The sequence below is a fragment of the Chondromyces crocatus genome (genome assembly GCF_001189295.1).
In the GTDB taxonomy this organism is placed as follows: domain Bacteria; phylum Myxococcota_A; class Polyangia; order Polyangiales; family Polyangiaceae; genus Chondromyces; species Chondromyces crocatus.
In genome coordinates, this window is sequence record NZ_CP012159.1 from 1,268,772 (window position 1) to 1,326,442 (window position 57,671).

Sequence of the window (57,671 nt, forward strand, 5' to 3'; positions counted from 1 at the left end):
GATCGCGGGTGAAGGCCACGCCCGTGCCCGAGTCATCCCCCATGTTGCCGAAGACCATGGCCTGCACCGTGCAAGCCGTGCCCCAGCTCTCGGGGATGCCGTGCATCTTGCGGTAGACCTTCGCGCGCTGGTTGTTCCAGCTCCCGAAGACGGCGTGGATCGCGCCTTCGAGCTGGGCCCACGGATCGTCGGGGAAGGACTTGCCCGTGGCGGCAAGGACGATCTCCTTCTGACGTGCGATGAGGCCGCGGAGGGCCTCCGGATCGAGCGCCGAGTCGGGCACCTTGCGCTCCAGCTCGGCGTTGTTGAGCCGGGAGTGATCGATCTTCAGTGCCGTGGCGGCCTTCCTGCGGGCAGTGACGAGCGCTTCTTCGAACTGCTCGCGCTCCACGCCCAGCACCACGCCGGCGTACGTCAGGATGAAGCGCCGGTAGGCGTCGAGCGCGAACCGTTCGTTGCCCGTCCGCTCGGCGAGGCCAGCGACGATGGCGTCGTTCAGCCCGAGATTCAGGATGGTGTCCATCATCCCCGGCATCGAGGCGCGCGCACCCGAGCGGACCGAGACGAGGAGGGGCGCGGTGGTGCTCCCGAACCCGCCACCGACGATCTTCTCGACGCGTCCGATGGCCTCTCGCAGCTCCTCCTCGACCCCATCGGGCAGCGCACCGCCGCCAGCGTAGAAAGCGGTGCAGACCTCGGTGGTGAGGGTGAACCCTGGCGGTACCGGCACACCGAGGCGGCTCATCTCGGCGAGCCCAGCGCCTTTACCCCCGAGGAGGGCCTTCATCGTTGCGTCGCCGTCTGCCCGCCCAGCTCCGAAGAAGTAGATCGAACTCACCATGTTCCGGCGACGCTAGATCGTCTGTGCCGATGGTGTCGAGGCCCGAGCGCGGGCGCTGCGCGCATCGTGAATCCTCCGCGCAGGGCGCAACGTGCTCGGTCGGCGTGGCATCGTGACGGTGCGGCCCTGGACATCCGGACCTCGTACCGGCACCATGCAGCAGGCCGATCCTGTGAGCCCAAGACGATGCTGACCTCCCTCCGGCTTCGGAACTTCAAGAGCTTCTCCGACCAGACCGTGGAGCTTTCGCCGCTCACGGTGCTGCTCGGCGCCAACGCCTCGGGGAAGAGCAACTTCCTCGACGCGATACGACTCCTTCAAGGCATCGGGCTCGACCTGCCGCTCGCCGACGTGCTCCGGGGGCGCACCGAGGGAGGGCGGGAGATCTGGCCAGGCCTGCGGGGGCGTGCCGAGGAGGTCGCGCGCGGCGGAGCGAAAAGCTTCACGCTCGAGAGCCGCTGGGCGCTGGGGCGCGAAGAGCTGACCCACGAGATCACGGTGCGTGTCGGCTCGGAGCCGCTCGTGGAGCACGAGGCGTTGCGCGCGCAGGGATTGGGAGTGCTGTTCGATACGCCGGCGATGTCGCTGAAAGGGTGGGACGGCTTCGGTCCGGGTTCGAGCCCTTCGAAGCGAGGTCGCTCACTTCGCGCGGGCAGTGACCGGCACCCGGCGCGGCGGAGCCTGCTCGGCCAGATCGAGCACCACCGTGGGCGCGGTGAGGGTGTGCGCCTGAATGACGTGGTGGAGCTGTGCCATGCCCTGCAGCAGGCGATGCGCAGCACCTTGTCCCTCGACCTGTCGCCGTCCCGCATGCGTGGCTACGCCCATCGTTCGCTCGATCATCTCGGGACCGCCGGTGAGAACCTCTCGGCCACGATGCATCGCATCTGTCAGGACGAGGGGAGGAAGGCCGAGCTCCTGGGCCTGCTGTCGGCGCTCTACGCACCCGAACGGGTGGGTATAGAATTCATCGAGACCGACCTCGGGGACGTGCTGATGTGCATCCTGGAGCAGGACGAGGTCCGCATCTCCGCGCGCAGCCTCTCCGATGGCGTCCTCCGGATTCTCGGCAAGATCGCGGCCGTGTTGACCGCACCCGAAGGCTCGTTGGTCTTGATGGAGGAGCTGGAGCAGGGGTTGCACCCAGCGCAGGTGCGGCGGCTGGTCCAGATCCTGGAAGGCGCAACCCAGACGAGCGGCCAGGTGGTGGCCACGACCTATGCGCCCTCGACGCTCCGGGCGATGTCGAGAGACACGCTGGGGCGCGCGGTGGTCTTCGGACGCCGGGCGGGGGTACCGGGTACGGTGGCGCAGCGGCTCGGCACCTTGCCCGAGTTCGATGTGCTGCTGGCGAAGGGGGTCGAGCACCTGTTCGAGGCCCACTGGCCGGAGACCTGAAGCGACTCCATGCAGGACGACGTGAAGAAGGGGCCGAGCGCGCCCCGGGAGCTGCGCTTCGAGGCGCAGCGCATCGCTTTCGGGCCCATGATGTTCCACGCCGCGATGCTGCTGAGGGACCTCGGCATCCTCGCGGTGCTCAAGTCGGCCGGCGCTGCGGGGCTCCGCGTGGAAGCGATGGCGCACGAGGCTGGCGTCTCGGTGTACGGCGCGCGGGTGCTCATCGAGGCGGGGCTGGGGATGGCGTTCGTGGAGCCTGTGGGCACCCTGGAGCCCGAGGGGCCTTACCGTCTCGCGCCGCTCGGTTCGGTCTTTCTTCAGGACGCGATGACCCGCGCGAACGCCGACTTCGTGCGCGACGTCTGCTACGCCGGCATGCCGCAGCTGGAGGCGTCGATTCGCGAGGGGCGGCCCGCCGGGCTCGCGGTGTTCGGCGACTGGCCGACGATCTACGAGGGGCTGAGCAAGCTTCCTCCGAAGGCGCAGGAGAGCTGGTTCCGCTTCGATCACTACTACTCCGACAGCGCCTTCCCGGCGGTGCTGCCGCGGGTGTTTCAGGACCGGCCGCGCCGACTTCTCGACGTGGGAGGCAACACGGGTCGGTTCGCGTTGCAGTGCGTGCGCCATGACGCTGACGTTCAGGTGACGATCCTCGACTTGCCGGGTCAGCTCGCGAAGGCTGCGGAGAATGTGACCGCTGCCGGGTTCGCGGGGCGTGTCGGGGGGCATGCCCTCGATCTCCTCGATGCGACGCAGCCCTTCCCCACCGGCTTTGATGTCGTGTGGATGAGCCAGTTTCTGTGCTGCTTTCCGGAGGAGGACGTGGTGCAGCTCGTGCGCCGCGGCGCTGCGGCACTCGCCCCTCAGGGCTCGCTCTACATCCTCGACACCTACTGGGATCGTCAGCGGAACGCCGCGGCGGCCTACTGCCTGCAGGCGACCTCGCTGTACTTCACCGCGCTCGCCAACGGGACGAGCCGGATGTACCACTCGCGCGATCTGATTCGCTGCGTGGAAGCGGCGGGGCTCGAGATCCAGGAAGACGTGGATGGGCTGGGGATCAGCCACACCCTCTTCCGCTGTCGGCCTCGCTGACGCATCGAGACGTCAGGGGGCTCAGTACACCTTGCAGCGACCAGCGCCAGTCGTTCGCGCATAGGGGAGCGCACCGCTCCGCCCCTTCACGTAGATCGCGCCTCCCGCTGCCGGCCGTGGAATCACCGCTCCAGCAGCGAGCGGGCGCCCCTCCGGGAGTTCTTCCACTTCCACGATGAGATCGTTGCCTTCCTGATCGACGGCCGAGATGGAGGGGCGCCGCTTTTCCTCGTCGGCGTTACCCCCTGGACAGGTCACGCCGCGCGCGCTCAACGCGAAGGCGAGCGCGCGTTCATCGACCTCCGGGGCGCCTGCCACCCACTGGAAGCGACGGTCCTGGAGGTCGCCTACCTCGACGGCGAGGCAGCTGCATCGCTCCTTCCGGTTCGGGGAGGGAGCCAGCATCAGATCATGACGCACCCCGATCAAGGCGGACGGTGCCTCCTTGTTGCTGGACGTCGTGAGCGGGTCGGCCACGAGGGCGCTCTGATTCAGCTCTTCGGTGCGTCGCCCTTTTTGAGGGGTCCCCTCTTCGGTCGTCGAGAAGCTCCAGAACGAATCGGCCGCCGTGTGCCCGCTCCCACTGCAAGCCGCCGTGAGGGACACGGAAGCCACCGCCGGAAGCAACCAGGAGCGCTGGGACAGCATGCACCTCGATCTTGGCACCCGGTCAGGGGGAGGGACAAGTAACCGACCGTGGCTCAGGTCCCAGCGTCGCCGTCGTGCAGGGATCGCACGCCGACGCCCGTTTCGCGGCGGACCAGGGTCCTGGGCAGCCGCACCATTGCGAAACGCGCCGTCACCCCGACGAGTCCGGACGAGGTGGCGATGCGGTTGAGCACGGAGAGCGCCTCCGGCAACGTCAGATCTTCGTGCCCGAGCTCCAGCGCGGCCGCCGCCTCCGTCACGATCTGGTGGCTGGTCTCGGCGCCGATGGCAGGCGCCAGCAGCGACTTCAAACGATCGATCGAGACATGAGGCCCAGCACCCGGTTGCGCTTCTGTGCTGTCACTGGCGTCACTGGGGACCTCCTCGTGAGGAGGCAAGATCGATGGCTTCGTGAGCTGGTCGTAGGCGGCCCGTGCGGCCACGGCCAAGGCGCCATTCCCCTGGGCGAGGCGGCTCAGGATTGCGAGACCCTCCTCCCACGTGAGGTCGTCGAGCCAGGCGAGCGCCTTGGTACGGAGTCCGAGGTCCTGAGCCGCGTCGAGGATGACGCCACGGCTTCGCTCGGGACCCAGCGCTGGAGAGAGCAGCGCCACGAGCTCTCTCGTGGAGAGTGACGCGGGAGGGGAGGAGCGCCTCATCGCGTCCGTCCTCCTGCTGTCGACCAACGGGAACGCTGGCTCCGCCCTGACGCGATGAATCTGCGTCCGGCGCACGAGGGGGCTGTCGGCGGAGCCGCCCAGCTCACCGTCCTGGCGGTCATGACCCATGTCCTCACGCCCCCAGTTTACCTCTCTCGTTCCGCCTGGCTGCTTTCTTCCTGCATGCGAGGTGCGCGTGGAACGCCATGGCGATGAGGCGTTCGGTCGCCTGTTCAGGAGCCCACCATTCTCCGCCCCCGCGGATGACCAGTCGAGGCCGCCGCGGGCATTTCCCGTCCCGGTGAGCAACGCTTCGACCAGGCGACCCGTACTGCTTCATGTACACTGCTGACGCCATGGCGAGCCTCCTCCGGTCGACGGACCCGGATCTGCGCGATCTCGCCCGGGGCGCTCCGCCCCTCCTCGAAGCCACGACGAGCCTCCCGACGGGGGTCACCTTGCTCGACTGTCTCGGTGTCGGCGGCATGTCGACGGTCTTCCTCGCCGAGCTCGACGCGACCCGCCGCTCGGAAGAGCTGTCGCCCCTCACTCCGCGCCGCCTCGTCATCAAGATGATGAAGCCGGCCACCGTGCACGAACTGGAGATGGCGGGGCTCGCGCACGAGGCGACCTTCGAGCGCGAGGTGACCTCGCTTCGGCGCATGATGGAGCGCCGCCCGCCCACGGAGTTCGTCGTGGGTTTCTACGGGCGCGGCTTCGTGGATGTCCTCGCGGGGGCGCGTGCGGTTCGCTTGCCCTGGATCGCGCTCGAGCTGGTCGACGGAGGCGCTGCAGGCACCTCGCTCACCGATCGTGTCGGGCGTGCGGGCGAGGGGTGCGACCCGGTGCGGACGCTCCGCCTCGCGCAAGGCATCGCCGAAGGGGTGCGCGCTCTGCACGAGGAGGGCGTCATCCATCGGGATCTGAAGCCCGACAACGTGCTCGTGGTCGGGCCGATCGACGACGAGACGCCCAAGATCTCGGACTGCGGCGTCGCGCGCGTCGAGGGCATCCTCACGACCATGGCGGCGCTCACCTGGGAGTATGCAGGGCCCGAGCAGCTCCTCTCCCGCCCGGGAGAGCGCAACCCGCTCATCGGTACCTGGACCGACGTTCATGCGCTCGCCGCCGTGATCTGGTTTCTGATCACGGGGGAGCACTGGTGCGCAGGGCGCGCCGACGAAGCCTGGCGTGCCGGTGAGCGGCGGCCCTTGCGCGGCGCGCGGCGGTTGCACCCCGCGTTCGCCACCGAGGCCAGCTTGCTCGACGAGATCGACGTGCTCCTCGCGCGGGGCGCTTCTCCACGGCTGCCTCGCACCGTCCCGACGCCACGCCGCATCCTCTGCCCGGCGACGGCGGAGCCCCGCTTCGAGAGCGTCGAGGCGTTCGTGGCGAGACTCTTCCCGCTCCTGGATGCATGCGCCGCGCGCTCGGTCGATCGCGCAGCCCAGCGCAGCATCGCCTCCACCTCGTTCCGCACGACCCAGCCCGCTGGCGAGACGGACGGCGTGGTCTCGATCGTCCCGCTGGCGGAACTGGTCGATCTCGATCTCACCCGAGGGCTTGGCGCCTCGATCCGGCAAGCGACCCCGGGGAGCGTCGCCTTCCAGCCCGACGGTCGTGCCCTCGCGCGATTCGGTGCGCGCTTGTTCCTGCTGAGCGATGGCCCGCCCCTCGAGGTGGACGTCCCTCCCGAGGAGCGCTCCACCATCGCCACTGTGAGCCACGTCGTTCGTGGTCCTGGTGGCGGCTTCGCACTCATCGGGCCGCGGCACATCCGCTTGCTCAAGGCTGGCGTCTTCCGCGATGTTCCCTTGCCCGTGCACCCTGCGGATGCGCCTGGAGCTGGGCTTCAGGGGGGCCATCCGGCGCGCACCGAGCGCCCACTGCTGGGCCCCATCGAGGCGGCGATCGGAGACGGCAGGGTCTTCGGCGTGGTCACGGCGGAGACCGAGGACAGCGATGGCGGGCCCGAGCTGTGGACCTCGCGTGACGGCATCCGCTGGAGCGGCCCGACCATCTTGCCGCTCGGAGGTCGAGTGAAGAGCCTCGCCTCCGGGCCTTACGGCACCCTCGTCGTCGGTGGCTCGGCACGTGGCAGAGGGCGCGCGCTGTTCCTCGGGTTCGACGGTCAAGCGAGCGTCTACACGCAAGGGGTCAACCAGCGCGCTGCTCTGGAGATCGCCCTCTGCGGCGCGGATCGCACCTCGTGGGCCGCCGGAGAAGGCTTCGTGCTCTCCTTCGACCGCGCGTCGGTCACCGTCGAGGAGCTGGAGATCTCCGGTCGTCCGGTGGCGATGGGCCTCGATCCGGTGGGCGTCCCCTGGCTCGTCACGGGCAGGGCGGTGCTACGTCGGCACGCCGGCCTCGCGAATGCCTCCTGGCGCGTCTACTTCCAGCAGGACGTCGGGGCACCTCCCTTGCTCGCGATCGGCTTCACTGCCGAGGGGGCCTGCGTCGTCGATGCCGCCGGACACGGTGCGGTCATCATCCCGCGCGACATCGCAGCGTGGCGCAGAGGCCCTTTGCCAGGCGTGCCTTCCAAGGTGGAGGTCCCGCCGGCGCTCCCTGGCACCCACTCCCCTCTGGGTCACCCGCCCCGCGCCTGACCTCGGGAACTGCACGTGCCCCTCGATCTCTCCACCCCGGTGCGACGCTTCCTCTCGCTGCCCGAAGCGCAGCGCGTTCTCGGCCCCTACCGACTGAAACGCCAGCTCGGTCGCGGGGGCTTTGCTCCCGTGTGGCTCGCCGAGGAGGTCTACGGAGACACGACGCTCCGGCTCGCGGCGGTGAAGCTCTTCGGCCTCGATGCCCGGCGCGAAGGGGAGCCCCCCGAAGCCGACCGCGCGATCATCGACGAAGCACGGCGCCTGTGCCAGGTCGAGCACCCCAACATCGTCCGGTTCTATGCCTTGCCCATCGACGAGGCGCGCGGCGTCGCCGGCCTCGCCATGGAATACATCGCGGGCGAGTCGCTGAGCGACCGGCTCCGCGACATGGGGCCGCTGCCTGTGGCCGAGGTGCTGGAGCTCGGCGCCGCGATGGCCTCGGCGCTCGCCGCCGTCCACGCCGCGGGGCTCGTGCACCGTGACCTCTCTCCCACGAACATCCTGATCGCCTCGTCGCTCTTGCTCGGTGGTTCCGGCGCCTGCAAGCTCATCGACTTCGGCATCGCGGCCGCCCTCCCCCAGAGCCGTATCCTGGATGGTGGTGCAACGGCCGCGTGGGCGCGAGAGCTCCTTCTCGGCACCGACTTTCCCGAGGCGCTGGGGGGCACGGCGCTCAGCGCGCTCCCTGACGCCGTGCAGCTCGGACCCGAAGAGATAGCCGACCTTGCCGGCCCTCTCACCCGGGTGGGGGGCAAACTCGGCTACGTCGACCCCGTCTGCTGGCGCGAGATGCGCCCCGCCACCATGGCCAGCGATCTGTATGGCCTGGCCGCCGTCCTGTTCGTGTGCCTCACGGGGCGCATCCCCGCTGCCGGGACGGGCACCCTCCGTGGGGACGTCCTCGAAGGCAGAGCGCGCGCGCCACGCCTCACCGAGGTCCTGCCGGGGGCCCCGCCCGAGCTGGAGCGCCTTCTCGACACGCTCCTCGATCCCGATCCTGCGAAGCGTCCCCACTCCGCCGAGCTGGTGGCCATCGAACTGGAGCGCCTGCGCGGATCGCTGGGCACCCGCGTCACGGCGCTGCCGCCCGAGGAGGAAGGTCCCTTTCGCGGCCTCGAGCGGTTCGAACTTCAGCACCGCGACATCTTCTTCGGTCGACGGGTCGAGATTGCCGCCACCATCGAGGCGCTGCGCTCGAACGGTCTCGTCTCTCTGCTCGGCCCCTCGGGCAGCGGCAAGAGCAGCCTGGCGCGTGCCGGCGTGCTCCCGGCGGTCACCGACGGCGCGCTCGGTGGGCCGCGTCGCTGGGACGCGGCCGCGATCACGCCAGGGCCCGATCCTCGCAATGCCCTCGCGGCGGCCCTGTTTCATGTGGGCCTCGACGTCTCTCGCTCCCCGGTCGACGTCGCGACGGACATGGTCGCCTGGAGCCAGCGTGAAGGGAGAGGCCTCGTCCTGCTCGTCGATCAGCTCGAGGAGCTCTCCACGCTCGCCGGCAGCAGCTCGGCGCACGTGGAGAGCCGCGTCTGGCTCATCGAGCTCCTGTCACGCCTGGGCGAGCGCCCCTTGCCTGGCATACGCGTGCTCGTCACGGCACGGCGAGACCTCCTCGACCCGCTGCTTGCCCACGCGGCCCTCGGCCGCGCGCTGCTCCGCGGCGCCGTCCTCGTCTCGCCGATCGAGGACGCCGCCTGGGGGGAGGTGATCGACGCAGCGCTCGGCAGCTACGGTTACACCTTCGAGGACGCCGCGCTCCGCCGCGAACTCCTCGCAGCGCTCAAGGGCTCTGCGCGCGCCATGCCTCTCGTCGAGTTCGCGATGACCCGGCTCTGGTCCGAGCGCGACCAGGAGCGCCGCCAGCTCACCCGCGAAGGCATGCGCGCCGTCGGCGGGATCGCCGGTGCGCTCCAGCGCTACGCGGAAGCGACCTTCGAACGGGCCGAGGCCGCGGGGCTCCCGACGCCCCTGCTGCGTCGCCTTCTCCTCGCCCTGGTCACGCTCGATGGGACCCGCGCGACCCGCTCGATCGAGTTCCTCGTCGAGCTCGGTGCAGGGGACGAGGCCGACGTGCGCGCGGCCATCACCCTCCTGGAGCGGGCTCGTTTGCTCGTGCGTGAGCGAGACGGTGTCGCCCTCGCCCACGACGCGCTTCTCACCCAGTGGGAGCGCCTCCGCGCCTGGCTCGCCGACGTGCAGCACGACCGCCTCCTCGCCGAGCGGCTGGAGCGTGCTGCGACGCACTGGGCCGAAGAGGCTTCGGACGACGACCTGCTCTGGCGCGGGCGCAGCCTCACAGCCGCACACGAGCTCGCGCGCCGTGGGAGCGTCACCCTGAGCCTCACGGGCAGCCGCTTCCTCTCCGCGGCGCTGCGCGGCCGCACCCGACGTCGCCTCGCCGCGGGCGTCCTCTTCGCGGCCTTCAACGCCGCCCTGATCGGCGGCATCGGGCGTTACATCATCGACATCCGCGAAGAGAAGGAGCGCGCCCTCGCCGGAGAGAGCCGCGCCCTCGAGGCCGAGCACGGTGCTCTCGCCCAGAAGGAGCAGGCGCTGGCACACCAGGCCCTCGCCGAGCGCACCCGATCCGAGCTCGCCGTGCTCAAGAAGAGCGCCGACGAGGAGCGTTTCCGTTACTACAGCGCCTTGCGCAGCCTGGCCGAAGCGCTCGCGAGCAAGGAGAGCGCCGAGAGCCTGTTGAAGCAGCTCCAGCAGCGCCCCAAGGAGCCCTCCGAGGTCCCCCCGCCGGCGGGGATCCCTCGCCTTCCACCCGATCAGACGCTTCTCGAGCAGGTCGAGGCGCTCATCCCGGAGACGCCGACCGCGCCGGCCCCCGTCGGGATCGAGGAGCGTCAGGACCCAGGCCTGTTCAACCTCGGCGCCGCCTACGCTGCACTCCACGATGGCGCTCAGCGCGCGCGTGCTTGCCGCGGCGCCGACGGGACACAGCGTCTCCTCCGGCTCGGCGTCGTCTTCGGGACGGATGGCGGCGTGGAGAACGTCACCCCTCAGAACCCAGTGCAAGACCAAGCGCTGGTGCGCTGCATCGAAGGCGCCTTCGCCGGGATCCGCGTCCCGGCATTCAAGGGCGTGCCCATCACCGCGCCGAAGACGGTCCGGCTTCGATAACGACGTCACTGGATGCGGTTCGCGCAGCGCTGGAGAGGTCTGCCGAGTCGATTCCGCGAGTCACTACCAAGGGAATCCTCTGTCAGATCTGGATGGTGAAGGGTGATGTTTGTGGCCTGGTCTACGTTTCGGTGATTGAAGCAGGAAAGCGAATACACATAGAATGGCTGTTGCTCCGACGTTTGCCGCAAATGCTGATTGCCACATCGGGCGTCATTGCATGGAGCGGTGGTTCGTCCTCATCCGAGGAGGCACCATGAGGAAGTTCTTCGCGCTGCTGGTTGCTGGCTTCACGTTGGCCGCGGGGGGTGGGTTGCACGGTGGACGCGAATGACGAAGAGGCGGCTCCGCTCTTCGAGGATCGGCTCGAAGAAGCGCGTGTCACTCGTGTCACGGAGAACATGCTCGCTGCGCTCCCTGAGGGAGAGAGGCTCCTCGTCGACATTACCAGGCCCGATACGGGCTTCATCATCGAATACCTCGACGCCTCCCTGCTCGATCGCGTGCTCGTGCGCAGCCATCGCGGTGAATACGTGCTCTCGGTGTACATGGCCTCCATGGGAATCGAGCCCAATGGAACGGCGATCCGGATCGTGCTGGCCAGTGATCCTGAACTCCAGGCAGACATCGCCCAAGGGCGCGTATTGCCAGGCACCGAACCCAGCGCGGATGGCAAGGTGATCGTCATCATTTGCGGCGAGTGTCATTCCCACGGGGAAATCATTCATTGCACCGGCTGCATCATTCTTTGAGCCGTACGTCGCCGTGAAGGCGGCTCCCCCTCCTCGGGCTCCGCACCGTTTTCCACACGTAACGTAGCTACGTGGTTTTTCGGACGTTGCTACGCAGTTTCTCGGAATGTCGCCGATCGCAGCGGAGCGAGGGCGTGGTCGACCTCGCTTCTCGGGCTGTCGTCGCGCGGCGCCGACATTGCCGACCCCGCCTTCCCCCTCCAGCGAGCTGTCTCCTTGCAGTCCCAGCATTCCCTGCCAGGCCGTGGCGTGAGGGCCTAGAAGTTGTCGCGAACGGGTCGAAGAATTATCTCTATATCGGTACAGAAGGAGACGACATGGCCGAACGGGGCCGTCCGCGTAGCTTCGATCGAGCTGTCGCGCTACGGCAAGCGATGAAGGTGTTCTGGGAGCAGGGATACGAAGGCGCGTCCCTCGGCGACCTCACGGCTGCGATGGGCATCAACCGGCCGAGCTTGTATGCAGCCTTCGGCTGCAAAGAGGCGCTCTTCCGGGAGGCCATCGAACTCTACACGCGCACAGACGGTTCGGCCACGGTGCGGGCTCTGGAGGAGCAGCCGACCGCACGTGCCGCTGTGGAGGCGGTGCTACGGGGCAGCGCGCGTGGTCACGCCAGCTCGGAGCGACCGAGCGGCTGCATGGTGGTGCTGGCGGCGAACTTGGGGGCGCCGGAGCACGAGGGCGTGCGCCGCTACCTGACCAACTGCCGCCGTGAGACCGTTCACAAGCTCTGCGAGCGACTGGAACGGGGCGTCGCCGAAGGGGAGCTGCCCAGCGACGCGGATGTTGAGGGGATCGCTGCGTTTTACGGCACGGTGCTGAATGGAATGTCGATCCAAGCGCGCGACGGTGTTCCGACAGAACTGCTCGACCGCTCCGTCGATTACGCCATGGCTGCCTGGGACGATATCGTCACCAGGCCAAAGCCGAAGCGCCGAAGAGCCCGGTGACGCTCGTGTCAGCGTCGAAGCGGGGGCTGACGTTCGCGTCGGAGGTGGGATGGGTCGGGGGGCGCCGGGATCAGGCGCTCATGTGGCTGCCTGTCGTTGAAAGCGACCCGCTGACAGCGCACGATCCGAGACGTGGGCTTCTTCGCACGCCTCCGCGACCGACTCTGGGCGCTGCTGTCGCCGGCGGAAGTGCCCGCGCTGGCGCCGGCCGTGACCGTCTCGGCGACCCCCGAACCGGCGGTACTCACCTCGCTGGCGACCGCGAAACTCAAGCGCGTCGAGCGACGACTCGAAGAAGCGGAGGCGAATGTCGAGAAGGCCATGGAGCGCGCCAGACGGGCGGAGCAACGGGCGAAGACGGCGGAAGCACGCACCGTCTCGGCAGGCGATCGTGCCCGCAAGGCGCTCCAGCGAGAGATGGAAGCCGAGACCAGGCTCACCCAGGTAGAAGAGCGCACGCGGCGCTCGGTGCAGCGCGAGAAGGAGGCCGAGGCGCGGGCGAAGGCCGCCGAGGAGCGTGCACGGTCGACGATGCCGCGCGAAGGCCCGTCGGGGGCGCGATCTCGGCGTGATCTGGACGAGCTGCCGCGTTCCAGGCCGGCGTCACGGCGGGAGCCGGCGTCGCGGACGGGGGAGGAGACGCGGCTTCGGGCTGCGGAGGAGCGCGGGCGGGGAGCCGAGGAGCGGTTGCGGGCCGCCGAGGAGCGTGCGCGAAACGCCGAGGAGCGTGCGCGGGCGCTCGAAGACCGCCTGCGCGGCGCGGAGGAGCGCGCACAGCGCGGCGAACGCAGTGCACCCGTCCACGTGGCCGAGGTGGCCTTCAGTCCGGGGGAAGGCTGCCTGGAGATGATTCGCACGCAGATCCAGCAGGCGCGACGGTCGATGGATCTGTGCGTCTTCACCGTCACGGACGATCGCCTCGCGGAAGCCATCCTCGAAGCCCATCGACGTGGCGTGAGGGTCCGGCTCATCACCGACAACGACAAGTCGATGGACGCCGGCTCGGATGTGGATCGGCTGTCACGCGCTGGCGTTCCGGTGCGGATGGATCGCACCGAGTTCCACATGCACCACAAGTTCGCGGTGTTCGACGGCCGCCTGCTGCTGACCGGAAGCTACAACTGGACCCGTAGCGCGGCCAGATACAACGAAGAGAACCTGATCGCGACGGGAGAGTCCCGGCTGGTCGAGCCCTTCGTGAGAGAGTTCGAGTCGCTGTGGAGGCGCTTCGGGCCTGCGTGAGATCGCTGGCGATCGCGCGTCGCCTCGGGCCCTGCGCGGGGCATGCGCGCGAGGAGCGTTCGTCACACGAGGAGCGCTCGTGAGGACGCTCGATCCCGCAGGCGACCGGGGGCAAGATGCCGCCATGACCTCGCAGCCGGCGCGCATCAGGTTCTACTTCGACATCATCTCCCCCTATGCCTACCTGGGTTGGACGCAGATCCACGCGCTGGCCGAGCGGGTCGGCGCGGTGGTCGACCTGGAGCCCGTGCTGTTCGCGGCGATGCTGAACCACTACGGGAACAAGGGGCCCGCCGAGGTCGCGCCCAAGCGTCTCTACCTCTTCAAGGACGTGCTGCGGCGTGCTCATCGACTCGGCGTGCCCTTCCGGTCACCGCCGCATCACCCGTTCAATCCCCTGCTGGCGATGCGGGCGGCGTCCCTCCCTCTGCCAGAGGTGTCACGCCGTCGTTTGATCGAGGGGCTGTTCAAGGCCGTCTGGGCAGAAGGCCAAGGGGTGGAGGGACCAGAGCAGCTCGGCGAGGTCGCGACGGCGGCAGGCTTGGACGGGGCGGTGATCGTCCGAGACGCGCAGGGGGCCGAGGCGAAGGCGAGGCTGCGCCGTCAGACGGAGGAGGCGCTCGCGGCAGGGGTCTTCGGCGTCCCCACCATGCTCGTGGGCGAGGAGCTGTTCTGGGGGGCCGACTCGCTGATCGAGGTGGAGGCGCACCTGCGCGGCGAGGATCCCCTCCAGCGTGAGGGCGCCGAAGCGTTTGCCCGATGGGTGGCCACCACGCCGTCGGCCCAGCGTGTCCCGAGTTGAGGCGCACCGCGCGAGCCACGCAGCCTCAGGGACCCTCGCAGACAGGCAGCACCTCAACGGCGACGGCCTCCGGCGGCGTTCCGGAGCGCATACGCGATCCCGCTCCGCAGCGAGCTGCGCGTCGTCACCCCCAGAAGCTCAGCGCCCGTCTCCACGAGTTCTCGCGCCACCTCGGGGCGCATCCCCGTGATCACCGCCTCCGCCCCGAGCAGCGCGAGGGCGCGCGCCGTGCGCACGAGGGAGGAGGCCACCGAACCACCCGTGCCCTTCATTCCCGTCACATCGAGCAGCACCACTCTCGCAGACCAGGCGCTCGCCCCGTCGAGGGCCGCGCCGAGCACGACGGCGGCGCGCGACTCGTCCATGCTCCCGATGAGGGGAATGAGCACCACGCCCTCGGCGATCGGAAGGATGGGGGCGGACAGCTCCGCGATGCGTTCCTGCTGCGCCGAGATGATCTCTTCCGTGAGGCGCGCGCGAGCCTCCTCGGCGGCCTCGCGGGCGGCAAGCTCGCGTCGCAGCTCGGCCGTGCGGCGAGCGACGGCCTCCTCCAGCCAGGCGTTCGACTCCCGCAGGTCGGCCGTGGTGGCCTCGAGCTGCTCGTAGAGGCGTGCATTCTCCATGGCGATGGCGGCCTGGGCCGTGATGGCACGCAGCGGCTCGATGCGGTCGGGCGCGAAGGCGCCTCGGGCGGCATTGTTCTCCAGGTACAGGATGCCCGCGCGCCGAGCGGCATGCGCGACCTCCATGCAGAGCACCGAGCGCGGCTTGAACCGCTCGATGAAGGGGTCGAGGACGAAGGCATCGGCGCGCGCCGCGTCTGCGAGCAGGATCGGTCCCCCTGAGCGCGCGACCTGACGCACGATCGTCACCGGGAAACCCGTCGCTTTGCCCAGCGTGTTCTGGTGACCGTTGCGGCCACGGCTCCCGGCAGCAGGGTGAGGGGCCTCATCGTCGCCGGTGGTGCCGCGCTCCCCCCTCACATCGTCCGGGCCGAGGTGGGCCTCGACGGACCAGCGACCATTCCGCTCGACCAGGAGCAGGGCGCGCTCCGCGCCGGCGACCTCGGCGACGATCCGGAGCAGCCGCTCGACGACGCGGGCGAGCACGACCTCCGTCGTGATCGCCTGGGCCGCGCGGATCGCGGCCGTGGCATCGAGCAGCGCGGAGGCGCCCGCGGTGGCCGTGACGGCCGCTTCTCCCCCGGTGACCTCCGCCGACACGCGCCGGGAGAGGCGCTCCTCGAGGCGGCGCACCTTCCCGCCGGCGCCGACGCGGCGGTACGCCGTCAGCGCGTCGGCGAGGTAAGCCCGTGCGATGCGGGAGCGACCATGACCGGCGTGGAAGGCGGCGCAGCGCTCGGCCGTGATCGCCTCGTCTCGCAGCATCTCGCCGCTCCGAGCTGCGCTGAGCGCCTCGTCGTAGAGGCGCATGGCCGTGAGCTCTTCCCCACGCGTTCGGGCGACCTCCGCCTCGATGAGCAAGTGGCGCGCTGCATAGGTCTCCGGGCAGGAGCGCGCCCACGCGCGGAGATCCGCGCGGTGGGCGGCGAGCTGATCTTGAGGTGTGTCCGGCCCTGGAGGGGCCACCTCGAGACGCGCGAGGGAGGCGAAGAAGGCGAGCTCGGTCGCAAAGAACTGTCCCGGCGCGTAGGGTCCCTTCGCCTCGGCGGCCTCGGCCTCGGCGAACGCCTCCGACCACGCTTCGTCGAAGACCCGGACCACGAGCCGCTGGGTGCGGTAGAAGCCAGCGAGGTTGGCGAAGTCTTCGCGCCGGAAGATCTCGTCGATGGCGGCCTCGCTCCAGGCGTCCGGCTCGTCGCCCGGAGGCTCCTGGCCAGGGGGCTCTCGTGGCTCGTCGAGCAGAGCGCGTGCGGTCCTCTGCGCGACCCGCAAACACGCCATGGAGAAGACGTCGCCATAGCGGTCGACGAGGGGGATGAGTTCTTCGGTCTGTGCGACGACCTCGCGCAGCGGATCTCCCAGGGCCACGCGCATGGGCGTGATGTGACCGCAGATGTGGTTCACGTGCAGCAGATCGCCTGCATCGAGCCCGGCGCGCATCGCGGTGGGGAAGTGCCCGAGGACATCCCGGAGTGGCTCGAACAGGAAGAGGATGTTGCCGCAGACCGTCTCCGTGACCTTGCAGGCGATCGTCTGGTTCTGCTGCTGATCGACGAGATCGAGCGCGAGGCGGCCGAAGGCGTGCGCTTCCGCGCCGCCTGCCATGGTCGTCAGGAACGCGCCGAAGTTCGCGTAGCCCATGGCCGAGAGGCGGGAGTGACCATGCTGCCTCAGCAGCCGCACCCACTGACTCCCGAGCAGGCCGAAGAGGCTGGACGAGATGAAATACGCAGGCATCCCGAGCGCGAGCAGCAGCCGCTCGGTGGAAAGCGCCGTCGGATCGGTCATCGAGCGCGCGGCGAGGCGCGCTTCGGGGGGGCTCCGCTCCAGGGCGAGCACCTCCTCCGCGACGGCCGCCGTCAGGGCATCACGGCGCGCCTCTTCCGTCGGCGGGAGATCGATGCCCGCGACGCGCAGCGCCTCGCACCCCACGGCCACGGCTTCGGTGTTCCTCCCCTCGCGCATGGAGAGGTCCACGCGCACGGCCGCGACGCGCAGCCGCTCCTCGGGGGTGCAGGCGCGCCCATCGAGGGCGTCCAGACATGCGCGTGCGCTCGCGGCGTCCCCACGCGCCGCCTCGCACTCGGAGCGCCCCGAGAGGAGCGCGAAGGCCAGGTCGTGATCGCGCTTCCAGAGAAATTCGTCGAGCAGCCCGGCGCCTGCCTCGTAGAAGCGCTGTGCCGCCGCGAATGCGGCACGCCCGAGCGCTCGCTGACCTGCGTGCAGGTTGTCGCGCGCGAGGGTGAGGCGCTCGTCCGGATCGGTGATGAGCGCTCCGGCCCCGTTGAGCAGCGCCACCGCCGAGAACAGCGTCTCGTCACCAGGAGTCACGCCCGCCTTCGCCCGCAGCCGGCGGCCGGCATCGCGCTCGATGACATGCCGCTCGGGCTCACTCACCAGCGAGAGCGCTGCCTGCTGCACACGGTCGTGGGCAAACCGGAACCCACGTCCCCCTGGCGAGGTCAGCACGAAGCTCCCGCGGAGGGCCTCGTCGAGCGCGGTGAGTGCCTCCTCGTCGGGCAGCGCGAGCACCGTCGCCAGCGATTCGCCGTCGAAGCTGTGGCCCAGGCACGCCGCGAAGGTGAGCGCGCGCTGGGTCCACGGCGCGAGGCGACCGAGCTGCTGGACGAGCAGTACGGCCACGTCCGCCGCGTCGGCTGCCGCAGTGGCGAGCGAAAAGTCGGCCTCGAGGACGCCGCTTTCGGCGTCGATCGAGAGCGCGCCTGCCTCGTGCAGCGAGCGCAGGAGCGTCATCGCCGAGAGCGGATTGCCTCCCGTACGCGCGAAGATGCCCGCTGCGACTTCACCCACACGCGAGCCCGGCAAGCGCAGCGTGTCCGCCGTCAGGGCCGTGATGCCATGGACATCGAGCGGCGCGACCTGCGCCTCCTGGAGCGGAACACCGGCCTGCCACAGGGCGTCGAGCAGCTCCCGGATCTCGGCCGCGCTCCCCCCTGCACCCTCGCCGTCGCGCATGGCGACCACCAGCAGTAAGCCCCGGGCGCGCCGGCTCAGGAGCAGCTCGCGCAGAAGCCCGACCGACGCCGGATCGAGCCACTGCACATCGTCCAGCAGCAGCGTCAGCGGCCGCGCTTGCTCCGCGACGGCGGCGAGAGCGCGCTCGATGACCAGCACGAGCCGGTTCTTCGCCTCCTCCGGCTTCAGCTCCGACGCTCCAGGCGTCGTGTCGAGCAGCACGCCGGCTTCCGGGACGAGGTCCACCAGCACGCCCCGATTCGGCCCGAGGGCGTCGGCCATGTCTTCGCGCAAGCGCGCACAGGCTGCGGGACCGTCCCGCCCGATGTCGACGAAGATCGCGCCGAGCGCTTGCGTGAGCGGTGCGAACGGCGCCGCACGCCCCGTCTGTTCGCACTTGCCTCCCCCGACCCGACCACCGCGCCGTGGCACCTCTGCGGCGAGGTCGCGCAGCAGGGCCGACTTGCCGATCCCGGGAGGGCCGGTGAGCACGACGACCTCCGCCTCTCCCTCCGCCGCGCGATCCAGCGCGTCGCGCAGCAGCGCGCGCTCCTCCTCCCGCGCGAACAGCGCTTCGGGAGGCGATAGCGCCACGGGCACGTCACGCGCGCCCAGCGTGAGGTCGGGGACGTGGCCGACATCGTGGAGCCCCAAGGTGAACGCCTCCAGATCGAACAGCAAGCCGGCCGCGCTCTGGTAACGATCCTCGGGGGCCTTGTGGAGCAGCCGGAGCACCAGCGCGGCGACGACCGGTGGCAGCGACGGGGCGATCGTCCGAGGGTCACCCGGCGGCCGCGCGAGGTGGGCATGGACGAGCTCCACCGGGTCCGTCACCGTGAAGGGAAGCGCGCCCGTGAGCAGCTCGTACAGCGTCACCCCCAGCGCATACAGATCGCTGCGCGCGTCGACGCTGCGATCCATCCGCCCCGTCTGCTCGGGGGCGATGTACGCGAGGCTGCCCTCCAGCGCCTCGCTGCGTCCTACCGCGTCGCGGCGTACGGCGAGGCCGAAGTCGATGAGCTGGACGGCACCCGACACGAGGTCCACGGTGATGTTGGCGGGCTTCACGTCGCGGTGAATCACGCCGGCGCGGTGCACGGCCACGAGCGCGCGCGCCACCCCGCTGCCGATGGTGAGCGCATCGACGAGAGCGAGGCGACGCTCCCGCAAGATGCCATCGAGGGGGCGCCCGGGCGCGCTCTCCAGCACCAGCGCGAGGCCCCCGTCGAGGCCTTGCAGGGCGACGGCGCGGGGCACCGAGGGTGACGCGATGCCCTGCAAGATGCGGTGCTCGTTCCGGAGGCGGGCCTCTTCGGGGCCACCGAGGTGGTGTGCGGGCAGCGCCTTGACGATCACGCGCGCGCCATCGGCGCCGCGGACGCCGCTGTACAGCACGGCGGCGCCACGATCGTGGAGGATCTCGGTCAGGGTGACGTTGGGCGGTTCGCTCATGCGAGCGCCGCATCATGCCGGCCCCTGCTGAGCACGGGAACCCAGGAGGACGCGGAACAGGCGAACCGGGATGCGCCCGGTCGGGGGGCTGCACCCGGTCGAGGGGCCTCTGGGTCTGGGACGATGGAGGACGTGCCTGCTGCGAAGGTGGTGGTTCGTGCGATAACGCCACGCATATGGTGAAGTCCTCGCCCCTCCCTCGGCCCGCCCTCGACCGCGGACGACGTCAGCCCGGCTCTGCGCTCTGCTTCGTATGTGGCAAGGAGAACCCGCACGGCCTCCACGTCGACTTCTTCGATGACGGGCAGTTCGTCTGGACGGAGCTGACCCCTGCCGAGCACCACCAGGGCTGGCCGGGCGTGCTTCATGGCGGGATCATCTCGGCGGTGCTCGACGAGACCATCGGTCGCGTGGCGTTCTTGCATGACCGCTGGGTGCAGACGGCACGCCTCGAGCTGCGCTACCACAAGCCTGCGCCACTCGGCCGGAAGCTGCGCGCCGTCGGTGAGATGACCCGGGACGCGCGCCGCTTGATGGAGATGCGCGGTCACCTGATCACCGCCGACGACGGCGAGCTGCTCGCCGAAGCGAGCGGCACCTTCGTTCGATTGCCGGACGACGCACGCGACGACCTCGCGCGCCGTCTCGGTGGTGATTTCGCGGCGTGGGAGCAATGGCTCTCCCAGAATCGCGCCGCGAGGTCGTGAGCGCTTCATCGCGCATGTCACACCTCTGGACGTCGGCATTGTCAGGTGAATTCGGACTCGTAGGGTGCGTGAATCGTGCTAGCTTCGTCCGCGCTCCAGCCAGGAGGAAATGCGCGATTCGCGCGCGTTTTTCGGCTGACATCCAAAACGAGGTGACCTGTGAACGGACGCAAGATCATGGCTCTGAGCGCGATTGCGCTGATGGTGTCGTTTTCGGTGACGGCGTGTGGCGTCGCCGACGAGCAGGGAGACGAGAACGATCCCATCTCGTCCGAATCGACCGATAACGATTCTGCTGCGCTCGAAGGGGATGATGACAACCTGATCGGCAGGCAGAAGTGCGGCAACAACGAGTGTGGCCCGGGCACGTTCTGCTGCAATGCGAGCTGTGGCGTCTGTGCGCCCAAGGGAGGCGCGTGTACGCAGCAGGTGTGTGATCCTGTCGCGAAGGTAGGCGAGGATCTCACCGTGGGCGAGGTCTGCGGCAGCGTCATCTGCGGCAAAGGCCTCTCGTGCTGCAATGCCAGCTGTAGCCGCTGCGTGCCCAAGGGAATGATGTGTACGCAGGAGGCATGTAACTGAATCGTGGCGATTGCCACATTGGCTGGACCTGCGAAGGCTCCCCTGTGGCGTCATGACCGTCGACTGGTGAATCACCTGTTTCGGTAGCGGTCGCCTGGATCATGCATGGCAGAACCGCTCCGAGCGGGGCTGCAACGGTGATCCAGCCTCCGGAATCCCGGAGACTCGTTGCAGATCCTGAACGCTCGCGGCATCGTCGCGCCTGCCGTGACCTCTCCCGAACAGCTCTCCGCGCGCGCTGCCTGGCGTCGGCTTCGCCGTGCCGGGCTCGGAGCGGTGCTCTCCGCCGCCGTCGCGGCCTCCGTCGCCGTGCCGGCGCAGGCGAACGAGCGGCTCGCGTGGATCAGCCCAGGCCGCGCCCGTGCGGTGACCTGGAGCGGCGCTGCGGCCCCTGGAGCGCGGGAGCTCGACCCGAGCAAGCCGGTCACCCTCGCGGCCGAGGAGCTCCTCGTCCTGCCCGCCGACCCGGGTGACCGCTTCGAGATCCGGGGTGACATCGCCGCTGTCGGCGTCGGCGCGGGGCTCGGGGACGCGCCCGACGCCATCACCTGGCTGCCCCTGCCGCGGCTCGCCGCCGGCCGTCGTGAGCTGGGAGTCCAGCCCTGGTCCTCCGCCAGGTTCCTGGTGGTCCGTCCGGCGGTGACCCCCTCGTCTTCGTCCTCGCCCTCGCCCGTGTTCTCCGTGCGCGTCGCTGCTCGAGAGAGCGCGCCGCTCGCCTGGTATCGCCTCGACGAGGACGTGGCCGACTGGCTTCTCCGTGGCGGAGCGGCCCCCTCGGCGCTCGTCCTGCCGCTCGACGAGACCGGCACGGCGCTCGCGGAGGCGCGGCCCCTGCTGCGCTGGGTCGAGGCGGCCCGCGACGCGCTCGCCCCCGTCCCCGGGGGCGCGGTGACGACCACCGCGGCCACCTGGCTCCTCGGCCGCTACCTCGAAGGCTCGCTGCGCGTGCGACCGCTCGTCGAACCCTACTTCCTCCGCCGGAGCGTCGAGGTCTCGGGTGGCGTGGGGGAGGCGCCGCTCGATGCGGCGGAGCACGCCACTCCCTGGCGGCTCGGAGCCGCGGCCGTGAAGCCCGCTGCACGGGCGCCGGGGGCCGACGGCGAAGGGGCGCGGATCCGACTCACCTCTGCGGCCGACGTCCTGCGCCTCGGCCTGCGCGCGCGCGCCTCGGGGCCAGCGCGGGTGATCGTCCGCGCCGGGGGGGCCGTCGTCCGAGAGATCGCCTGGCGCACCTCGCCTCGGATGATGGACCGGGAGCGCTGGACCGAGCCCCGCTGGCTCCGCGCCGTCCTCCCCACCGGGGCGCGCGAGGTCACCGTGGAGGTCGTCCAGGGCGAGGTCGCCGTCGCGGCCATCGGTCACCGGCAGCGTGTCGGTGTCGCCGACTTCTTCGAAGCCCGCCGGGATCGCGCCGAGATCCTCGAGCGTGCCGCGCAGGGGAAGGAGCTTCCCGCGGCGCTCGCCAGGGTGGACGGGGCGCCCTCGCGCGCCTCCGCGCTCGCCGCCCTCGCGCTCGCCGCGCCCTCGAAGACACTGGCCTCCACGCGCGTCCTCGTCCTCGGCGAAGCCACCCGCTGGGCGACGACCCCTGCCGAGGCCCGCGAGCGCGCCAGCGCTGCTTTCGTGGCCGCCCAGCGCATCCCCGAGGCCATCGCCGCGCCCCTCCTTCGCGCCACCCTGGAGCGTCTCGCCGCCGCGCATGCCGACCCCATCGCGCCCACCACCGAGCCAGGCGTCGCCGCCGCCTCGCTACCGTGGACGGGCTGGGGGTCCACCCTCGCCCTCCGGCAAGGCGTCGAACCGGACGACGCCGCCGCGATCACCACCCTCGGCGAAGCCCTCTCCGCGCCTGCCGACGGACGGAGGCCGCGCGCCCCGGGCGACGCCGACCGCTTCGCAGCCGCGCACGGCGACATCCCGGGCGCGGCCACACGTGCACGTGACGCCTGGGCCCGCGAGGGGCGCTGGAGCGCGCTCGACATCGCCGCCGGGGTGACCGTCTGGAGCTCGCTCGAAGAGCCGACCGACGAGCTCCCCGAGCCCGCCCCCGTACCGCCAGGGTCGACCGCGCCCGCGCCTCCCCTCTGCGACGTCGCCGGGCCGAGCGGCATGCGCTGGACCCTGCTGGACACCCCGCGTACGCGCATCGCCGTGGACGCCCCGTCGGGCACCCACGCCCGCGTGCTCCTCCGCGGCGCCGGTCACGAGCCCGAGCCCGACCTCCAGGCCCGCATCGACGGCATCCCCCTCTCGGTCCACGCCGCCGCGGGCGTCGCCTCCGTGGTCGCCGTTGCGCCCGGCGAGCGCACCTTCGAGCGCCCCCAGGGGGCCCCTGTCCTGCTCGCGCGCATCCCCCGCACCGGCCAGGCTCCCTGTGCCTCCCTCCGCGACATCACCCGCTGGGCCTGGGTCCAGGGCGAAGCCGCCTTCCTCGTCCCCGACCGCGATCGCGCCACCGTCGCCCGCCTCCTCATCGCCCCCACCCCCGTCCTCGCCGCCGCCCAGCGCGCCCCCTCGAACGCCTCCGCCTCGCACCGCCTTCGCGTCACCTCGGGCGACGCCACCTACGAGGCCTGGGTGCATCCGGGCGCGACCGGCGCCATCGAGGTCCCGGTCCCCGTCGGCGCGAGCGAGCTGCGCATCGCCTCCGAGAAGGGCGTCCTCCTCCGCGCCTCCGCCCGGTTCCACCCGGCTCTCCCGCCCCCCGATCGAAGCACCGCCCCCCGCAGTGGCGCCGAGAACCCCGACGCCACAGCCCTCCTCGAGCGCGTCCGCGCCGAGACCCGCGCCCTTCGCACCGCCCCCGACAGCGAGCGCCTTGCCGTCAAAGAGCGCCGCGCCACCGCCCTCGACCTCCTCGGCTTCCCCGCCTTCGCCGCCCTCGACCGTGCCCCGCCCCTCGAACCCGGCGACCTCGAACTCGAAGCCGCGCCCACCCTCGCCTTCACCTTGCCCCCGGGCACCCCTCCCGTCGTCCCCCTCGGCCTGCTCGCGCGCCTCGCCCCCCTGGCCTTGCCTCCCGATCTCGGCCCCCTCCGCACCGCACGGGGCGCGCGCCTCGAAGGCGAGCTGCGCCGCGGCATCGACGCCCTCACCCCCACCGCGGCACGCTCCTCCGACGCCGACGCCCTCCTGCTCGCCCTCCTCGCCGAGCGTGCGGGGAGCGCCCGCCTCGGCAGCGAAGCCTATCTCCGCGTCGGCCTGGCGCAGCGCGACGGCCGCGTCCTTTCCCGTGCCGCCACCCTCGCCACCGACGTCGCCGCCGAAGAAGGCGACCGCCTCCTCACCCTCCGCGCCTTCGCCCTCGCGGAGCTGGCCTCCCAGGCCTCCACCGCCCGCGCCGAGGCCGGCGACCCCTGGCCCGACCCTTCCCCCGCGGCCTTCGCCCGCCTCGCCCCCGTCGTCTCCTGGCGCGCGCCCCCGCGCGTCGACCTCACCGCCGGCACCGCCAGCCTCGACGTCCGCGTCGGCCCCGAGCCCGACCAGCCCTTGCCGGCCCGCGTCCGCCGCGCGCTCCTCGACGCCCCCGACCGCGCTTTGCTCATCACCGAGGGCGCTTATGCGCAGCTCCGCTTCGACCGCCCCACCCCGCTCTCCCTCACGCTCGACGGCGCCTGCCGCCTCCTCGACCCCCAGGAGACCCCCTGCCAGCTCGACGTCCGCGTCGACGGCGAGCCCCAGGCGTGCGCCCCCATGAGCCCCGACCAGCCCCCGGGCATGCTCCGCTGCGTGATCCCCGTGCCCAGTGGCCGTCACCGCGTCGAGATCCGTCCCCCTGCGGACAGCTCCATCCTCGCCTGGGTCCGCGGCGTCGCCGCATCGCAGCCCTATCCCGGCCGCGTCATGTCCACCTGGAGCGACATCGACCCGACCCGCCCCCTCGAGCTCGCCTTCGCCGGCCCCACCGTGGTCCGCCTCCGCGCCCGCCCGGCTTACGAATGCACCCGCGCGAGCACCACCGCCCGCGGCGACGATCCCACCTGCCGCCCCGACGTCGCCACCACCGCCCCAGGTGGCGCGCTCCGCTTCTCCGTCAGCACCCTGGGGGGGGCGGGTGAGCCTCCCGCGCAAGGCGCGTCGGGCAGCCCCGCGTCCAGCTCGAAAGAGGCTGCTTCAGCCTCTGCCGACGACACCCTCGTCGAGCAAGGAGAGATCTCCCTCGACCCCACCGAAGACCCCTGGGCCCGCCGTGCCGGTGTCACGCGCGCGCCCTTCTTCTGGCTCGGCCAGGAGACCGAGCGCCGCATCGCCATCCTCGGCGACGGCCCCCACATCCTCCGCGTCGCCTCGCCGGCCGGCCGCGCCCTCGTCCGCGTCGAGATCGCCGTCGCCCACAAGCCCCCGCGTCCCCGCGAGCAGCCCCCGCCGCTGCCGCCACAGCCCCTCGAACCCACCGATGGCCGCCGCCTCCGCTGGGCGCCCCCCGTCGGCGAGGACCCGGACGAAGGCGCTCTCTTCCTCGGCGGCTACATCCGCACCACCGACGGCAACATGTCGGACGAGGACCTCCGCGCCGGCATCCGCTTCTACGAGCTCGGCGTCGACGCCAACCGCGAGATCCTCCCGGGCACCTTCTGGGCGGGCGCCTCGGCCTTCACCCGCCTGCGCACGGGCACGTCCAGCCTCGGCGCCGAGCTGCGCCTCGACACCGCCGGCCGCGGCTTCATCCCGGCCCTGAGCGCCCGCGCCCGCCTCGTTGCCCAGCCGCCAGCCCTCGGCGGCCGCCTCGGCATCTCCGCCGCCTGGGCCATCCCCATCGGCGAGGTCACCCTCATCCCCTGGGCCAACGCCGCCCTCCTCGCCGTCGACGACACCCTCGCCGGCCGCCCGGACGCCGACCGCGACATCTACACCATCTACACCGCCGAGCGCCGCACCCTCGCGAGCCTCGGCGCGCGCTTCCGCTTTCGCCCCACCGTCGACGCCATCGCCTCCATCGGTCCCGCCGTGCGCGTGAGCCCCCTCTTCACCGCCGTCGACCGCATCGACCTCCGCGCCGACCTGGATGTCCTCCACGGCCGCGACCTCTGGCCCTGGGTCCAGCTCGGCTGGGTCGGGAGCTACCGCCCCAGCAATGCGGTGCGCGAAGAGGCCTTCCTCCGCAACACCTTCTCCCTCGCCCTCCAGTTCTGGAGCTGGTTCGCCCGAGGCCACCGCGTCACGCTCGGCGGCGAGACGGCCTTGCTCGTGGACACCCCCGCCTCCGTCATCGAGTCCCCCCGCTTCGGCCTCGCGCTGCTCCTGCGCTACGACTGGACCGGCAGCCGCGGCCTCCGCGACCTCCCTCCGCGCGACCTCCCCTTCCGCGACCGCCTGGAAGAGGGAAGCGGCGTCGTCTACCGCGAGCCACCCGCCACCGAGCCCCGCTGGGACGATGGCGAAGAGTGACCTCGGCGCGCTCGGGTTTCACTGCCCCCCGGGCACCTCGTTCACCCAGTGGAACCCACGGCTCACGAGCGGGAAGCGCGACAGCTCCGTCCGACGCAGCCGCACCGTGAACCGCGCCGCATCCGTGACGTCCTCGAGCACGAGCTGGTCCGGACCAGGCATCGAATAGGACACTGTCCGCGGAGGCTCCTTCTTCAGGTAATGGGTGAGCACGAAGGTCTTCTTCTCGGCGTCCTGCTCCACCTGGAAATGCGTCGGCTTCCCGCTGGTCATCATCGCCGAGAGGTAGCCGCCTCGCAGCACGGCGGCCTGCCAGCGGCTCTCGTCCGTCACCAGCGGCGGCACGTCCTGGCCCTCCCGGACGAAGGATTCGACCAGGTAATCTCCGAGCGGCGGCTCTCCCCCTCGGACCATCGCCATCTGCCGCGCGCTCGCCTCGATCTGGCCCGTCACCTGCGTGGACAGCATCGTCCCGAGGAACAGCACCTTGGTCACTCCCGCCACCCGGTCCATCCACGGTGCCCGCCACGGCACCTCGTCGATCACCGCCTGCGTCGGCTGGTTCAGGACCAGGACCTTCGAAAGCCGCCGCGCGTCGGGGAGCGTCAGCGCGACGGCCACGAGCAGCAGGTGCGACGAGTAGAGCTTGACCGGAACGTCGTAGCTCAGGTTCATCATGACCACGTTGCTCATCACCCCGATCACCACGAGGGCCCCCAGCGTCGTCGTCCGCCGGAAGAAGAGCAGCAGCCCGCCCACCACCTCCGCCACGCCTCCGAACGTCGCGTATGGCGTCGAGTGCCCCATGAAGTTCCAGAGGAGCCCCATCGGTGAGAGTTCCCCGAGGGGCGTCAGCAGTGCGATGAGGCCGGGCTCGACGAACTGGGTCGGGATGATCTTCGCCAGCCCGTAGTCGATCATCACCACGCCGAGGGCGTAGCGCAGGGTGAGCCGCAGCCACGCGGCGAGCCGCGTGTAATGCGTCCGTCGCGCGTCGAGCACCGACCAGACGCTGGCGCCGACGATGGCCAGCGCCAAGAGGCAGAAGGTCTGTACGTAGTCCCAGAGCCGGTCGCCGCTCCCCGTGCGCTGGTTCGGGATCTCGGACCCGACCCCGAGCACGTGCTCCCCTACCCAGGGGACCAGCGCGTTCCAGGGCGCCTCAACCAGGTCCCGGATCCAGTCCGTGCCGGGGAGGTATCCAGCCGGGAATGGAAAGAAGTAGAGGACCAGGTAGACGAACGCGAACCTGAAGCCGATGCGCTTCGCAAGGCTCCAGCGCGCGAGGGGCTGCTCGGCGGGGGTCATGGGAGGGGCTCGGGAGGTTAGAGTGACGCGCTCTCGGGCCATTGGGAAAATTCGTGCGGCGGCCCTGGTGACGCCCGCCGTGCGCGTGACGCCCGCCGTGCGAGGCCGCCCCGGCCTTGCACGCCGCCTCGACGTTCCTCGACGTTCCTCGACCTTCAATGCATCGCGAGCGCTGCGCTGTATCCCCGCAGTTTTTCCAGCACCCGCGCCTTTTCGGCCCCATCGAGCAGCACCGGGCGGTAATCGTTCCGCTCCGGGACCGACGACACCCGCGCCGGAATCGCCTGGCTTTCTTTCGGGACCACGCGCCCCTCCTTCCGCTGGAAGGTCGCCTGATAGATGATCGTGTCCTTGTCCTCGGGATTCGAGTGACCCCCGAAGACGAAGTTTCCAAGCGAATACACGATCTCTCTGCCTCGGTACGTCTCGATCCCCTGAATCACGTGGGGGTGATGGCCCAGCACCAGATCGGCCCCTGCGTCGATGGCACCGCGCCCCAGGCGAATCTGATCTCCATTGGGCTGGTACACCCCCTCGCCGCCCCAGTGGAAGGACACGATCACCAGGTTGTCGGGCCGCTTTTCGCGGCTCACGGACCGCACCATGTCCTTCATGATCGAGCTCGGCTCTCCGCCCGTGTACCCCAGGTTCACCACCTCGATCCCTTTGATCGTCCGCCGATCCACGAGGCCGAACCCGAAGACCCCGACCCCTTGCGCTTGCACCGCCCGCACCGTGTCCTCGAAGCCGACCCGCCCGAGGTCGTACGCGTGGTTGTTCGCCACGCTCACAGCCTCCACGCTGCCGAGCACCAGCATGCGGGCCCACGCCGGATCACCGCGGAATTGCAGCCCTGCCGAGGGCTCGCGCGGCTCATGGGTGGTGAGTGTCGTCTCCAGGTTCGCGATCGTCAGGTCGTCCTGCGACAGCAACCCCACGACGCCGGAGAACGGATAGGCGAGATCTCCCCCTCGCTCCTGCATTTCCACATGAAATGAGCCCACCCCCCAGCGCGACTTGAGGTCCGTGCCGATCGTGCAGTCGCCTACCGCGCTGATCCGGAGCGACGGCTCCTCGTCGAGCCCTGTCTCGTCGGCACGCTCCTTTTTGGACCTCGACGCTTCCGTGAGATCCATGGAAGGCGCCGCGGGCCCCCTCTCCTCGATGCGCTTCTCGGCAGCCCCAGGGCGCTCCTCGCCTGCGCCCTGCGCCTCGGCTCCCGTGCCCTGCGCCTCGGTACACGCCGCGCACACCACCACCGCCGTCAGGACGAGCGCACTCCTCGCGAGCTTCACCCCCTCAGTCTTGCCTGCGCCAGACCTCCGCCGCCAACTTCCCGGCCAGCACCGCGCCGGGCTCAGCTCCCGCAGGCCTTCTCCACGATCCCGAGCAGCGCGTCGACGTCGAGCGGCTTGTGCAGGAAGTCCTCTCCTGGCGGAGGGTCCTCCGACGCCGACACGATCGTCACCGGGATGGCGGCCAGCGCGTGCACCTGCTTCAGCGCCACCAGCATCTCTTGCCCGCTCATCACGGGCATCACCAGGTCCAGGAGGATCAGGCCCGGCGGAGGGTCCACGCGCTTCAACAGCTCCAGCGCCTCACGGCCGTTCTCGGCGCAGTACACATCGTAGCCGTTCTCCTCCAAGAGCTCCCGCAGCGCGTCGCGGAGCTCGGCGTCGTCGTCGACCACCAGCACCGGAGCGCGTGAGTTGGAGGAACTGGGCGTCAACTTTCCGGCAAGTCCCCCCGAGGACCGCGAGTCAGCCATCATCTACCTCAGAACGCGACAAGCATCGAAAGCCAGGATCGCCGGGGTCGCGCCGCCGGCGCTGCGAGCTGCGATGCATGAATAGCAGGGTCGGTTCCTGCTCGCATCACCGCTGCGCGCGAGTTCGTCGGACGCCGAGCGCGACAGGTCACGCGGGTAACGTGTGGAGATCTGGCACCGCACGCGAGCCTCGTGCTCGGGACAACCTCCGTCAAGAGGGGGACCGCGAAAATGACGGATACGCCCGCCCAGGCGCCGAACCGCCGCGGCCTCAAGGCCGCGCGCTGCGGGGCCAGTTCGAGAGCCGCTTCGTCAGCAGCGGCGCCTCGCGCTGGCGCATCGCCACGCAGGCGGCCGCCGCCGAAAGCGTCTGCTGGAGCGGACGGTCCGCGCCCTCCACATCCAGGAGCGCCTCCTTGAAAAAACGCGCCGCCTCCTCCCGTGGCTCCTCCTCGCAGAGCGTCCCCAGGACCTCCGTGGTGCGGACCAGCTCGGTGTCGGCGAGCTTCCCTTTCAGATCGGCGAGGTGCTCCTTCAACCATGCGACCACGTGGGGCCGGGCGGCGGGCCACACCGTCGCGGCCCTGAACACCACAGCGCCGTCCTGGGTCGTCACCCCGCCGCTCAGCGTCCAGTCCAGGGCGCGGCGCAGCAGGGCCGGATCGGCGAAGCTCCCCATCGCTTCCAGGATCGTCTGCCGGTTCTCCAGCGTGGAGGCGCTCTTCAGTGCCGTGGTGAGCTGCCTGAAGCGTGCCTCGCCCGCGCGCCGCGTCGACGCACGGAGCGCGATGGCCGCGGCGCTGCCCCCCGCCGCGCGCGGATCCTTGAGGAATGCCGCCGCCTTGCGCTCGGCATCGGTGAACAGCCAGGGATCCTCCGTCAACACGAGCAGCGCCTCCAGCGTGTCCCGCCGCAAGAGCCGCTGGTCATCGGTGTCGGTCTTGCGCGTCTCCCAGCCCAGCTCCCGCGCGATGGGCAACAAGAGCGACGACGCGAACCCCTGGAAGCCAGGCCTGAACCCCTCCTCCACCACCGTGTCGCTCAGGCCCCGGAGCGCGCGGATCATCGCCTCGACCACCAGCCGGTGCCGCTCCCGCTTCAGCCCCGACAGCAGCTCGAGCAGCACCTCCGCGCCGAGCTCCCCGCTCTGCACGAGCGCCCAGGTGTTCTCGATGAGCCCGATGCGGCCGCGCACGTCGAGCGCCTGCGTGTTTGCCGAGAGCGCCGCGAGCTGCGCGGTGGGCAGTGCGAACCGGTAATACCCAGCACCGACCGGGTTCGGGTGGATCCAGCGCGGGCAGCGCCCTTCGGGCAACGCGACCTCCCCCGTCGCCTTGTCCAGGAGCTGACAGGCCGGCCCCATCTTGCCCTCGCCGTCGTACCCGATGCACACCGGGATCCTGAAGGGGCCCTCCTTCACCGGCTCCCGGCTCGTCGGCAGCGTCGCGCGAAGCCGGATCTGGGAGAGCGTCACCCGGGGGGGCTTGCCGCCCTCGCAGGCGAGTTCGGCGCGCACGAGTGGTACCCCCGCCCGATCGAGGAAGGGCGACGCCACCGCCGCCGCATCTTGCCCCGAGACCGAGGACAGCGACGTGAGCAGATCGTCCGTCGTCGCGCTCCCGAGCGCGTGCGTCTTGATGTAGGCCCGCACGCCATCGCGGAACGGCGTCGCTCCGACCCAGGACTCCAGCATCGCGAGCACGGCCCCGCCCTTCTCCCCGGTGAACGGTGCGAGCGCCTCCTTCGCCTCGCTCGTGCTCGTCACGGCGGGTCGGGCCGGCGCGGTCGCGTCGAGCAGATCCAGGTTCATCGCCCGGCTCCGCTCCTCCAGCGCCGCCGCGCGCGCATTCGTCGCGGGGCGCCACGTGTCGAGCACCTCCGCCTTCATCCACGCGGCGAACCCCTCGTGCAGCCACAGATCGTCCCACCATGCCGCCGTCACCAGGTTGCCGAACCACTGGTGGGCCATCGCGTGCGCCACGGCCTCCTCCATGCCCCGCCGGGCCGACGTCGACGCCGTCGTCGCGTCGAGCAGCACCAGATCCTCGCGGAAGCTGACGAGGCCCGCGCTCTCCATGGCGCCGAAGCCGAGTTCGGGCACGGCGAGCAGATCGAGCTTGGGGAAGGGGAAGGGCTGGTCGAGCGTGGCGGCGACGACCTTCAGGTGCGCGGCCGCGGTCTCGAGCACCATCTGCCCCGCGTCTGCCTTCCCGCGTGGTGTGATCACCCGCAAGGGCACCGCCCCCCGCGGCCCCTCGCGCAGCTCGAACGGCCCCACCCCGAGCGCGAGCAGGTACGTCGGCAGCGGGGGCGTGGTGGCGAAGGTGAACGTCGAGCCTCGCCCGTCCTCGGGCTCGGTGTGATCGGTCTCGGGTGTGTTGGAGACGACCAGGTTTCCCTTCGGCGTGGTGACCTTCACGTCGAACGGCACCTTGAACGACGGCTCGTCGAAGCAAGGAAACAGCCGCCTCGCATCCGTGGGCTGGAGCTGGGTGAACACGTAGGACGCGCCCGCTTCCTCGACCCGGTACAGACCCGCCGGCTGGCTGTCGAGCGGTGCGGAGTAGGCGATGCGGATCTGGGCCTGCCCTGGTGGCAGCGGCCGGGACAGGCTCAAGACCAGCTCCTCGGGGCTCCCCTTGTTGCCTGGCGCCTTCCGCGGGACGACCCGCGCCGGCAAGAGTTCCCCGTCGAGCACCACCTCGGAGCGCGCGATGGTGAGTTCGCGCCCGTGCAGCACGAGCGACTCGGTCTTCACCGGCACCTCGATGTCGATGGTCACGTCGCCGTAGAAGCGCTCCTTCGTGGGATCGATCGAGAGCGAGAGGGCGTAGTGCAGCGGGCGTGCCGTCCCGGGGAGGCGCCCCGAGGCGTACGTGGCGGGCGCGGCCACCTCGCTCCGCTGCACGGGCGGCTTCGGTGGCGGCGCGCGCGTGATGTCGTTGCTGTACGAGCACCCGGCGGCGAGCGCGAGGACCGCGAGCGCCGCGCGGCAGGTGACGGGGCGAAGGCGGGCTCCTTGGGACGGCATCGGGGTCCTCATCGCTTCACGAGGTGCGCTTCACGAGGCGCCGAAACCGAGCGCCCGCGCCTGGGCCTTCCGGGTATCACGACGGCGCCAGAGGACGGCGTCGAGCACGTAGTGGGTGGCCTGGGGGACGGCGAGCAAGGGCACGATCAACGACAGCGCAAGGGGGCCGAGCCATGGCGCTTCGCGGCCCGGGCCCCCGAACAGGGACGGGCGATCGTGCCACACCAGCCGATCCCACAGCAGCTCCTCGAAGAAGGCGAACGCCAGCGCGGTCGCGAGGAACGCCGCGAAGCCACCGGCGGCGACGCGGGCGACGACCGAGCCTGGGCGCTCTCGCCCCCGCTCGCGCGTGTATCCCCAGAGCAGGGCCATGTAAGGCACGCCATGCGCGATCACGTTGGTCACGGTGAAGGCGAAGTCGCTGTCGAGCGCGACGATGCCCACGTACCAGGTGATCGCGGTGGCGGCGACGACGAGGTGCTTGCCTGCGTTGAGCGGCGCGCCTGCGCGCATCCGCCAGACGTTACGGACGACGTAGGCCAGCGCGAGACCTCCGTAGAGCACACCGGCCACCGGCAAAAGCGCGCGGAGCCAGGACACGGTGACGAAGTCGCCCTCGACGAACCAGCGGAAGCTCCGGGGCAGGTGCGCGTGCCAGTGGAGCAAGGGGAACCCGGTGGCCGCGTAGATCAAGGCGTCGTCGAGGACCCGGTCCAGGCGCGCGCGCTCTCCGGCCCGCGCCCGGTAGATTGCCACCCAGCCCGCCTGCTGGCGGACGAAGTGGAAGACGGCGACGTAGGCGAGCACCCGCCAGAACGTGAGCGACGACGCGAGGTGCAGCGCGACGCCAGCGACCCAGCAGAGAAGCGGCACCGCCGTGTAGAGCACCTTGCGGCGGCGCAGCTCGTCGCGATCCAGGTAGGTGCGGAACAGCGTCGTGTGGACGTGGGCGACGTCGATCGCGAGCACGAACACGACCCAGCCCCACATGGGCAGCGCCCCCTCCTCGGAGAGCGCCGGCGACAGCGCGGCGAGGAGCAGCGCCGCCGCCGCCGACCCTCCGAACACGGCGAGATCCACGTTGCGTCCCCAGATCCAGGGCGCAGCCATGCGTGGCGAGGACATGGCTGTGGCAGAGGCCCCGGCGCCGGGTGCAGCGGTCCAGGCCGGAACAGCACCTTGCTCGGGCGACTGCTGCGGCTCGCTGCCGCCTGGGATCGCTGCCGAGGCCACCGGCCGCTCCCGGGCTCAGCCGTGGATGGCGGCGGAGATGATCCAGGCCAGGCCGAGGATCACCGAGCCGATCACGATGGCGAGCGCGGTGTTCTGGTCCTCCTCGATCTCCTTGCGGATGGAGAAGGGGGTGACCTTCACGATCAGCATGAACGCCACGGCGAAGACCACGATGCCGATGAGCACGAAGAGCAGGGTCGAGATGACGGTCTTGGAGAGGACGGCCAGATCCAACATGGGAAGAGCGCTCCAGAGAGACAGAGAGGAAGAAGGGCCGGGGCGAGCCTACGCGACTTGGACAGGCGCTCCAACCAAGTGTCTCCCTTCGCTTCACCCGAGGGGGGCGGTCGCCGCTGCCGTGGGCTTTGCCCTGGGGATGGAGCAGGTCGGCGCCGGCGTGCAGTGCACCGGGAGCTGATCGAGCCCGCGCAGGATCGTGGCCGGCTTCCACCGCAGCGAGGCGCGCGGCACCGCGAGCCGCAGGCCGGGGAGCTCCTTCAGGATGGCCGTGAACGCGATCTGCGCCTCGAGCCTGGCGAGCGGAGCGCCGACGCAATAGTGGATGCCGCTGCCGAACGCGAGGTGCCGGTTCGGGTCGCGATCGAGCTGCAAGCGCTCGGGCTGCGCGAACATCTGCTCGTCGTGGTTCGCGGAGCCGAGTACCGCGAACACCCGCTGTCCCTTCGGGATGACGTGCCCGCTGAACGCCACTTCCTCCGTCGTGTAGCGCTCGGTGGCGAGGTCGACCGGGCTCGTGTGCCGCAAGAGTTCCTCGACGGCCGGCTTGATCAGCGAAGGCTCGCTGCGGAGCCGCTCGAGCGCCTCGTGGTCGTCGAACAGCGAGAGCATTCCGCTGGCGATCAGGTTCACGGTGGTCTCGTGGCCCGCGAGCAAGAGGAGCATCACCATGGAGAGCAGCTCCTCCTCGCCCAGCCGGTCACCCGCCTCCTCGGCGTCGATGAGTGCGGCGAGCATGTCGTTCCCCCCGCTCCGCCTCCGGCTCTCCACGAGCCCGCGCAGGTAACGCATCAGCATCCACATGGAGGGCATGGCGAGGAGCATGTCGGTCGGCGTGACGATGCCGATCAGGCGGTTGCTCATGGCGCGGAACCGCGCGCGGTCCGCCTCCGGGACCCCGAGCATCTCGCAGATCACCGTGATGGGCAGCGGCACCGCGAGCTCTTCGAGCAGGTCGATGCTGCCCCGCGCGCGCGCCCGCGCGATGAGTTCGGCGGTGAGCACCTCGATGCGCTCGCGCAGGCTCTCCACCGCGCGCGGCGTGAACGCCTTGTGCACGAGCGTCCGCAGCCGGGTGTGGTCCGGAGGATCCTGGTCGAGCATGCTCGTCGTCAGCGGGCGAAGGAATCCGGGGGTCCACGGCATGGCCTTCGCCTGCTCCTCCGGGGTGAGGGTGCGGTACGCGTTCTTGGCGAGGCGCGGATCCTTGAGCGCCGCAGCCACATCGTCGTAGCGGGTCAGAAGCCAGGCCGGCTTCTTGTCGCCGAAGACGATGCGCATGACGGGCGCCTCTGCGCGGAGCCGCGCGTAGACGGGGTAGGGGTTCGACTTGTGCTGCGCGCTGCACAGATCGGGGACGTGAATCCTCATGCTCGCCTGCCTTTCCGGGGCTCTTCTCCGCGTTGTCCGGCTGCGCCCCCGCTACCTGGAGAACCATGTCGACAGGTCGGCGAGTGTGCAACCTGGCGGCACATCGACGCCTCGATGGACGTGGCCGAACTGCCAGGATCTGGGCGAGCGCTCCACTCAGGGTGTCATTCTCGACCGTGACCGCTCGACCGAGCCCCTGATCCCTCGACCGTGACCACTCGACCGAGCCGCTGATCCCATCGAGCAGGCCTCGGCCTCTCGGGCGACTGCGAGGCTTGACCCTCCAGGACCACTCCCGCACGCTCACCGTGCACCCACTTGGCTTCATTCAGCCCATGAGAGGTTCTTCATGGCCAGCTCACATCGGATGACCCTTCTCTTGCTCGCCGCCTGCACGGCGCCGGTGATCGCGGTCGCCGCCTGCGGCAGCGGCAACTCGTCCAGCTCGGGCGACCCGGGAGGAACAGGCACGAACACCGGAGGCGCAGGCGGCGCCGGCGCAGGCTCGGGCACCGGGACCGGCGGCGATCTGCTCTCGGGTGTCGGAGGGACGTCGTTCGTCCCCGCCTTCCCGAAGGACCCGGTGGTGGAGGACTCGGCGCCCGCGAACGCGCCGGAGCTGTTCGCCGACCCGGGAGAAAACGCGGGCGGCCCGTGCCTGTTCGAGCCCGAGGTCGGCTCGCTCTTCCCGCGCAACTGGCTGCGACCGCGCTTCCGCTACAACCCCGCGGAGTCGGAGCAGAACCTCTTCGAGATCCGCCTCCACACGGCGGGCGAGGAACACGACCTGCTCGTGTACACGGGCGACCCCTCCTGGACGATGCCCAAGCCGATGTGGGAGGCGCTGGCTGCCCGCGCATCGGGCGCGCCCATCTCGGTCACGATGACCGTCCGCGCCGCGGTCTTCGACGGCAACGGCCTCTCCAGCCCACCGAAGACGGGCACCACGGGTGAGTTCCACGTCGCGCCCACCCAGGCCGAGGGCGCCGTCGTCTACTGGACGACGACCGGCGGCTCGGCCCTCAAAGGCTTCCAGGTCGGCGACGAGTCGGTGGCCGTCACGCTGACCCCTCCCCAGGTGCAGATGACCACCGTGAACGGCGCGCAGGTGACGTGCATCGGCTGCCACACCTCGACGCCGGACGGGAAGTTCGTCGGCTTCACGGCGCAGGCGCCCTGGAGCAACGTGCTCGCCTCCATCGAGGGCATGACGGCCGGCGCCCAGCCCCCCTTCATGGGCCCCGGGGGCGTCGCCGCGCTCACCGGCTTCTCCGAGATCGGCATCCACTCGTACTCCAAGGCGCACTGGCAGAACGGCGACCGGATCATGGTGGCGCCCCTCGGCGTCGGCGCGAACTCCAACCTGATCTGGGTCGACCTGGAGGCGCAGGCGAGCGGCGAAGGCGTCGCGCACGGCTTCATCGCCCGCGAAGGAGACCCGCGCGGCGTGGGCTCACCGACCTGGAGCCACGACGGGCAGACGGTGGTCTACGTGTCCAACACCTCGCAGACCACGGGAAGGCTCGACGCTGGCCCGGCCGATCTCTACGCCGTGCCCTACAACGGCCGGCAAGGAGGCGCTGCGACCCCGATCCCTGGCGCCTCGTCCAGCGACTTCGCCGAGTACTACCCGGCGTTCTCGTCGGACGATGCCTTGCTCGCCTTCAACCGCTTCCCCGTCGGTCCGAACATGTACGACCAGCCGCTGGCGGAGCTGTTCGTGATCCCGGCCCAGGGCGGTGATGCCGTCCGGCTCGCCGCGAACGATCCGGTGGCCTGCACGGGGCGCACCAGCCCGGGCGTCACCAACAGCTGGCCGAAGTGGGCGCCCGAGGCGACGACCGTGAACGGGCGCACGTACTACTGGCTGGTCTACTCGTCGAAGCGCGGCAACGGCACGACGCCGCAGCTCTACATGACCGGTGTGGTGGTCGAGGGCAGCAACGTGCAGACCTACACCTCGGTGTACCTGTGGAACCAGCCCGAGAACGAGAGCAACCACACCCCGGCCTGGGACGTGTTCAAGATCCCGCCGATCCCCCCGCCGCAGTGAGCAGCCGCAATGGACGCAGTGGTCGTGATGGTCATCGTGGCCGCAGTGGTCATCTTGGCCCTACTGAGTGAATGAAGGAGGGCACCGACCGTCCGGTGCCCGACCGCGCGATCTAAATTTGCGGGCACACCTGCGAAGTGCCTCACTGTCGCCCCTCGCCAAAGCGTCGCGCGCACGATTCCGCGTGGCGGGGTGAGCGCGAGAGGGGCTGGATGACCGAAGTCCACATTCCGTCTCGTGCAGACGGCGCTGGATCCAGCGGCCTGCACCACGGCGCAAATTCCGTCCTGAATGGCGCTGAATGGCGTGGAGCAGGTCGTTCGGGGGAGAAATTCCACCAGCAGCGGCGTGCACAGGTCCCGTGAGCGGACGACGGGACCATGTCTCGCGCGTGCACAGGTCCCGTGAGCGGACGACGGGGCCTTGTTTCGCGAAACCATGGTGTCGTCAGCGGACGACGGGACCATGTTCCGCTCTCATGGATGCCGTCAGCGGTCGACGCCACCTAGGGTAAGGTCGATCCCTGGACACGTCGGCCAGCCTCGCCCTCCTGGATGCGCTCTGATCCACCTCCCTTCGGTGGGGTTCCTGGCCCCGTCCCGGGGTGACCCTGGCCTGCGCGCTGGCATCCGTTGGCCTTTTCGCGAGACGAGGTCGCGGTGACGCTGTCCGTCGACAGGTCCGGGAGTGAACCTTCCCCCGTCGTTCGTCGCTTGCTCCCGGTCACGAGGCGGACTCGCCGAAAAAAAAAGCGCTGAGACCAGGTCCACCTCGGCGAGGTGATGGCTTTCAGCAAGGGCGGAATAGGGCCTGCGGGATGCGCCATCGCCCAGGTCCGCATCGGGACCAGGGGACATCCTGCTGTGGGATCAGGCGCGCTTGGCCGCGGCGAGCAGCGCTTCGGGGCGGAGGAGGATCGCCTCGTCATCTCCGAGGAGCACCACCTCGACCGGGTGGTGGTCCGGTGTCGGACAGAGCCGCTCGGCGGTGCGACGGAAGGGCAGGCCGCCCACGCGCAGGCGGACGAGGAACTGATCCCGCTGGATTTCGAGGGCGAGGCGGCAGCCGCGGCGGCTCCCCGGATCGATCTCGAGCAGGGCCAAGGGGTCGAGGGCCGAGGGGGTGTCCTCGTCGAGGGGGGTGACGTCGAAGGTCGCGGGGACGGCGAAGGTGAGGTCCGTGCCGCACGCGGGGAAGCAGATCACGCGGAGGCGGCGGCTGGCCTGGGGCACACGCGCGGTCACCGTGGTGCCATGGCCGGGGTGCGTGGAGAGGAGGAGCCGACCGCCGACGCGGGCGAGGGCGCTGCGCACGGCGTCGAGGCCGACGCCGCGCCCCGAGATGTCGCTGACCCGCGTGCGGGTGCTGAAGCCCGGCTGGAGCACGAGGTCGGTCAGCTCGCGCTCCGTGGCGCTCTCGGCGGCTTCGCGTGTGAGGAAGCCGCGCTCCACGGCCTGCGCGCGCACGGCGTCGAGATCGACCCCGCGCCCGTCGTCGTCGACCTCGACCTCACCCCCTCCGTCGATCATCCGGACCTGGACGCGGATGCGCCCCACGGGCGGCTTGTCGAGGCGGATGCGCTCGGAGGGGGCCTCGATGCCGTGATCGATGGCGTTGTTCAGCAGGTGGAGGAGCGCGGTCTCCAGCGCGTCGGCGGCGTCGGCGCGCACCCGGACGTCGCCGGCGATGACCTCCACGGCCGTCTCCTTGCCGAGGTCGCGCGCGAGCTTCAGCGTGGCGTGCTGGTGCCGCGCGACGCGGGGCGCAATGGGGGCCGCGTAGAGGTCGGAGATCTGCCGGCTGAGCGCGCGCCACGACGAGAGCAGCCGCGCCCTCGCGGCGCCCGAGGCGCGCAGGTGCTCCAGGTACACGTCGGTCGCGGCAGCCGCGAGGCCCTGCTGGGTCGCAGGTGCGACGCGATCGAGCGGCTCGATGGTGAGCGGGGCGCGCCGCGAGACGGGCGGCTGATCGGTGCTCTCGACGGAGCGGACCTGGCTGTCGGCGACCAGCTCGTCGATCTGCTGTACGAACCCATCGACGTCGATGCCGCCGAGCGAGACGCCATCCCGGGTGCGGAGCAGCATGACCATGAGCCGGATCGCCATGGTCATCACCAGGTCGAACTCTTCCGGCATCCGGAACTGGCGGTGCTCGGCCGCGACGAGCAGCTCTTCGAGTTTGTGCGCGAGGAGGTGGATGTCGCTGAAGCCGACGACGCGCGCGTCGCCCTTGAGCGTGTGCAGGTCGTTGTGAACCTCGGCGGCGCGCTCGTGGTCCCCCGCGAGCACGGCCGTCCACTCCGCTTCGATGCGCTCCAGTCGTTCGAGCGACAGGCTGCGGAACCGAGCCACGATCGCAGGCGGGAGGGTCACCGATCTCACGAGCGCATCCATTGTGGTGCATGCAAGGCACCGCGTCTGCTGGAAACCACCCGCTGCTCGTGAAGACGTCGCGTTGCCGTCGCGACGTCATGTGCGCGCGACGCGGGCCGTCAAGGCCACGAGGTGGTGTGCAAGACAGGTGCGACGGACATTCGCGCCAGGTGCGACGGACATTCGCGCCAGGTGCGACGGACATTCGCGCCAGGTGCGACGGACACGGAACGCGCCAGGTCCGTGTGCGGTGGAGGGCGCAGGAGCCGGTGTGCGTCCGATGTCGTGTCCGGGGGGTCGTGACGAGCGAGCCGGTCTTTGGGCAACGTCCGATCCGCAAATTGACATCCAGGCCGGGTTTCGTCCGTCAAACATCTCGTGACAGGAAACGCAGGTAGCCCTGTTCCGGAAAAACCCTCTTTCGCCGGCGCACCAACTGAGATGCAATCAGGGGGTCGGATTCGGGGTCTTATGCGGCTGGCCAGTTGGAGTTTCGCGCTTCTCGCGTTCGGGGCTTCCGGTTGCAGCGTTGACGAGACGCTGGTCGACGAGTTCTTCACGCCCGTCGAGTGGGAGAAGGTACAGACCCTCTCTCCCTTGCCGGATGTGCCGGAGGACACGACGAACCGCTACGCCGACGATCCGAGGGCGGCGGCGCTGGGGCAGCGGCTCTTCTTCGAGAAGGGCTACTCGGGTCCGCTCAAGCTGGGCGCTCCAGAGACGAAGGGCGGGCTCGGGACGAAAGGGCAGTCGGGGCGCGTGGCCTGCGCGAGCTGCCATCACGGCACCTGGCTCATCGATCACCGCTCGCACCCGAACAACGCCTCGCTCGGGACAGACTGGATCCCGCGCAACGCCAACACGGTGATCAACGCCGCGTTCTACGATCCATGGATCGAGAACGACGGCGTGAGCGACTCGCTCTGGGCCGACGCGCTGGTGGATCCGGAGCTCGACATCGCGATGAACGGCACCCGCCTCCAGGTGGCGCACGTGCTCTGGGACAAGTACCGCGACGAGTACGACGCGATCTTCGATACTGCCCTCGACCCGTCGCTCGATGCGAAGGACGAGAACCACTACCGCTTCCCGGCGAAGGGCAAGCCCGGCGAGGACGCCTGGAAGGAGATGACCGAGCCGGACCGGCAGATCGTGAACGTGATCTACGCGAACTTCGGCAAGGCGCTGGGAGCTTACCTGCGGCTGCTCGTGAGCCGGGACGCGCCGTTCGATCGCTACGTCGAAGGCGACCATGACGCCATCGGCGAGAGCGCGCGGCGTGGGCTGCGGTTGTTCGTGGGCAAGGCGGGGTGCGTGGCGTGCCACGCGGGGCCCCACTTCAGCGACGACGCGTTCCACGTCAACGGGCTCGCCCCCGTGGGGCCGAACATCAATCCCAAGGAGACGGGGCGCGAGGCCGCGGTGCGCGCGCTCCTGGAGAACCCGTTCAATTCGAGTGGGCCGTACAGTGACGATCGAAGCACGGGGCGGCTCGATGATCTCTCGGTCAGCCCCGAGCTGCGTGGCGCCTGGAGGACGAAGGGGCTCAGAAGCGTCGCCGAGACGGGGCCGTACATGCACACGGGGCAGCTCCAGACCTTGCGCGACGTGGTCGCGTTCTACAACGAGGGCGGGCACGAAGCGGGCTTCGTGGGCGCGAAGAGCGACAAGGTGAAGCCGCTCAACCTCACCGAGCAGGAGATCGACGACATCGTGGCGTTCCTCGAGACGCTCACCGGAGCGCCGGTCCCCGTGGCGCTTCGCGAGGACACCTCGGCGAAGTGACGTAACGCTGCGCGCTCGATGGTCCACTGCCGCGTCGTCTCCATCGCTTGCCTCGCGTCCACCTTCGTCTCGGGCGTGTCCGCCTCGGGCGTGTCCTGGGCGCAGACGACCGACGACGTCGAGCCGCGGCTGCGTGCGCTGGAGCGCGACAGCGAGCGGCTGCGCGAGGCGCAAGCGCGGAACGACGAGAATGAACAGCGGCTGCGCGCGCTGGAGCGCGACAACGCGCAGCTGCGCAAGAAGCTCGCGCAGCTCGAGGACGAGCAAGGCTTCCTCGACCAGGTGGTGACGCGCCTCCTGCCGCTGGCGGGGCGGCTGAACGGCTACCTCGACACGGGCTTCTTCTACGTGCAAGGCAACGGCTCGGGCATCCGCGCCGATCTCGGGCACCGCTACTTCCCGAGCTACACGGGCCGGGTGCCGGACTCGTGGGTGTTCTACGGCGATCCGCTGTCGACCGCGATCAACGCCCGCGGCGAGCCGGCCGACACCGGCGACTCGCGCGCGGTGGTGTTCGATCCGGTGAACAGCGGCGGCAAGCCGTCGTTCCTGGTGAACGCGCTGAACCTCGGGCTGTTCGCCGGATTCGGGGAGCACCTCTCGCTCACGGGGTCGGTGGACCTCGTGCCCAGGGGGCGCAACGTGTCGGTCTCGGGTGGCACGGCGCTCGGGGACTTCATCGACGTGAAGCTCGCGTTTGCGGAGTTCATCGTGCCGGTGGAGCGCTTCTCGCTGAGCCTGTACGCGGGGAAGTTCGACTCGGTGCTGGGGTACGAGTACCGGATGCGGGAGGCGCCGGACCGGCTGAACGTGACCCCTTCGCTCGTGTGCCGCTACACCTGTGGCGCGCCGGTGGGGCTCAAGGCGCGGGGGACGTTCCTGGACGACGTGCTGACGGTGAACGTCGCCGTGACGAACGGGAGCCATGGCGTCGAGATGTTCCCGTTCCATGACGAGGTGGACTCGAACGTGTTCAAGACGCTGGCCGGGAGGATCTCGTCGAAGGCGCCCCTGGGCGCCGGGCTGGAGGTCGGGGTGAGCGGCGCGTTCGGCGCGGCGGATCAGCAGCCCGACGACGCGGTACACCAGTTCCACTACGGGGTGGACCTGCACCTCGACTGGCACGACGTGGACTTCACGGCGGAGTTCGTGATGGGCGAGGTGCAAGGGCGCTCGGAGGCGGGGGCTGCCGCGTGCGGGCTCAGCCCGTGCCTGAAATACAAGGGCGCGTACGGGCTGCTCGGGTACCGCCTGTTCAACTGGATGACGCCGTACGCGCGTGTCGACTGGCGCGACGCGCTGCACCGGAGCGGAGAGAGCTTCGTCTATCTCTCGCAGGTGATGCGGGCGACCGGCGGGGCGCGGTTCGAGATCGGCGAGCGGGTGATCGTCAAGGCGGAGTACACCTTCAACCTGGAGCTGGGCCCCGCGCCCCAGTTTCCGAATGATGTGCTCACGAGCTCGCTGCTCGTGAAATACTGAGCGGAGGAGCGATGCGGGAGAGGCACGTCACGGCGGCACTCGTCACGGGGTTGTTCGTCGCGCTGTCGAGCGCGTCCCCGGCCGTGCGGGCCGCCGCCGACGCCGCGAAGCCGACGGGGACCGTCGAGGGGACGGTGTCGGTGCTGAAGGACGACGCGCCGAAGGCCGATCGCGCAGGGGTGGTGGTCTACCTGGAGGGAGCCCCAGGTCCGCTCCCGGCAGGGCAGAGCCGGGCAATCCGCCAGAGAGACCTGACGTTCACCCCGGGGGTGATGGTGGTGACGACCGGGACCACGGTGGAGTTCCCCAACGAGGACAAGGTGTTCCACAACGTGTTCTCGGTGTCGAAGGCGGCGCGGTTCGATCTGGGTCTTTACAAGAGCGGGACGAGCAAGTCGGTGACGCTGAAGAACCCGGGCGTGGTCGACGTGTACTGCAACATCCACCCGCAGATGCAGGCGCGGATCAAGGTGCTCGACACGGGATTCTATGCGGTGACGGGCGCCGACGGGTCGTTCCGGATCAAGGACGTGCCGACGGGGACCTACCCGGTGGTGGCGTGGCACGCGGGCGGCGACGAGCGACGCGGTGAGGTGAAGGTCGACGCCGGGGGCGTGTCGACGCTCTCGCTCTCGGTGGTCGAGGGCAGGCCGCCTTCGCGGCATCCGAGGAAGGACGGGACGCCATACGGCCGCTACAAGTAGCGGGTATGCGCGCGCCGGGAGCGTGGCTCCTCGCCGTCTGTACCGTCAGCGTCGTCAGCGCTGCCAGCGTCGGCTGTGATGGCGAGGCACCGCCTGCGGTGTCGGCGGTGGCCACGGCAGAGCGGCTGGCGCGGGTGGCGTCGGGGGAGGTCGCGGCGGTGCGGACCTCGGCGTCGCTCGCTGCGGGGGCGCCAGTCGTGGTGGGGGAGCCCGGGCCGGCGCACCTGGCGAGCCGGTGCGGCGACTGCCACGGATCGATCCACGGCGGATGGTCGCGCTCGGGTCACGCGCGGAGCAACCAGGGCGCGCTGTACCTGGCGATGCGCAGCAAGAGCGAGCCTGTGGCCTGCGATCCTTGTCACGCGCCCTTGCGCAGCATCCTGCCCCCGGGCGACATGCTCGCCGAGGAGGGGGTCACCTGCGACGCCTGCCACATGCTGCGGGACGTGGAGCTGGGGCCGACGCGCGCCAAGCTGACGCTCTTGCTCAGCGGGGACAAGCGGTGGGGGACGCTCTGTGACGCGCAGGATCACTACTTCCACACGACGGGCTGCTCGCCGCTGTTCAAGGAGTCGAAGCTCTGCGCTGGCTGTCATCAGTGGTCGACGCGTGCGGCGTCGGGAGAGCCGTTGCCGGTGCTGAAGGAGTACGACGACTGGCTGGCGAGCCCCGCGGCCGCCGCCGGGAAGTCGTGCCAGGGGTGTCACATGCCGGCGGTGCACGGCGAGGTCGCGACGGGCTGGACGCGGCGCGCTTCCGTGGGCAGCCATGAGCTGCTCGGGGAGAGTGGAGCGTTGAGGCGGGGTGCGGTGCGGTTGACGATGCAGGTGGAAGAGAACGGGCAGGCGCTCCGTGCGGAGGTGAGCCTGACCAACACGAACGAGGCGCACGCCGCGCCGACGGGCTTCCCCGGGCGACAGCTCGCGCTCGAGCTGACCTTGCTCGACGCCGCGGAGCAGAAGCTGTCCCGCTCGGCGCGGGTGTTCGGGCGGGTGCTGGTGGACGAGGCAGGGCGGGAAGTGCCGTTCTACGCCGCGCAGGCGCAGGGGTCGGACAACCGGATCGGGCCAGGCCAGACGCGGCGCGAGGTGTTCACCTTCGACCGAGGTGCCGCGGTCTCGGCGCGGGCACGGGTGGTGTGGCGCGCGATGTCGCCCGCGGTCGCATCGGCGCTCGGGGTCTCTGTGGAGGAGCAGGTGCTCGCGGAGTCGAAGGTGCCGCTGCGGCGCGGACAGGGGAGCCGCCGCGCGCCATGAGGTTCCGTTCGCTGCTGTTGCTCGGCGTGGTGCTGCTGATCGCGGGCTCCCTGGCCGGGACGGTGAGCCTCGTGGCCATGGTGCTCAGGGCATCGGCGCACAAGGAGATCGCCGCGGACCTCGCCCGCAGCCGTGACGCCTTCCTGGAGCTGAAGGCGCAGCGGGACGCGCGGCGTCGGTCCGAGGCGCGGGTGGTCGCGGAGGAGCCGCGGCTCAAGGCGGTGGTGGCGACCGAGGAGGTCTCGCGCGAGACGACGTTCGGGGTGGCGTACGAGCTGCGCAAGGCGGTGGGGAGCGAGCTGTTCCTGCTCACCGACGGGGAGGGGAGGCTGCTCGCCGACGTGCTCGATCCAGAGGCGGAGGGATTCGACCTGCGGGGGTTGCCCGGCGTCGCCGAGGCGCTCGCGCGCGGCGAGGCGACGGGGGTGTGGACGCAGGGGGGGCGCGTGTTCGAGGTGGAGGTGCGGCGGCTGTCGTTCGGGACGACGACGGTGGGCCTCGTGGTGCTCGGTCACCCGCTCGACGATGGTGTGGCCGAGGCGGTGGCGCGGGTGACTGGCTGCGAGGTGGTGGTCGAGCAAGGCGGGCGCCCTGCCGCCGTGTCGCAGCGGCTCGGTGACGGGGACCGCGGCGCGCTGGGAGCAGCTCTCTCCGAGGTCCCCGCCGAGGGGGGCGACGTGCCCGCGGCGGTGGTGATCGAGGGGGCACACCACCTTTCGCTGTCGGCGCCCTTGCCCGGCGCTCCGCCCGGCGCGACCTTGCGGTTCGTGGTGCTGCGGTCGCTCGACCAGGCGCTCGCGCCGGCCGAGAAGATCACCCGGCGGCTTTATGGTTTCGCGCTGCTCTCGCTCGCGGCCGGCGTGTTGCTCGCCGTGCTGCTCTCCCAGCGGCTCTCCCGGCCGATCGACGCGCTGGTGCAGTTTGCCGGTCGACTCGCCGCCGGCGCGCTGGAGGCGCGGGCCTCGATCTCGGGGCCGCTGGAGGTGCGGGTGCTCGGCCAGGCCATGAACCGGATGGCCGGCGAGCTGGAGGTGTCGCGGCAGGAGCTGGTGGCCAAGGAGCGGCTGGAGCAAGAGCTGGAGATCAGCACGCAGATCCAGACGTCGATCCTGCCGCGCTGCTTCGACGTCGACGGGCTCGAGGTGGCCGCGCAGATGATCACCGCCGCCGAGGTCGGCGGCGACTACATGGACGTGATCCCGGTGCGGGGAGGGACGTGGATCGCGGTGGGGGACGTGGCGGGTCACGGGCTGCGCTCGGGGCTGGTGATGATCATGCTCCAGAGCGCGGTGTCCGCGCTGGCGCGCGAGCAGCCACTGTCGCCACCGAGCGAGATGCTGCGCGCCGTCAACCGGGTGCTCTACGACAACATCCGCAACCGGCTCGGCAACGACGAACACGTGACGCTCACGCTGCTCCGCTACCGGCGCGATGGGCTGTTCACCTTCGCTGGGGCCCACGAGGAGATCCTGGTGTACCGGGCGGAGACGGGCCGGTGTGAGCTGGTGCCGACGCCAGGGCCCTGGGTCGGCGCGATGGAAGACATCGGCGCCGTGGTCGTGGATTCGCGGGTCCAGCTCGCGGACGGCGACGTGATGGTGCTCTACACCGACGGGATCACCGAGGCGCGGAACGAGGAGGGGCGGCAGTACGGACTGGAGCCGGTGGCCAAGACCGTGGAGTCGTTCGGAAAGGAGACCGTGGAGCGGATCCGCGACGAGATCCTGCTCGGGGTGGCGAGCTGGGCGGTGGCGCCCGAGGACGACGTGACCCTGCTGGTGCTGCGCTACCGGGCGCCTCAGACGAGGCTGGCGTAGCGGTGCTGACGCAAGGACGTGCTTCGCCCTTTTCGCCCCGAGCGCGCGGGGGTACGAAGGATCCCTCGCTGGGGGGCTCCGTGACGACAGCGTTCGAGCTTCAGTTTCGACCGAGTGCGGCGCTCATCCAGGTGGTCCGGCGGTTCGTGTCCGATTTCTACGTGGGCGTGCTGGACGATCCGGACGCGGTGGCCCGGGTGGCCCTGGCGACGCACGAGCTGCTCGAGAACGCCGTGAAGTACTCGATGGACGGCACGACGGAGCTGTCGATCGACGTGGAGCCGGGACCGGAGGGGACGCGGGAGATCGCGATCCGGTTGCGCAACCGCGCAGCCACCTGTGACATCGAGGCGCTGAGGGGATTGTTCGAGGAGATGGAGCGGTTCCCGGATCCCTGTGCGCAGTACCAGGTGGCGATGGAGCGCGGTGCACGGCGCCGCACGGGCTCGGGGCTGGGGATCGTGCGGGTCCGGGCCGAAGGGGAGATGCGTATGCGCTGCAGCGTCGAGGGAGACCGGGTGCTCATCGAAGCGCGGACCCAGGTGGGGCCGAGGGGGCAGGCGTGAGCGCGCTGGAGCTGCCCGCGCTGGAGGTGCCCGATCTGAGCGTGGAGGCGACATGCCACGGGGAGGTGGTGGAGCTGCGGCTCTCCGGGACGGCCGACATGCGGGTGAGCGAAGCCCTCGAGCGGGTGCTCTCCCGTGTGCACGAGGAGGCCCAGCGCTCCGAGGTGAAGCAGGTGCGGGTCGATCTGCGGGCGCTGGAGTTCATGAACTCGTCGTGCCTCAAATCCTTCGTGACCTGGATCGGCAATGCGCGTGATGTGTCCGAAAAGCATCGGTATTCCATCCACTTCATCTCCCGCTCGGAGATCCTCTGGCAGCGCCGAAGCTTGCACGCGCTGCGCTGCTTCGCGGTGGATCTGATCTCCGTGGAGTGCTGAACTCCGCGGCCTGCCGAGCGGGCGAGAGCGCGCGATGCTCGGTGAGCGCCGGCGGAGGGCGACGCTACGCCCGGCGGCGGCGTCATGCTATCGAGCGCGGGTGAGGGTCTGGCGTCCTCGATCCACGGGGTTCCGGGTGCTCGGCGCCGCGATGGTGTCGTTCGGGCTGGTTGTCGGGGCGCGGGTCGCGGTGGCGCAAGCTCCCGCAGCGGACGTCGACGAGGGGAGAGAGCGCGCGCGTCAGGGGGCAGGGGGGCCGGCGTGGAAGCTGCCGGCGCTGCGTGAGCGGCTCGACAACGGTCTGCGGGTGGTGATGAGCGTCGACCATGGCGCGCCCACCGTGGCCGTGGTGGTCACCTACGGCGCGGGAGCGGCCGACGAGCCCTTGGGCCGTGGCGGGGTGGCGCGGCTCGTCGAGGGGTTGATGGCGGAGGGGAGCCCGGCGCTCTCGGCCGGTGGGCGCGGGCGGCTCGTCGCAGCCCGTGGGGGGCGCACCTCGACGCTCCGCTCGCCGGATCTCACGGCCCATGGGGTGGAGCTGCCTTCGGGAGAGCTGGGGTTCGCGCTCTGGCTGGAGGCCGAGCGGATGCGCGCGATCGAGGTCGATGAAAACGCCCTCGCGCGCGAGCGGCGCACGGCGCTGGCGGAGGTTCTGGCCCCCGGTGGGTTCGGTGGCCGGGGTGGTCGCGATGGCGAGGAAGCGCTCGCGTCGGCCCTCGATGCGCTGGTGTTCCAGGGGCACTGGCCCTACGCGCACGGGAGGCAGGGGACGGCCGAGGCGCTGGGGCGGGTCGAGGTGGGGTGGGCGAAGGAGCAGCTCGCGCTGTACGGCCCGGAGCGGGCGGTGCTGAGCGTGGTGGGGGATTTCGAGCCTGCGAAGGCGATGGACCTGGTGCGCCGCTATTTCGGCGCGATCGCTGCGAGGGGGAATGCGGCGGGCGAGCTCCCTCCGAGGAAAGAGGCGCTCGCGGCGCAAGAGGGGCCTCGCCGTGGGGGGCTCCACGGGCGCGGGGTGGGGACCCCCGGGGTCGTCTTCGGCTGGGCCACGCCGTCGGCGCAGCACGCGGATGGCCTCGTGCTGGAGGTGACGGCGGCAGTGCTGGGGGGGGGGGAAGGCTCGCGGCTGCACCGGCTGCTCGTGGTCGAGCGCGGGGTGGCGCTCGAGGTGCGCGCGGACGTGGCGCGGCGTCGCGGGCCAGGGTTGTTCTCGCTGCGGGTACGGCTGTCGGGAAAGGCGAAGCCTGGCGACGTGGAGAAGCTCGTCGAGGGAGAGATCGCGTCGCTCGCGGCGCGAGGGCCTTCGGAGGTGGAGCTGACGCGGGCGCGGGCGTGGGCTGCGGGGTCGCGCCTGGTGGGGATGCAGTCGAGCGGTGCGCGCGCGATGCGCCTCGGGGAAGCGGAGCAGCTCCTCGGGGACGCGGCGTTGCTCGAAGGCGAGCCCGCGCGCCTCCAGGCGGTGCGAGGGGACGAGGTGCAACGCGTCACGCGTGAGCACCTGGGGGCCTCGCGCCGGAGTGGGCTCGAGGTGCGGTCGGTGGCCGGGGAGGAGGGCCCGTGATGCGTGGCTCGTGGGCCGCTGGCTTCTGGCTCGGCGTGGGCGCTGGGCTGCTGGGTGGGGTGGGATGCGGGGCGACGAGCGAGGTGTCGCGGCGTGCGGTGCCGCCTGCCGGGCCCGCCGTGGAGCCGCTGCGGGGCCCGGTGATCGAGCCGACGCAGGTGCGTGAGCCGCCGCCTCCCCGCGCGGTTTCGCGGCCGTTCCGGTTTCCCGTGCCCACGTGGATCGAGCTCGCGAGCGGCCTCCGCGTGGCGACGGTGGTCCAGCGGAGCGTGCCGGTCGCAGAGGTGCGGGTGGTGATCCCGGTAGGGATGGCCGCGGACGAAGAGCGACCCGGGGTCGCGTGGCTCACGGGGGAGCTGCTTCGCACGGGCGGGGCCGGCGCGCTCGGTGGGAGCGAGCTGCTGGCGCAGATGGAGGTGCTCGGCGCCACGTTCACGGTGGAGACCAGCCTGGATGCGACGGTGCTCCGAGTCAGCGCGCCGCGCGAGCAGCTCGCCCCGGCACTGGGCCTCCTGGGCCAGGTGGTGCTGCGTCCGCGCTTCAGCGCAGGGGCGCTCGACGTGGTGAAGCGGCGGAAGATGGCCGAGCTCACGCAGCTCGCCCAAAACGACGGCCCGTGGGCCGGGCTGACGACGCTGCACCGTGAGCTGTACCTGCTGCCGATGGAGCGCCACCCCTATTCGTCGTGGTCGCCGACGCCCGAGGAGCTGGGCCGGATCACGGCGGCCGACTGCCGGGCGTTCCACGCGCGGCAGCTCGCACCAGCGGGGATGATGGTGATGGTGGCCGGGGACGTGACGCCGAGCGCCGTGCGCGCGGCTGCCGAGAAGGCTTTCCAGGGCGACACGCGGAAGCGTCACCTCCTTGCCGCGCCGCCGCTGACCGATCCTGTACCGCCCGAGTCCACGAAGATCACGCTGGTCGATCGGCCGGGCGCGCTGGAGAGCGAGATCTACCTGGGGTTCGTCGGGCCTTCGCGCGGAGAGCGGGACTGGCTCCCTTTCTCGATCGCCGGACAGATCCTCGGGGGGCCTGCAGGGCGACTCGGCTCGTCGCCCTCCGCCGGAGAGGTCAGCGCTCACGGAGCGTCGGGGGCGCCGGAGGCGGAGGTGCAGGGGGCCCTCGTCGCCCTGTCGGCCTCGTCGCTTGCGGTGGTGCAAGGGCCGACGCCGCTCGTGGTGCACGCGACCACGGCCACGGGCAAGACGGGGCGCGTGGTGCAGGCGCTCCTGGGCGAAGCGGAGCGCCTCGCCAGCGCCGCTCCAGCCGTCGAGGAGGTGGAGGCGGCGATCGGGTGGCACGGGGCCGCGCTTGCGGTGATGCTGGAGACGCCGGCTGCGCTCGTCGACGAGCTGGTGCGTCTGCGCCTGTCCGGGTTGCCGGACAACCATCACGAGCTGGCCCGGAGGGAGTCGCAGGACATGCCTGCGGTGCTCGTCGGAAAGGTGGCGAGCACGTACGTGCGCCCGGCGCATGGGGTGCTCGTGGTCGTGGGGGACGCGGCGAAGGTAGGCCTTCCCCTGAGCCGTTTCGGGCAGGTGAAGGTGATCGATCCCACCCGTAATTTCGAGCGGCTGCGCACGCTGCCCATGAAGACGGAGGCCCCTCTTGAGCACCCCGAGCGTGCCTCGGGCTCCTGACGTGTCGTGCCGAGGTCGGGCGCGATGGCTGGTCGCGGCGGCGTTGTCGCTCGCCGCGGTGCTCTGTGGCGCGGGGGGTCTCGTGGCTCTCGCTGGCGACGGGGCGAATGCTGGCGCTGGCGCTGGCGCTGGCGACGGGGCGGGGGTGGATGGGAAGGATGCGCGAGGGGCCTCGCCCGCGAACGGCGGGGAGCGCGCTGAGGGAGCCACGCCGGTCCAGGAGGTGGGAGCGTCGAGCGCTCGTCCCCTCGGGACGCCGCCGCGGCCTGCCGAGGTGGCGCCGCCGCCGTCCTCCCGTCGTCCCTGGGCTGCGGGTCGGCGGCCGGCTGCGCCGCCTCCGCTCGAAGGGAAGACGTACGACTTCGCCCTGGATGCGAAGGTCGCGGGGGGAGCCGAGAAGAGCTGGCTGGGGCGGGCGTTCGTGCATCCGCGCGCGGCCGAGGAGCCGCGTCCGATGCCGCTGCTGGTCTTCTTGCACGGGATCAACGGTGAGCTCATTCGCTACCGCTGGATGGGAGGCGGTCAGGAGGGGGATGTGCGTCGAATCGCCTCGGAGCTCATGGACGCCGGGAGCGCCCCTCCGATGCTGGTCGCGGCGCCGAGCGCGGTGATCCCGGCCGCCACGGCCGTCGCGCGGACGAGCTGGCCTCAGTTCGACCTGGCGCGCTTCGTTGATCTCACGGTCGAGCGCCTCGCCGGGATCGCGACGGTGGACCGGTCCCGGATCGTGGTCGTGGGGCACTCCGGGGGAGGCTGTAACGCGACCGGTGGGATCGTGTCGGCGGTGCACGGCGCGATGCCGGTGCATGCGGCGCTGGTCGTCGATGTCTGCATGGACGCCGACGTCGCGGCGCGCCTGGGTCGTGTTCGCGACACGACCCATGTGGTGGTGTCGTGGCAGACGCTGAGCTGGGCGAAGCGCCCGTTCCGTGACTTCGAGCGGGTGTTCCGGCGCGAGGTGGCGCAGTCGCCAGCCGCACCAGGGGTCCTGCGGGAGCTGGAGCACCTGCGCCCCCTGGAGCCGATGCCCCACGACGCGATGGTCCCGCTGGTGTTGCGTCGGTGGCTGCCCGCGCTGCTGGGTCCAGACGCGCTGCCCGATGTGCCGTGTGTCTCCCCCTGAGGCGCCACCACGACAGAAGGCATGCCGACGAGCCGACCATCGACGCGGAGATGGCGTCTCGACGGATCGGCCGCCGCCGCACGTGCGGAGGACAAAAAACGAGCGCCCGCTCGACGGTGGGGGGGGAGAACCGTCCGCAGGCGCTCTGTCCGGGGAGCAATGCGGGTTCCGTACCAGACGCGCAGACGACAGGAATCGTGCAGTTACGATGGTCTCCGTTCCAGCAGTTTCAGATGTGAAATCGCAGCTTTGCGACGCTGTGGTGCGAGAATCGTTACGCGGTCTGGTTCCGCGTGCGCTGACCTCGGCGAGGAGCGCGCTCCGCGAAAAGCGCCCTCGGCGAGGAGCGCGCTCCGCGAAAAGCGCCCTCCGTGAGGCGAAATGTGACCTCGACGAGGCGCTGGGTGCGCTTCTCACGGGCGGTGCGCTTCAGGGGATGGGACGACTCGAGGCAACGGCGCGCTTCGAGGGGCGGCATCCTCGTCTTCGCGCGCGGCGTCCGTCTCATTTCGGCAGGTGACGCCGTTCTCGTGTCAGCGGGCGCTCTTGTGGAGACGAAGGGTCTGTCGTTGCCCTCCCGTGTCCACCTCGACCTCGATGGGGCCGAGGGGGGCCTTCTGAACGAGGCTCTCCAGAGCGTCCAGTCCGGAAACGGGCTGTCGGTTCACGCTGATCAGGACGTCGCCCACCCGCACGCGGGACGCCGCGGCAGGACCTTTGTCGTCGACCGCGACGACCACGAGATCGCCAGGCGCTCTGGGGGGCTGCTCCAGCAGTGGAAAGAGGGGAGCGACGCTGAGACCCAGGGTCTGGACCGTGCGCTCGTAGCTCTTCACGGCCGCGTCGAACCCGTCCTTGCGGAGGCGGTAGCGCGCGAGCGCGGTGACCTGACCGTCCTGTTCCTGGAAACGCACCTCGTCCCGCTCCGGGCTCGCGATGGCTCCGACCTGGTGCAGGTAGCGGGCTGCTTGCACCTCCCTCTGCTCGGGTGTCGACGCAGGGCTGCCGTCGAGCCCACGTTGCTTCAGGAGGGCGTGGAGGGGTGAGGTGGAGAGCCCCTGGGCGAGGTGGCGGATCAGCTCCGCGATGGCTGCGACGCGTGCGGCCGACAGCGCGGCTTCCCGGGTCGGACCCGTGCCCTGACCGACGACGAGGACTTGCTCGGCGTCGGCCACGAAGGGCTGGGTCGCCCAGTCAGGCGGGGCGCCGACCGGGGGAGGGGGAGGAGGCTCGATGGCCGACGTGGCGGTGGTGACGGGAGCTGGGTCGGCCTGGTGCTTCGACGTGGCGTCCCGGTAGGCGAAGGCGATGCCGAGCGCGGCGGCGGCACCGACGAGCGTGGCCACGATGGCGGGGACCCGCAGGCGTCCAGGCGCCGTCGCGGTCGCCGTCGTGGTTGCCGTCGCCGCGTTGGTGGTGGTCGAGGCGACCGACGTGCTCGTGTCGTGCGCGCTGGTCGACGACGAGGCACGCTCGCGTTGCTGCCCTGGCGACGAGGCTCGCTCACGTTGCTGTCCCGGCGATGAGGTGCGCTCGCGCGGCTGTCCTGGCGACGATACGCGCTTCTCGTCGATCTCCACGGGCTGCGAGTTCCGAGCCCCTCCCATGCGCCGCAGCAAGGGGCGCAGCTGGACGAAGGAGAGCGCGGTGTTGCAGCGTTTGCAGGGGACGTACGGGTCTCGGTCCTCGAGCGCTGCCGCGGTCGCCTCCTTGAGATCCAGGATGGTCGAGCGCATGGCGTTGCAGGACTCGCAGCGGGCCTCCACGAGGGCGGAGGTGATGACCGCGCGGAGCTTCGGCTTGGCGGTGATGAGGTGCTCGCAGAGGGCTCTGGGGCAGCCCTCGATGTCGATGGAGCGGACCTCGTCGCCCAGGGCGCGGAGTGCCATCTCGAGGGAGCGCGCACCTTCGGGCGTGACGCCCGCCGAGCCGCCGAGATCGATGACGAGATCGCCTTCGATTCCATCGAGCGCGCGTTTCCAGCGGACGGTGTTGTCGAGCTTGCAGGCCACGCGGAGGCGGGTGACCTGGCTGTCCACGGACTTCTCGATGGCCTCGCCGCTCGACGCCGTATCGCTCCTGTTCAGCTCGTCGAGCACGGCCCGCACGTCCTTCGGGACCGCTGCCCCGATGTAGGACGTGGCGAAGGCGAAGTAGCTCTCCGCGTCGTCGTCGAAGGTCCCTTCGGCTCCGCAGCGCGGGCACGCGCACGGCGGCGGCTCGGCGGCGCGGATGGCGTCCGCATCCTTCTGGCAGTCGAAGAGCCGGTTGAAGGCGTTGCCACAGCTCTCGCAGCGGTAGGGGCCGTAGAACGAGACGATGAGCCCATCCCCCACGAAGCGGCGGATCATGCTCACCTGGTTCACGATCGGCTCGGAGCAGCGCGCGATGTACAGCGCGCTGACGCGCGAGCTGACGTCGTTCAGCATCTGGAGCCACTCCCGCACACCGAAGGAGGTGACGCGTTCCACGCCAGCCAGATCGAAGAGGACCTTGCCCGACATCTCCCGGGCCAGCGCGCTGCCCTGAAAGGCCTCGGTCATGCGCCCCGACAGGGACACCATGAGCAACCCACCCGTGCGGCGCCGGATGATCGACAGCGCGCGCGGCTCGCCGCCGTGGCCTGGATCCGGCAGCGCGGCAGGCGCCGGGTCGTCGTCGCGTTTGCCAGGCGAGGAGCGCCTCGTCGTGAAGAGCGCTTCCTCCGTACGTGGCGCGCGCGCCTCGGCGCCCTCGGGATCGAGGCCCCAGTCCTCTGCGAGGGCCTCCGAGGGCGGCGGGCGCTCGGTGATGTGATCGAGCAGGTCGTTCCCCGAAGTGAGCGCCTCTCGCCACGCTTCGGCGCGCTTGCCGAAGAGCTCTCCCATGAACGAGGACAGGGACAGCCCGCCCGTGTTGAGCCGGTACTCGCGCGCGAAGGCCTCCAGATCGATCTGGAGATCGCGGGCGCTCGCGTAGCGCTCAGCGCGGTTCTTGGCGAGCGACTTGAGGATGATGCGCTCGAGTTCCTCGGGGAAATCGATCACCAGGCGGGTGGGCGGTGTGGCCTGATCCTCGACGATGGCCCGCATGATCTCGAACTCGGTCGCGCCGCGACGGAAGATGCGGTGGCCGGTCGTGATCTCGTAGAGGATGATCCCGGTCGAGTAGACGTCGGAGCGCCTGTCCAGCCGCTCGCTGCGACACTGCTCGGGCGACATGTACGGGATCTTCCCCTTGAGGGCTCCGTCGCGGGTCTCGTTCATGCGGTTCGCGGCCTTGGCGATGCCGAAGTCGAGCAGCTTCACGGCGCCGTCGTAGGTGACGATGACGTTGTGCGGGGAGACGTCACGGTGGACGATGTTCAGGGGCTGGCCGTCGAAGCCGACCTTCTCGTGCGCGTAATGGAGCCCTGCCGCCATGCCGATGCCGATGCTGACGGCCTGGTCGAGCGGCATGCGTCGCTTCTGACCGCGCAGCGCTTTCTTGATCGCGCGCAGGTCCTCACCATGGAGGTACTCCATGGAGATGAGGGGCGTGCGGTCCACCTCCTCGACGTCGTACATCTGGACGAGGTTCGGGTGGGACAAGGTCGCGGCGATCCGCGCCTCGTCCAGGAACATCCGCACGAACTCTGGGTTGTCGGTGAGGTGCGGCAGGATGCGCTTGACCACGCAGATCTTCTGCACGCCGGAGATGGCCGTGACGCGGGCGACCCAGATCTCGGCCATGCCGCCGAGCCCGATGCGCTTCAGGAGCTGGTAGCGCCCGAGCCGGATGGGTTTGGCGGGCGGTGCGGTCTGCGGCTGACGCGAACTGGACTTGGGGCCATCGCTCACAAGGGATCTCCCACTCCCGTTCGTCGATGCGCTTGGTCCAGGCTGCCTGAGGTCATCGATCGTCGGTTGGCTGGTCCTACTGCACCGCGGGTTTGCGGAGCTCCACGGTGCGCCGGGCCCCCAGCGACTCCAGCCTGAGCGTGATGATACCATTGGGCGCGGTGCTCGCCCATTCTTCCCGGGTCACCTTGTCGAATGCTTCGACGGTAGTTACAGGGCGTCGGTTGATCTCCAGCACCACATCGCCAGGTCGCACATCTGCGCGGGCTGTGAGCCAGTTCTTCTGCACATCGACGATGAGCAGGTCGCCCTGGGTGCGGATGCTCGCTTCGAGCTGCGGGAAGAAGCGAGCGACGACGATACCCTGGAAAGTGGATGTGGCCCGGTAGCTGTCGAGCGCCTGGGTGTAGCTCTGCTTGGCCAGCTTGTAGCGAGCGAAGGCCTCCACACCGCTGGGCTGCTGTTTCATGACCGCGTCGACCCGCTCGGGGGTGGCGAAGGTGCCGACCTGCTGCAAGAAGCGGCGCGCCACGGCATCGACGTACTCCGGCCGTTGTTCCGAGCCCGCGTTCGAGCTGGCGCGCGACTGGACGAAGTCGTGGGTCGGTGAGCCAGCCAGCTCGGGGAGCATGTGCGCGGCGAGCCGCTCCACGGCGTCGGTGCGGGCCATGGACAGGGCGAGTTCCTCGTTCACTGCGGGGCCGCCGCGACCGACGATGAAGATGTCCTCGCCCTCGATCACGAACGGGCGCTCCACCCACGGGGGCGGCAGGTCGTCCACCTTGGCCCAGCCCAGGTGGGCGGTCCTCGCGGGAGGTGCTGCCAGAGGCGCGGGCGCAGAGGTGGGCGCGGTGGTGGCTGCCGCTTCCGGCGGCGGCGAGACCGACTGCGCGTCCAGCGCGCGCCACGTCATCACGACGCCCGCCGTGAGCGCCACCAGGCCGAGGGCGCCGAGGAGGAGCCCTCCCCAGCTGCGTGACGCCGGGGCGTGCGCTGTGATTGGCTGGGGAGCGGCGCTCTCCCGTGCAGGTGCGGCCGCCGCGGGGACGATGGATTCCCGCGCTGGAGCAGGGCTCACCCGGTGGCTGGTCACGCGCTCTGCGTGGGCTCCGAGCAGGTGGAGCAAGGCACGCGAGCCGTCGAAGGCGAGCGGGGTGTTGCAGCGCTTGCAGGGGATGTCTGGATCGTGGCCTTCGCGCAGCGCCTGCGCGTTGGCGAGCACGTCGACGACGACGGGCCGTAGGGCGCTGCACGTGGCGCACCGCCCCTCGACCACGGCCGAGACGATGACCGCCGCGAGCTGCATTGACGGCGCCGCCAGTCGCTCGGCGAGGAGCTTGGGGCAGCCCTCGATGCGGATGGACTCTGCCGAAGGCGCGAGCGTCCGCAGGGCGCTCTCGAGCCGCGCGGCGCCGTCCGGGGTCGCAGAGGGCGCGCCGCTCAGGTCGAGGACGACCTGCCCCTCCAGGCCGTCGACGATGCGGTTCCAGCGCACCTGGGCGTCGAGCCTGCAGTTCACCTTCACGCGGGTGGCGTCCCCGTCGATGATCTTCTCGATCGCATCGCCGCCGACGGGTTCCGTGGCGCGCTCCAGCTCCGTCAGCACGCTCCGCAGCGCGTGCGGCACCGAGCGGCTTCCATGCTGGGGGACGAAGCCGAAGTAGGTCTGCGCATCGTCGTCGAAGCTGCCAGGTCCCGCGCAGCGTGGGCAGGTCGCCGAGGGGGCCTTGCCCTGGCCGAGCGCAGCGGCGTCGTACTCGCAATCGACCAGCCGCTCGAACTGGTTCGAGCAGCTCTCGCAGGTGTAGGGGGCGTAGAACGAGATGATCTGACCGGCTCCAGCGAACTTCCGGATCATGCTGACCTGGTTCACCACCGGCTCGGAGCAGCGGGCGAGGAAGAGCTTGGTCACGCGGCCTTCGGAGGCCTGCAGCATCTGGAGCCACTCCCGGACGCCGAACGAGGTGATGCGCTCCACCCCGGCGAGGTCGAAGACGACCTGACCTTCGAGGTCCTTGGCGAGCGCGGCGCCCTTGAAGGTCTCGGTCATCCGGCCCGCGACACGGACGGCCATGTAATCGCCGGTCTTGCGCTTGTCGAAGACCAGGCCGGCTCCGCGCGCGTCCTGGCCGGTGGGCGCCACGCTGCGCGTCGCCGGGATGGGTCGCGCCGCGGAGTGGGCGGTCACGGAGACGGAGACCGGGGTTCGATCCGAGGACTCTGGCTCGCCACGGGTCTGGGGAGCGATGTCGGCGGGGGGTGGCGTGGCCTCTCGCGCGCGCACGCCCGTGGGGGTCGGCGTGTCCACCGGGGCGGATGCAC

Annotated in this window: 36 protein-coding genes (2 of these 36 cut by a window edge); 22 read left to right on the forward strand and 14 right to left on the reverse strand. The window is 70.6% G+C overall.

The genetic code is table 11. The features are described 5' to 3' along the window. A protein-coding gene (ppdK, locus tag CMC5_RS04810) for a pyruvate, phosphate dikinase (RefSeq protein ID WP_050429312.1) crosses the window boundary here: on the reverse strand, positions 1–841 show its start. Its footprint begins 1,910 nt before the window's first position; 841 of the gene's 2,751 nt are visible here — the first part of the coding sequence; its start codon is at positions 839–841; its stop codon lies beyond the left edge, outside the window. Between the two features lie 186 nt (positions 842–1,027). Between ppdK and CMC5_RS04815 the strand changes: the two genes are divergently transcribed. Together CMC5_RS04815 and CMC5_RS04820 are read left to right on the forward strand one after the other, a co-directional pair. After that, complete coding sequence (locus CMC5_RS04815) at positions 1,028–2,239, forward strand: AAA family ATPase (protein ID WP_050429313.1); 1,212 nt, start codon at positions 1,028–1,030, stop codon at positions 2,237–2,239. Positions 2,240–2,248: 9 nt separating this feature from the next. After that, positions 2,249–3,334 (forward strand): SAM-dependent methyltransferase, encoded by a 1,086-nt coding sequence (locus CMC5_RS04820; protein WP_050429314.1) that lies wholly within the window; start codon positions 2,249–2,251, stop codon positions 3,332–3,334. 21 nt (positions 3,335–3,355) lie between these two features. Here the strand turns inward: CMC5_RS04820 and CMC5_RS04825 are convergent, their stop codons facing one another. After that, positions 3,356–3,982, reverse strand: coding sequence for a hypothetical protein (locus tag CMC5_RS04825; protein WP_050429315.1), 627 nt, complete (start codon positions 3,980–3,982; stop codon positions 3,356–3,358). Between the two features lie 53 nt (positions 3,983–4,035). Further along, positions 4,036–4,641 carry a hypothetical protein gene (locus CMC5_RS04830; protein ID WP_156338209.1) on the reverse strand — a complete coding sequence of 202 codons (606 nt, stop codon included), beginning with the start codon at positions 4,639–4,641 and terminating at the stop codon, positions 4,036–4,038. Between the two features lie 338 nt (positions 4,642–4,979). On the opposite strand from CMC5_RS04830, the gene CMC5_RS04835 reads away from it, so the two are divergent. From CMC5_RS04835 to CMC5_RS04860, 6 genes are all read left to right on the forward strand, one after another. Further along, the gene (locus tag CMC5_RS04835; RefSeq protein ID WP_050429317.1) at positions 4,980–7,250 is read left to right on the forward strand and encodes a serine/threonine-protein kinase; all 2,271 of its coding nucleotides are present in this window, start codon (positions 4,980–4,982) and stop codon (positions 7,248–7,250) included. 15 nt (positions 7,251–7,265) lie between these two features. Beyond that, positions 7,266–10,376 (forward strand): serine/threonine-protein kinase, encoded by a 3,111-nt coding sequence (locus CMC5_RS04840; protein WP_050429318.1) that lies wholly within the window; start codon positions 7,266–7,268, stop codon positions 10,374–10,376. A 401-nt stretch (positions 10,377–10,777) separates the two neighbouring features. Further along, the gene (locus tag CMC5_RS04845) at positions 10,778–11,128 is read left to right on the forward strand and encodes a hypothetical protein (RefSeq protein ID WP_156338210.1); all 351 of its coding nucleotides are present in this window, start codon (positions 10,778–10,780) and stop codon (positions 11,126–11,128) included. Between the two features lie 317 nt (positions 11,129–11,445). Further along, positions 11,446–12,078 carry a TetR/AcrR family transcriptional regulator gene (locus CMC5_RS04850; RefSeq protein ID WP_050429320.1) on the forward strand — a complete coding sequence of 211 codons (633 nt, stop codon included), beginning with the start codon at positions 11,446–11,448 and terminating at the stop codon, positions 12,076–12,078. Positions 12,079–12,210: 132 nt separating this feature from the next. Beyond that, on the forward strand, positions 12,211–13,320 hold the full coding sequence (locus CMC5_RS47230; RefSeq protein ID WP_050429321.1) for a phospholipase D-like domain-containing protein: 1,110 nt from the start codon (positions 12,211–12,213) through the stop codon (positions 13,318–13,320). 79 nt (positions 13,321–13,399) lie between these two features. Further along, positions 13,400–14,122, forward strand: coding sequence for a 2-hydroxychromene-2-carboxylate isomerase (locus CMC5_RS04860; RefSeq protein ID WP_245678297.1), 723 nt, complete (start codon positions 13,400–13,402; stop codon positions 14,120–14,122). 53 nt (positions 14,123–14,175) lie between these two features. Here CMC5_RS04860 and CMC5_RS04865 read toward each other — a convergent pair whose 3' ends face one another. Further along, a complete protein-coding gene (locus CMC5_RS04865) occupies positions 14,176–19,173 on the reverse strand; it encodes an AAA family ATPase (RefSeq protein ID WP_050429322.1) in 4,998 nt (1,665 codons plus the stop codon). A 176-nt stretch (positions 19,174–19,349) separates the two neighbouring features. Here CMC5_RS04865 and CMC5_RS04870 point away from each other — a divergent pair, with 176 nt between their 5' ends. The 3 genes from CMC5_RS04870 to CMC5_RS04880 all read left to right on the forward strand — a co-directional run bounded on the left by CMC5_RS04870 (position 19,350) and on the right by CMC5_RS04880 (position 25,850). Continuing rightward, positions 19,350–19,880, forward strand: a complete 531-nt coding sequence (locus CMC5_RS04870; RefSeq protein ID WP_050429323.1) for a PaaI family thioesterase — start codon at positions 19,350–19,352, stop codon at positions 19,878–19,880. Between the two features lie 177 nt (positions 19,881–20,057). Then, positions 20,058–20,462: a hypothetical protein gene (locus tag CMC5_RS04875; RefSeq protein WP_156338212.1), complete on the forward strand. Its 405-nt coding sequence runs from the start codon at positions 20,058–20,060 to the stop codon at positions 20,460–20,462. A 168-nt stretch (positions 20,463–20,630) separates the two neighbouring features. Further along, entirely contained in the window at positions 20,631–25,850 is a 5,220-nt protein-coding gene (locus tag CMC5_RS04880; RefSeq protein WP_050429325.1) for a hypothetical protein, read from the forward strand. Positions 25,851–25,868: 18 nt separating this feature from the next. Here the strand turns inward: CMC5_RS04880 and CMC5_RS04885 are convergent, their stop codons facing one another. From CMC5_RS04885 to CMC5_RS04915, 7 genes are all read right to left on the reverse strand, one after another. Then, entirely contained in the window at positions 25,869–27,158 is a 1,290-nt protein-coding gene (locus CMC5_RS04885) for a DoxX family protein (RefSeq protein WP_050429326.1), read from the reverse strand. A 155-nt stretch (positions 27,159–27,313) separates the two neighbouring features. Further along, positions 27,314–28,453 (reverse strand): CapA family protein, encoded by a 1,140-nt coding sequence (locus CMC5_RS04890; protein WP_050429327.1) that lies wholly within the window; start codon positions 28,451–28,453, stop codon positions 27,314–27,316. A gap of 62 nt (positions 28,454–28,515) precedes the next feature. Further along, positions 28,516–28,887: a response regulator gene (locus CMC5_RS04895; RefSeq protein WP_245678298.1), complete on the reverse strand. Its 372-nt coding sequence runs from the start codon at positions 28,885–28,887 to the stop codon at positions 28,516–28,518. A 310-nt stretch (positions 28,888–29,197) separates the two neighbouring features. Next, entirely contained in the window at positions 29,198–31,957 is a 2,760-nt protein-coding gene (locus CMC5_RS04900; protein ID WP_050429328.1) for a M1 family metallopeptidase, read from the reverse strand. Positions 31,958–31,987: 30 nt separating this feature from the next. After that, a complete protein-coding gene (locus tag CMC5_RS04905) occupies positions 31,988–33,067 on the reverse strand; it encodes a hypothetical protein (RefSeq protein ID WP_156338214.1) in 1,080 nt (359 codons plus the stop codon). Positions 33,068–33,205: 138 nt separating this feature from the next. Next, positions 33,206–33,427, reverse strand: coding sequence for a DUF350 domain-containing protein (locus tag CMC5_RS04910; RefSeq protein ID WP_050429330.1), 222 nt, complete (start codon positions 33,425–33,427; stop codon positions 33,206–33,208). 93 nt (positions 33,428–33,520) lie between these two features. After that, positions 33,521–34,798, reverse strand: a complete 1,278-nt coding sequence (locus CMC5_RS04915; protein ID WP_050429331.1) for a cytochrome P450 family protein — start codon at positions 34,796–34,798, stop codon at positions 33,521–33,523. 349 nt (positions 34,799–35,147) lie between these two features. On the opposite strand from CMC5_RS04915, the gene CMC5_RS04920 reads away from it, so the two are divergent. Further along, positions 35,148–36,851, forward strand: coding sequence for a TolB family protein (locus tag CMC5_RS04920; RefSeq protein ID WP_082362245.1), 1,704 nt, complete (start codon positions 35,148–35,150; stop codon positions 36,849–36,851). An 869-nt stretch (positions 36,852–37,720) separates the two neighbouring features. Here the strand turns inward: CMC5_RS04920 and CMC5_RS04925 are convergent. Continuing rightward, the gene (locus CMC5_RS04925; RefSeq protein ID WP_169796458.1) at positions 37,721–39,232 is read right to left on the reverse strand and encodes an ATP-binding protein; all 1,512 of its coding nucleotides are present in this window, start codon (positions 39,230–39,232) and stop codon (positions 37,721–37,723) included. A gap of 462 nt (positions 39,233–39,694) precedes the next feature. Between CMC5_RS04925 and CMC5_RS04930 the strand changes: the two genes are divergently transcribed. The 10 genes from CMC5_RS04930 to CMC5_RS04975 all read left to right on the forward strand — a co-directional run bounded on the left by CMC5_RS04930 (position 39,695) and on the right by CMC5_RS04975 (position 51,531). After that, positions 39,695–41,008: a cytochrome-c peroxidase gene (locus CMC5_RS04930; protein WP_050429334.1), complete on the forward strand. Its 1,314-nt coding sequence runs from the start codon at positions 39,695–39,697 to the stop codon at positions 41,006–41,008. An 18-nt stretch (positions 41,009–41,026) separates the two neighbouring features. Next, the gene (locus CMC5_RS04935; RefSeq protein WP_050429335.1) at positions 41,027–42,490 is read left to right on the forward strand and encodes an outer membrane beta-barrel protein; all 1,464 of its coding nucleotides are present in this window, start codon (positions 41,027–41,029) and stop codon (positions 42,488–42,490) included. An 11-nt stretch (positions 42,491–42,501) separates the two neighbouring features. Then, positions 42,502–43,194 (forward strand): carboxypeptidase regulatory-like domain-containing protein, encoded by a 693-nt coding sequence (locus CMC5_RS04940; protein WP_050429336.1) that lies wholly within the window; start codon positions 42,502–42,504, stop codon positions 43,192–43,194. A gap of 5 nt (positions 43,195–43,199) precedes the next feature. Further along, a complete protein-coding gene (locus tag CMC5_RS04945) occupies positions 43,200–44,450 on the forward strand; it encodes a hypothetical protein (RefSeq protein WP_050429337.1) in 1,251 nt (416 codons plus the stop codon). Continuing rightward, positions 44,447–46,267 (forward strand): PP2C family protein-serine/threonine phosphatase, encoded by a 1,821-nt coding sequence (locus CMC5_RS04950; protein ID WP_050429338.1) that lies wholly within the window; start codon positions 44,447–44,449, stop codon positions 46,265–46,267. The genes CMC5_RS04945 and CMC5_RS04950 overlap by 4 nt, the downstream gene beginning before the upstream one ends. A gap of 80 nt (positions 46,268–46,347) precedes the next feature. After that, a complete protein-coding gene (locus CMC5_RS04955) occupies positions 46,348–46,833 on the forward strand; it encodes an ATP-binding protein (RefSeq protein WP_156338216.1) in 486 nt (161 codons plus the stop codon). Further along, positions 46,830–47,210, forward strand: coding sequence for an STAS domain-containing protein (locus tag CMC5_RS04960; protein ID WP_050429340.1), 381 nt, complete (start codon positions 46,830–46,832; stop codon positions 47,208–47,210). The genes CMC5_RS04955 and CMC5_RS04960 overlap by 4 nt, the downstream gene beginning before the upstream one ends. 100 nt (positions 47,211–47,310) lie before the next feature. Then, on the forward strand, positions 47,311–48,768 hold the full coding sequence (locus CMC5_RS04965) for a M16 family metallopeptidase (RefSeq protein WP_156338219.1): 1,458 nt from the start codon (positions 47,311–47,313) through the stop codon (positions 48,766–48,768). Beyond that, complete coding sequence (locus CMC5_RS04970; protein WP_050429342.1) at positions 48,768–50,408, forward strand: M16 family metallopeptidase; 1,641 nt, start codon at positions 48,768–48,770, stop codon at positions 50,406–50,408. Before CMC5_RS04965 ends, CMC5_RS04970 begins: the two co-directional genes overlap by 1 nt. After that, positions 50,392–51,531, forward strand: coding sequence for an alpha/beta hydrolase (locus tag CMC5_RS04975; protein ID WP_218920229.1), 1,140 nt, complete (start codon positions 50,392–50,394; stop codon positions 51,529–51,531). Before CMC5_RS04970 ends, CMC5_RS04975 begins: the two co-directional genes overlap by 17 nt. Positions 51,532–52,064: 533 nt before the next feature. Here the strand turns inward: CMC5_RS04975 and CMC5_RS04985 are convergent. Then, positions 52,065–55,349 carry a protein kinase domain-containing protein gene (locus CMC5_RS04985; RefSeq protein WP_050429345.1) on the reverse strand — a complete coding sequence of 1,095 codons (3,285 nt, stop codon included), beginning with the start codon at positions 55,347–55,349 and terminating at the stop codon, positions 52,065–52,067. 76 nt (positions 55,350–55,425) lie between these two features. Beyond that, positions 55,426–57,671, reverse strand: the end of a protein-coding gene (locus CMC5_RS47235) for an FIST N-terminal domain-containing protein (protein WP_245678299.1). Its footprint extends 4,003 nt past the window's final position; the window shows 2,246 of its 6,249 coding nt (coding positions 4,004–6,249); the start codon falls outside the window, past its right edge — the gene reads right to left on this strand; the stop codon is at positions 55,426–55,428.

What these genes read in the sequence shown, in the direction of transcription:
- CMC5_RS04815 (WP_050429313.1), top strand. Translation starts at nt 1,028, where the DNA reads ATGCTGACCTCCCTCCGGCTTCGGAACTTCAAGAGCTTCTCCGACCAG.
- CMC5_RS04820 (WP_050429314.1), top strand. Translation starts at nt 2,249, where the DNA reads ATGCAGGACGACGTGAAGAAGGGGCCGAGCGCGCCCCGGGAGCTGCGC.
- CMC5_RS04825 (WP_050429315.1), bottom strand. Translation starts at nt 3,982, where the DNA reads ATGCTGTCCCAGCGCTCCTGGTTGCTTCCGGCGGTGGCTTCCGTGTCC.
- CMC5_RS04830 (WP_156338209.1), bottom strand. Translation starts at nt 4,641, where the DNA reads ATGAGGCGCTCCTCCCCTCCCGCGTCACTCTCCACGAGAGAGCTCGTG.
- CMC5_RS04835 (WP_050429317.1), top strand. Translation starts at nt 4,980, where the DNA reads ATGTACACTGCTGACGCCATGGCGAGCCTCCTCCGGTCGACGGACCCG.
- CMC5_RS04845 (WP_156338210.1), top strand. Translation starts at nt 10,778, where the DNA reads ATGCTCGCTGCGCTCCCTGAGGGAGAGAGGCTCCTCGTCGACATTACC.
- CMC5_RS04850 (WP_050429320.1), top strand. Translation starts at nt 11,446, where the DNA reads ATGGCCGAACGGGGCCGTCCGCGTAGCTTCGATCGAGCTGTCGCGCTA.
- CMC5_RS04865 (WP_050429322.1), bottom strand. Translation starts at nt 19,173, where the DNA reads ATGAGCGAACCGCCCAACGTCACCCTGACCGAGATCCTCCACGATCGT.
- CMC5_RS04870 (WP_050429323.1), top strand. Translation starts at nt 19,350, where the DNA reads ATGGTGAAGTCCTCGCCCCTCCCTCGGCCCGCCCTCGACCGCGGACGA.
- CMC5_RS04875 (WP_156338212.1), top strand. Translation starts at nt 20,058, where the DNA reads ATGGCTCTGAGCGCGATTGCGCTGATGGTGTCGTTTTCGGTGACGGCG.
- CMC5_RS04885 (WP_050429326.1), bottom strand. Translation starts at nt 27,158, where the DNA reads ATGACCCCCGCCGAGCAGCCCCTCGCGCGCTGGAGCCTTGCGAAGCGC.
- CMC5_RS04900 (WP_050429328.1), bottom strand. Translation starts at nt 31,957, where the DNA reads ATGCCGTCCCAAGGAGCCCGCCTTCGCCCCGTCACCTGCCGCGCGGCG.
- CMC5_RS04905 (WP_156338214.1), bottom strand. Translation starts at nt 33,067, where the DNA reads ATGGCTGCGCCCTGGATCTGGGGACGCAACGTGGATCTCGCCGTGTTC.
- CMC5_RS04910 (WP_050429330.1), bottom strand. Translation starts at nt 33,427, where the DNA reads ATGTTGGATCTGGCCGTCCTCTCCAAGACCGTCATCTCGACCCTGCTC.
- CMC5_RS04915 (WP_050429331.1), bottom strand. Translation starts at nt 34,798, where the DNA reads ATGAGGATTCACGTCCCCGATCTGTGCAGCGCGCAGCACAAGTCGAAC.
- CMC5_RS04920 (WP_082362245.1), top strand. Translation starts at nt 35,148, where the DNA reads ATGGCCAGCTCACATCGGATGACCCTTCTCTTGCTCGCCGCCTGCACG.
- CMC5_RS04930 (WP_050429334.1), top strand. Translation starts at nt 39,695, where the DNA reads ATGCGGCTGGCCAGTTGGAGTTTCGCGCTTCTCGCGTTCGGGGCTTCC.
- CMC5_RS04935 (WP_050429335.1), top strand. Translation starts at nt 41,027, where the DNA reads ATGGTCCACTGCCGCGTCGTCTCCATCGCTTGCCTCGCGTCCACCTTC.
- CMC5_RS04940 (WP_050429336.1), top strand. Translation starts at nt 42,502, where the DNA reads ATGCGGGAGAGGCACGTCACGGCGGCACTCGTCACGGGGTTGTTCGTC.
- CMC5_RS04945 (WP_050429337.1), top strand. Translation starts at nt 43,200, where the DNA reads ATGCGCGCGCCGGGAGCGTGGCTCCTCGCCGTCTGTACCGTCAGCGTC.
- CMC5_RS04950 (WP_050429338.1), top strand. Translation starts at nt 44,447, where the DNA reads ATGAGGTTCCGTTCGCTGCTGTTGCTCGGCGTGGTGCTGCTGATCGCG.
- CMC5_RS04970 (WP_050429342.1), top strand. Translation starts at nt 48,768, where the DNA reads ATGCGTGGCTCGTGGGCCGCTGGCTTCTGGCTCGGCGTGGGCGCTGGG.